This window comes from Bhargavaea sp. GQ12 (genome assembly GCF_059758705.1).
Map to the genome: position 1 here is coordinate 1 of NZ_JCAXEU010000017.1, position 56,702 is coordinate 56,702.

Consider the following 56,702-nt stretch of genomic DNA (forward strand, 5'->3'; position numbering starts at 1 on the left):
GCAACAAAATGGGCAGGCATCCAGATCGCTGGGCCATTTTATATGGTTTGTCCGGATGCGGTGATTGCCGAGCTGATGTCCCGTGCGGTCTCCCGCAGCATTTCCAGGTACGGGCCCCTCAGTTCTTCTTTGCTGACGCGGCCAGCATGAGCCGAGCAGTTGATGGCCGCGATGACTTTTCCGTTTACGAGAATCGGAACAGCAATGGAACGCAGTCCTTCCTCCAATTGCTGATCCACCCCGGCCCATCCCCGATTTTTTACTTCTCCTAGCTCTTTTTTCAGAAACTCCCGGTCAGTAATCGTATTTGAAGTGAATCCTTCAAACGGGATGTCCTTCAGAAGTTCTTCCAACTTATCTTCCGGCTGATGGGCCAGAAGGATATGGCCCATTGAGGTGGCATAGGCGGGGAGCCGGGATCCGACATCCAGGTTGATCCGCATGATCCGTTTGGCCTGGACACGGGCTACATACACGATCTCATTTCCGTCCAGGACAGATATAGAACAGGACTCGCCGGTTTTGTCCGTGAATTCCCGCATGAACGGCTGAGCGAGGGCCCAGATATTTTTTGAAGACAAATAAGCGTAGCCGAGGGTGAGCGTGCGTGCGGTAAGTGAGTAGATGCCATTTGCGGATTCCGCAAAACCGAGTGCCTCCAATGTAAGAAGGATGCGCCGCACGGCCGGGCGTGACAGGCTTGTCGCCGCTGCAGCCTGGCTTACCGTGAGCTGCGGGGTTTCGGCTGAAAAAGCCTGTATGACCATTAGCCCACGCTCTAAAGACTGAATATAGTCCTTACTTTCTCTGAAATTTTTAGAATCTTGCATTGACAAAGTAATGTCTCCTTTCTATAATGAAAACAAGTTGTACGACAAACGAAAACATGTACGCAAATCGTACAACAAGTTACTTCTTTTTTCAACCACATTTTTTGTAAACGCTTTATGCAAGCGCTTTTAATGGGTTTGCATCCTGCTAGTGAAATCTTTGTCGCGACCATAGGACCAAAATGCTGATTAAAAAGGAGAGATTTAAATGGCAAATGCAACTGAAACTGCAGTCAACAACCGTGTCGTCGAGGTATACGATCTTTTCGTTAAACACATGAAAGAGTTTTTGGCGGAAGCCAACCTGAACCATGAAGAGTACACGAACTTTGTGAATTGGGCAGACCGTCTCGGACGCTCCGGTGAAATTCCGCTCTACCTTGATGTTTTTGTTGAAACGTATGTCCTGGAAGCAAAGTACAAAGACCTTCCGGGTACGGAGCCATCCCTCCTCGGACCTTACTGGGCCGACGGTTCTCCATTGGTCGAAGGCAAGCCTGCAAAAATCAACATGCGTGATGACGAGCCCGGAGAAAAACTGCGTTTCAAAGGGAATGTTTCCGATGTCAACGGCAAGAAACTTGCCAACGCGAAAGTCGAATGGTGGCAGGATGATGCAAGCGGTTACTACTCCAACTTTGACTCGGACGCTCCGGACTTCAACCTCCGCAGCCATTTCTACACAGACGAAAACGGAGACTTCGAAGTGGAATCGATCCTGCCGATTCCGTACTCGATTCCGACTGACGGGCCGACAGGGGAGTTCACTCGTGCTGCGGGCTACCATTCGTTCCGTCCGGCGCACATCCACATGAAATTCGAGCAGGAAGGCTATGAAACGCTGATCACTCAGGTGTTCTTCGAAGGTGACGAGTGGCTCGAGACAGATGTCGCACGCGGCGTCCGCCAGTCCCTCATGACGAAGCTCGTTGACAAAGGGGATTACAAAGAAGCTGAGCTTGATTTCGTACTCCGCTTCGACAACTAATCAAAACAGGAAAGGGGGACATTCCAGCCGGATGCCCTCTTTCTTTTTAGACTTAACAGTACGCTTAGCGATATAATGTACATTATACGTACGATTAAAAGGGGTGACGGAATGGAATTCTATCAGGTCAATGTAAATGGGAACGCCATCCAAGTGGCTGATCATGCCGGGGAAAAGGGGACCATCATCGCCATCCACGGCCTCACCGGCAATCACCGGAACCTTCAATACTATATCGACCGGTTCAAGGACGATTACCGCATTGTCGCGGTCGATCTCAGGGGACGCGGAAATTCTGCGGCACTGGACCGGGAGCCATCAATCTTCAATCATGCAGAAGATATTGTTGGGCTGATTAAAGAATTGGGGATTGAAAATCCGATTCTGATGGGCTATTCGATGGGAGCATTTATCTCGTCAATCGTGGCCAGCCGCCTGGATTCCGTGAAAGGCGTGATTCTGCTCGACGGCGCTGCGGAAATGTCCGAACACCAGCGTGGCATCGTGGAACCGTCCCTCGGCAGGATCAGCAAGGCGTATGAGTCGCAGGAGGCGTATGTGTCGGAAATCCGGAGAATCTACGGGAACCTCGGAATCACCTGGTCGGACGAGATTGCCAAGACAGCCGCCTATGAGGTTGGCGAGAAGGATGGCCACTGGGAAAACAAGTCTGACGAAGCAGGCATCCGTGCCGATTTCGACAGCTTCTACACATTTGATCCGGAGGAAATCGGTTCGAAGGTCAGCTGCCCGGTGCTGCTTGTCTATGCATCCGGCGCAATCGGCCAGATGCCGCCGCTTTTTCTGGAAGAGCATTACGACAAGACCAAGTCGGCCATCCGGGATCTGGACGTGATCGAGACAGATGCGAATCACTACACACTCGTGTTTGAAGACCGTCCGGAAGTGAATCAGGCTATCAAGACATTTTTGGGGAAATTGGGGAGTGCCTAAGTGCATCCCTTTCTATCGGTTGAAATGGAGGGCTGACCAATGAGTGAAGCACTGGAGTATTTCAAAAAAGTTTATGACACCGTACCGGGCTGGGTTCAGAAGATGCATGACTACAGTCCCGAGGTGCTCGATACATACACCGGCATCCGCGGGGAGATCATGCAGGACGGCGCGCTTTCCCGCAAGGAAAAGGATGTGCTGATTGCCGGCATGAACGCTGCGCGGCTTTATCCCCGGAGCATGGTGTACCACACAAAGGGGGCCGTCGATTTCGGCAGTTCTGTCCCGGAAATCGTGGAGTATTTCCTGACGGCCTTCCTATATAAAGGCGACCGGGCATTTGAAACCGCGATGGAAGCGATCCGTTATGCGCTTGAGCTAAACGGAAAAACCGTTCCGGTAACAGATGGGATGAGTACGGCAAGGCTGCTCCGTGTCGTAATCGGGTGGCTTGAAGGCGAAGATACTTCCTATCTGGAGGAAGTTGCGGCTGTGATTGAAGGCGGCGATTGGCAGGAGATCGAGGAGAAGGTGCTCGAGGACGGACTCGTGCCGGCAAGGCTCAAGCTGCTCAATATGGTCGGAAACCATATTGTTGAACTGGACGGAAATGGTGCGGTGCAGTGGATGGAGCGCGCACGGCAGGCGGGCGCCACGGAGGCGGAACTCGCCGATGTCGGCTACATCTGCATTTTGACTGCGGGAATCCCGGCCTGGTTCGAGTTGAGCGATTCGCTGAAGGCATCGGCAGAAACAAAGTCGGAGGGATAAACGATGACAAAACGAAAGCAAAGCGCGGCAGAAGCGCTTGAAGGTGTGAAGTCCGGGGATACGATCCTTGTTGGCGGATTCGGCCTGATCGGCGCGCCGCTCACGCTTATTGAAGAACTGACCGAGAAGGATGTCAGCGGGCTGACGATCGTCTCCAACAACCTGGGGGAATCGGGCAAGGGCCTCGGCAAGCTGCTGAACCAGGGCAAGATCAAAAAAGGCATCGGTTCGTATTTCACGAGCAACCGGGATGTCGGCGACAAGTACCAGGCGGGCGAGATTGAACTGGAATTGCTGCCCCAGGGAACACTTGCCGAATCGATCCGCGCAGGCGGAGCGGGTCTCGGCGGCTATTACACAACGACCGGCGTCGGAACGGATTTGGCAAAGGGCAAAGAAGAGCGCGAGATTGATGGCGTGCCGTACATTTTCGAGAAGGCGATCCGCGGTGATGTCGCGCTGATCCGCGCACACAAGGCGGACACGCTCGGCAATCTCGTTTATTACAAGACGGCGCGAAACTTCAACCCGCTTATGGCGACGGCTGCCAAGATAGTCATCGTGGAAGTGGATGAAATCGTCGAACCGGGCGAGCTGAATCCGGAAGAAGTTGTCACGCCCCATCTGTTCGTCGATGCCATCATTGAGGCCAAGCAGGTGCTGACGAAGGAAGGAGTGGTGAGCGTATGACGACGATGACAAAACAGGAAATCCAACATATGATTGCCGAGCGCGTGGCTAAGGAACTCAAAGGACCAATGAGCGTGAACCTCGGCATCGGCATTCCGACGCTTGTCGCCGAATACATGGAAGACGACAGCATCCATCTTCATACGGAAAACGGACTGCTCGGCGTCACTGATGTGGAAGAGGAAGATATTGATCCTAACCTCGTGAATGCCGGGAAGCTGCCGGTCGGCGAGGCAGTCGGAGCCGCATATTTCAACAGTTCCGAGTCGTTCGCCATGATCCGCGGCGGCCATGTCGATGCAGCCATCCTCGGCGCACTGCAGGTGGACGAGCACGGCGTGATCGCCAACTGGGCGGTTCCCGGGAAGAACATTATGGGCGTCGGCGGCGCGATGGACCTGCTCGTCGGAGCGAAGAAAGTCTACGTCACGATGACCCACACTTCCAAGGATGGTTCGCCGAAACTTCTTAAAGAATGCACGTATCCGATTACTTCGACTCGAAGTGTGGACATGATCTTCACGGAACTTGCTGTGTTTGAAGTGACGGAAGACAAGCAGCTCCGCCTGGTCGAACTGATGCCGGGTGCGACGATCGAAGAAGTGCGCGAAAAAACGGAAGCAGCATTTATCGAGTAAAGAGGGGGCAGTTGAGATGAACATCCAATCGGTTCATGTGGCCATTCTGGACCTTCCGACGATCCGGCCCCATCAGCTTGCGATGCATACGATCACCGAACAGGCGGTCGTCGTGGCGCGGGTAAGGGATACAGAAGGACGTGAAGGCTGGTCGGAGATCGCGACAATCGGCGGGGCTTCGTACGGCGAGTCCACTCCGGAAGCGATCAAGGCAAATATTGATACGTACATCACGCCGCATGTGATCGGGCAGGACCCGATCCGCTTCGGCAAGATCATGCACGACATTTCGGTGCATGTCCGCGGCAACCTGCACGCGAAGGCGCTTGTCGAGAGTGCGATTGTCGATCTGGCCGCGCGCCAGCGGAACATCCCGGCGTACGAGCTGTTCGGCGGCAAGATCCACGACGGCCTGCCGGTCGCCTGGACACTGGCAAGCGGCGACACCGGCAAGGACATCGAGGAAGCCAAGGAGTATCTGCGTCAAAAACGGCATAACATTTTCAAGCTGAAGATCGGCAAGGGCGATCCGATGAAAAACGTCGGGCATGTCCTTGAAATCCAGAAAGCGGTCGGCGACCGGGCAAGGCTCACGGTCGATGTAAACCAGGCGTGGGATGAAGACACGGCTAACCAATGCATCCCGATCCTCCAGGATGGCGGCATCTCGATGATCGAGCAGCCGCTTCCGGGGTGGAACCATGAAGGGATGGCGCGTCTTGCCGACCGGTATCGGGTACCGATCCTGGCGGACGAAGGCGCGACCTCGATCCAGGAAATCTTCCACATCGCCAAGCACCGCGCCGGCAATTCGATCGCACTCAAGATCGGCAAGACGGGCGGACTCTCTGCAGTCAAGCAGGCAGCCGGCATCGCGGAAGCGGCGGGCCTTGGCCTGTACGGCGGAACGATGATCGAGTCGGACCTCGGAACGGCGATGGCGGTCCAGCTGTATTCGACCATGCCGCCGATGAAGTTCGGCACCGAACTGTTCGGTCCGCTTTTGTTCAAGGATTCCATCACGACGAACGGAATCGAGTTCAAGGATTTCGAAGTCATCGTTCCCGATGGTCCGGGCTTCGGCGTCGATGTCGACCTTGAAAAAGTGGAACATTACTCACGTGAAAAAGGGGTGCTTGCATGAAGAACGCAGTCATCATCGATTCCGTCCGAACGGCGATCGGCAAACTGGGCGGTTCGCTCGGAAATGTGCCGGCGAACTACCTGGCGGCTCACGTCATGGAGGCACTGATCGAGCGGACGGGCATCGATAAAGAGATCGTGGAAGAAGTCATCCTCGGACAGGCCAAGCAGAGCGCGGATGAGTCGAACCTTGCGCGCCTTGCGCTGCTCCGTGCGGGTATTCCGGCAAGCGTGCCGGGTTATACCGTGCACCGCCAGTGCGGTTCGGGCGTCCAGGCGGTCAACTCCGCCGCCCAGCAGATCGGCATGGGTCTGAGCGACGTCATCATCGCAGGCGGCGCGGAATCGATGAGTACCGCGCCGTATTATGTGAGCGGCGTTCGGTTTGGTGTGAAGGCGGGTAACACGATGCTGAAGGATCCGAACACGGAAAGCCAGCCGGGTTCCCAGCCTGTTGAGGAATTTGGGAACCTGAACATGGGCATTACCGCTGAAAATGTCGCGGAGAAGTACGGCATCTCCCGCGAGCAACAGGATGAATTCGCCCTGCTTAGCCAGGAGCGTACCGCGGCGGCGATCCGGGAAGGCCGCTTTGAAGAGCAGATCATCCCGTACGCCGTCCAGGAACGCCGGCAGACGATCGACTTCAAGACGGACGAGCATCCGAGGGAAACGAGCCTCGAAAAGCTTGCCAAACTGAAGCCGGTCTTCAAGGAAGGCGGCACGGTCACCGCGGGCAACGCCAGCGGCCGGAACGACGGCGCCGCAGCGCTGCTCGTCACCAGTGAAGAAGCTGCCGAGCGCCACGGTCTCACACCAAAAGCCCGCATCGTGGCACAGGCATCTTCCGGATGCTCGCCTGATATCATGGGGATGGGCCCGGTCGGGGCGACGCAAAAAGCATTGCGCCAGGCAGGCCTCACGGTCGCGGACCTTGATGTCATCGAACTGAACGAGGCATTCGCTGCCCAGGCGGTTGCCTGCATCAACGAGCTCGGCCTGGATATCGAGAAGGTCAACCCGAACGGCGGCGCCATCGCCCTCGGCCACCCGATCGGCGCGACAGGAGCCATCCTCCTGACGAAGGTGCTGCATGAACTTGAGCGCACCGGCGGCCGCTACGGCCTCGTGACGCTCTGCATCGCAGGCGGCATGGGCATTGCGACGATTGTGGAGAATTTAAGAGCTTAATGAATAGACCAGGTGAGAAAACGGACTGTTTTCTCACCTGGTCTTATTTATTGATGCCGGGTGAGAAAAACTATTTTTCTCGCCCGGCATCATATTTTACATCTGAGATTCACTTGTTGAATCTGATAATATATCTTGCTTTCGCAATGCTGCTATTACATCATCCCGCCCCTGATAAATATGTTCTTCCATTGCCACTCTCGCCCGGTCACTTTCATGGTTTCGGATGGCATTCAGGATGGTCTCGTGGACCTGAAGCGAACGCATTAATTGGTGTTCGTCGTACCAATAAAAGGAGCGGAAAATAATCGGGACAACCACAACCCGTTCGATCATGGATATGAGGTGCTCGTTTCCGGAAGCCAAGAAAATTTCGCTATGGAACTCCTGATTGATCCGTTGGATGTGTTGGATGGTTTCAATGTCCTCCCGGTCAAGGGAGTCAATTGCCTGCCGGTACAATTCGTTTTTATGAGCTATTTTGCCGAGGGCCTCTTCAGTACGGTTCAGAGCGGCTTCTCCGGTTGCGTACCCTTCAAGCAGCGCACGGATATTGTAGATTTGGCGGATGTCTTCAATTGAAAAGGACTTTACGACATAGCCGCGTTTTTTGTATGGCGTGATCAGCCCGTCGACTTCCAGTTGCTTGATCGCTTCGCGGATCGGGGTCCGGCTCACCTGGAGTTCGTCCGCGAGCGCTTTTTCGGTCAGTCGTGTTCCCGGCTTGTAATGGCCGACGATGATGGCGTTTTTTATATAAGTGTATGGATTCATAAGCAGTTCCTTTCTAAGGATTTTACACAGAAGTCTTTTTACCAGTGTAGACGAGCTGCGCTATAAAGGAAATAAGACCTAAGCATTGGCATGCGTGAATGCCGATTTTCCCTTAATTGTATACATTATAATCAATTATTAAAGGAATTCATTAAAATTTAAGAATGTTATTGACCTATTGTATACCATATGATATTTTTTGATAAATTAAATTTATCTGAATGGGGATGGTACCGTGGTTCATTTTCAGGAGAAGCCACTAGAAGCGGATTCCACACAGGAAGGGAATTCTTCTGTGGAAGAGCATAAGCTGCCGCTTGAGGGAATCCGTGTCCTGGAGCTGGGCACCTTGCTGGCCGGTCCGTTTACAGGACGTTTGCTTGGTGACTTTGGGGCTGAGGTGATCAAGATTGAAGCGCCGGATGTTTCCGATCCGCTGAGGAATTGGGGCAAGTCGAAGGAGGGGGTCGGCCTATGGTGGCCGATCCAATCACGGAACAAGAAATCGATCACCTTGAATCTCCGGACGCCTGAAGGTCAGGAGATTCTGAAAGAGCTCGTGGCGGAGGCCGATATCCTGATCGAGAACTTCCGGCCGGGGACGTTCGAGAAATGGGGGCTTTCCTATGAGTCGCTGTCCGAGATCAATCCGAAGCTGATCATGACCCGGACTTCAGGGTTCGGCCAGACGGGCCCCTACCACAAAAAGGCTGGTTTCGGCAGTGTCGGTGAAGCGATGGGCGGTATCCGCTATGTCACCGGTTTCGAAGACAGGGCACCTTCAAGGATCGGGATTTCCATCGGTGATACGCTGGCAGCTTTGTTCGCTACGATCGGCACACTTGTCGCCCTTCAGGAGCGCCATCAGTCAGGCAAAGGGCAGGTTGTCGATACGGCCATCTATGAATCAGTCTTTGCCGTCATGGAGAGCCTCATTCCGGATTATCTCTTGGCAGGCTATATCCGTGAACGGATGGGGAATGTCCTGCCGGGAGTGGCGCCGTCCAATATCTACTTCACGAAAGACAAAACCTATGTCGTCATCGGGGCCAACGCAGACGGCGTGTTCAGGAGACTATGTGAGGCGATGGGACAGCCGGAGCTGGCGGAAGACAAGCGATATGCGACCCACTTGGCTCGAGGTGAAAACCAGAAGCAGCTGGATGCACTGATTGAGGAATGGACGAAGAGCCTGGATGCCAAAGAGATCCTGGCGCTTCTTGAAGAGCATGGCGTGCCGTCCGGACTGATCTATTCCGCGAAGGATATTGTGGAAGACCCGCACTACGCGGCGCGGGAAATGATTATCAAGACCGAGCACCCTACCTTGGGCGAGTTCCCGATGCCGGGCATTGTACCGAAGCTCAGCAGGACGCCAGGGGGAGTCAAGCATGTAGGGGCCGAGTCAGTAGGCAAAGATAATGCGGCAGTCTACGGAAAGCTTTTGGAGTACGACGAAGAGAAGCTGGAAGAACTAAAACAAAAGAATATCATCTGATCGCATAAGGTCGATCTTCAGCCAGATCTGCACCAAGAAAACGGACCGAAGGGTACAGGGGAAAATTCTGATGAGGAGAGAGTATATGAATTCCAAATCTATCAAAGAGCCGATCCGGAAAAAGTGGATCTGGATCGGACTGGTGCTGATCGTTCTGGCAAATGTTCCGTGGTATTTTCCGGTGGGGGACATCTATCCTTTGGTGTTCGGATTGCCATACTGGGCATTGATCATCCTGGTTGCATCACTTGTCCTGAGCGGTTACCTGTATTGGGTCACGATGACGCAGTGGAACCTTGTAGAAGATGAAGAAGAGCAGGAGCAGCGGGAAGGGGGAGCGGCAGAATGACAGAACTCAAGTTTGCTGGCTTGGACGGGGTCATCATCCTCGTCGCCTATGCAGTCATTATGCTTGCGATCGGCTGGTTCGCCGGGCGTTCCGATAAAACGGTCAACCACAGCCTCAGCAACTACTATCTTGCCGGCCGGAACCTCGGGATTGTCGCGCTGTTCTTCACCCTATATGCCACACAGTACAGCGGAAACACGATTGTCGGATATGCGCCGTCGGCTTACCGGACCGGGTTGACCTGGCTGCAGTCGATTTCCTTTATGACCATCATCATCGGGATCTACCTTCTCTTTGCACCGAGGATGTATGTACTGGGCAAAAAGTATAACTTCATCACGCCTTCCGACTGGCTGAGCCATCGCTTCAAATCGAAGCGGGTCACGATCCTGGCGATTTTCCTTATGCTTTGGGGACTGGGCAACTATCTCTTGGAACAACTGGTCGCGATCGGCCATGCAGTCACCAGCCTGACTGGCGGCACAATTCCTTACCAGGTGGCAGTTGTCGGATTCATCCTTGTCATGCTGGCCTATGAGTGGATGGGTGGCATGCGTGCTGTCGCCTTTACCGATGTCATGCAGGGGGTTGTCCTCATGGTCGGGGTGGTCATCTTCCTGATCGGTGCCATTTATTTGGCGGGAGGAAAAATCGGGACGATCACCGAAAGCATCGCGAACGTTGATCCGGGTCTTGTCGGTGTGCCGGACCTCACCACATCAATCAACTGGTTCAGCATGCTGCTTCTGGTCGGGTTCGGAGCGGCCATCTACCCGCATGCGGTCCAGAGGATTTTCGCTTCAAAAAGCGAGCGGACACTGAAAAGGTCGTTTGCCCGCATGGCGTGGATGCCGCCGATTACGACGGGTCTTGTCCTGTTCATCGGCCTGATCGGAATCGTCGTTATTCCAGGCCTGGACACCGCGGGGTCTGAGCAGCTGGTCGGACTTCTGGCTAATGAAATTGCCGGAATCAATGGATTCTTCTACTGGGTGATGATCATCTTCTTCGGTGCCATCGTCGCGGCAATCATCTCCACTGCAGACTCGGTCCTTCTCAGCTTCTCTTCGATCGTCTCGAACGATTTGTACGGAAAATATATCAATCCGACTGCACCTGAAAAGAAGAAACTGATGGTCGGAAAAATCGCAGGCGTTGTCGTGATCTCGCTTCTTCTCTGGATTGCCTGGAATCCTCCGGGCACCCTGTATGAAATCTTCGTTCTGAAGTTCGAGCTGCTCGTGCAGGTGTTCCCGGCATTTGTGCTCGGCATTTACTGGAAGAAGATGTCCTCGAAACCGGTATTCTGGGGAATGCTTCTCGGTGCGGTCGTCGCCGGACTGATGACATGGACAGGCCATAAAACGGTCATGGGCATCCATGGCGGAGTCATCGGGCTGGCACTGAACTTCCTCGTTGCGGTCGTCGGCTCCATCCTCGTCCCTTCAGCTGAAGAAGATGATGAGGAAGTGGCGGCACCGGCTCTAACAAGGATGCCGACCCAGAACTAAGGAGATGAAGGGATGGGATCCCATTCTATTGTGTTAAGGCAATCGTGGACGATGTTGCTATGGTTGCTTGTTGTGCAGATATTAGTGGCATTTGCGGGGCGCAGCATTGCGCCACTCAGTATATTGATCGGATATGACCTGAACCTGACCAACTCGCAGATCGGCATGCTGACGGCTGCCCTCTTTCTCGGGCAGGCGATGATTGCCATTCCATCCGGCTATCTGTCAGACACGGTTTCTTCGAGAACGATGCTCATCCTGGTGGCAACCTGCGTAACCGGAGCGTTTATCGCCATGTCCCTGCTGCCATATTTCGGATTTGTGCTATTGTGCATCACCGTGGCAGGACTGGGATACGGGGCAATGCATCCGACAGCGAACAAGGGGATTTTCTTCTGGTTTCCGGAGAAGCGGGGAATCGCGATGGGGATCAAACAGATGGGTGTGACTTTCGGTTCCGCTCTTGCAGCGATTATCCTGTTGCCGCTCGGTGAGGCATACGGATGGAAAATTTCAATCCTGACTTCGGCTGTCCTGCTGATTACCGGAGGCTTGCTGGCATCCTTTTTCTATAAGGAGCCAGCGGGAATTGGCCGGGTATCCGCGAAGGAACGCGGTTGGAAGAACCTGTTTTCGGGCTTATCGGATGTCGCGAAAAACCGTCCCCTTCTGTTGATCAGTCTCGCCGCAATGGGACTGACCGGAATCCAGATGACCTTCAATACGTATCTGGTCATTTATAGTCATGAATTTATCGGCATCAGCCTGACCGCCGCGGCCGGCTTGTTGGTCATATCAGAGGTGGCCGGTTCGCTTGGCCGGATCGGGTGGGGCATCATCAGTGACACCCTGTTCCAGTCCAGGCGGATCATCATCCTGATCCTGGTCACGCTGATTTCAGCGGTATTCATCACCCTGATCAGCATTTTGCCGGCGGGAACACCTTACTATGTACTGGCCGTTATTGCCGCAGTGCTCGGTTTCTGCATAGCAGGCTATAACGGAATCTGGATGAACAGTGCAACTGAAGTGGTACCAAAGGAACGTGTCGGATTGTCGACAGGGTTTACTCTTACCATCGGGTCATGTGGCGTACTTTTTGTTCCGCCCCTGTTCGGGATGATGGTGGATATCAGCCATTCCTTCCAGTACGCCTGGTGGTTCCTGCTGGCTCTGTTGATGTTGGTGCTGATTTCACTGAAGCTGGCATCGGGAATAGAAAAACAACAAAGACTTAAGGAGGCAGCCCATGCAGATTGATTTGCGAACGCTCGAAACAAAAGACGCTTACAAACTGATGACTGGAGCAGTGGTGCCTAGACCCATCGCCTGGGTATCTACCATTGATACGGATGGGAACCGGAACCTGGCCCCTTTCAGTTTCTTCACGGTGGCATCGAGAAAACCGCCGATGCTTTGTATTTCGATCGGACCCGGAGTAGGGGAAAGAAAAGGGACCGTAAAAGACACGCTCCGGAATATACGGGATACGTCGAAGTATGTGATTAATATCCTTGGCGCTGACCTTGGGGAAGCGATGCATGAGACATCACTGAATCATGCGCCCGAAGTGGATGAATTCGAAATGGCGGGGCTGACTGGCGTGCTCGATACAGTGACCGGTGTACCTAGGGTGGGCGAGGCTCCAATCTCGTTTGAGCTTGAGCTGGACCGGATCATCGATCTCGGGTCGGATCATCTGATTCTCGGAAAAGTAGTGAATTATCATATACAGGAAGAGTACTATGTGGAGCCATATAAAGTGGACCTCGACCGGCTGAATCCGCTTGGCCGGCTTGCGGGCGGTTATGCGGAGATGAAAGAGTTTTATAAATTGCCGAAAGTGAAAGGGGGCGTGCTGAATGGCAAATCCTGAAGCCGTGCTGACTGATGTGACCGGACGGGATGGGTTCCAGATGGAGAAGGAATGGATTCCGACCGACAGGAAAGTGGAAATCCTGAACGGAATCCTCGCATCAGGAGTCAAGCGACTTGAAGCGACTTCATTCGTTTCACCGAAGGCGGTGCCTCAATTAAAGGATGCCAAGGAAGTGCTGGCACGCATTAACCGCGGGGATGCAGAAATTATCGTCCTTGTGCCCAACCTGAAAGGCGCGGAGCTGGCTCGCGAAGCCGGAGCGGACAAGATTAACTTTGTTCTGTCGATCAGCGAAACGCACAACCAGAAAAATGTGCGTAGGACCGTGGGAGAATCCTTGGATCAACTGCAAGAAATTACGAAAGTATTTTCTCCTGACCGCATCGTCCTGAGCCTGGGGACGACATTCGGCTGTCCGTTTGAAGGTTTGTACCCCGTGGAAAAAGTGCAGACAGTCATTGAGAAAGTCGCTGATATGGGCCTGTCCCAGATCACACTCTGTGATACAACGGGAATGGCCAATCCCAAACAAGTGACGGAATTTGTCCGCACACTTTCCGCACGCTTCCCGGAACAGCGGTTCGCATTGCATCTGCATAATACGCGCGGCATGGGTCTTGCCAATCTGGTGGCCGGGTACCAGGAAGGCATCCGGCACTTTGATGCCGCGCTCGGAGGAATCGGCGGCTGCCCGTTTGCTCCGGGAGCAAGCGGCAATGTCGCGCTGGACGATGTCGCCCATATGCTGGAGCTGATGGATGTGGAAACAGGTGTCGACCTGGAAGGGCTGATCGGCACAGCCGGAAGAATGCAGGAGATTCTGGGATATAAACTCCCGGGGCAGGTCATGAAGGCGGGTACGGCGAAGACAGTGCATACGGTTTAAGAGAAAAGCGTCCAATAGGGCGCTTTTATTATCCTATCAAAAGAAGGAGTGACGCCATGAAAGTCGCCATAATCGGAGCGGGTATCGTCGGCGCAAGTGCCGCCTATCATCTGAGCAGGCGGGCGGATGCAGAAGTGATTCTGATCGACAAGGAACAGAAGGGGAAAGCGACATTGGCAGGAGCCGGGATCATCTGTCCCTGGGTTTCTCATGCGGACGACCCGGATTGGTACCGCCTTGCGAAAGAAGGCGCAAAGTTCTATCCTGATTTGATTGGCCGCCTGAAAGGGAACGGAGAGCACCGAACAAGTTACAAGCGGGTCGGCGCGCTTTGTGTGAGTGACCGTCCCGAGAAGCTCGACCAGATCGAAGAAGCAGTCCGGGCCAAGAAGGCGGATGCACCTGAATTGGGAGATGTCCAGCGGCTCGACGCCGAGGAGACCCGTCGCAGGTTCCCTCCATTAAATGAAGAACTCGAATCTGTCTTTGTCTCCGGCGCGGCAAGGATTGACGGCCGGTTGCTGCGCGAGGCGATGGTGAGGGCGGCCGGCAAGAATGGCGCGCGGATCGTGGAAGGGAGAGCGAGTCTCATTTCGGACGGGGGCAAGGTGACAGGCGTGGCCGCCGGTAATGAGATCATCGATGCTGACCAAGTGATCGTAACCGCTGGCGCCTGGGTGCCCGAACTTCTGGAACCGCTCGGTGTCCGGGTGAACGTGCAGCCGCAGCGGGGACAGATTCTTCATATAGATATGCAGGGGGAAAACACTTCCGACTGGCCGGTCGTCCTGCCGCATAGCAGCCACTATATGCTGGCGTTTGATGATTCACGGGTAGTGGCGGGGGCAACAAGGGAGACCGGCTCAGGATTTGATTACCGGCAGACAGTCGGAGGGGTGCATGAAGTCACGGGTGAAGCTCTCCGGATTGCTCCAGGACTCTCGTCGGGAACGCTGAGAGAAGTCCGGATCGGCTTCCGGCCGATGGGCGAGGATTCTCTTCCGCTGCTCGGTAAGTTGGAGGAAATCGGCCAAGTCACAATCGCGACGGGGCTGGGGCCGTCGGGTCTCACGATGGGGCCTTATGTCGGTTATCTGGCGGCCTGTCTTGCTGTGGGGGAGGAGACAGGAATGGATTTAAGTGCCTATCATCCGTTAAGGGGTGCGGCGGTGAAGTGAAGAGGGATTCTATGAGCGAGCGTGAGGGCGGTTCAAACCTGCACGCTCCTTTTTTGTCCGGATATCTAATTGTGAAATGTTATACTGAAAGTGAGTTTATATAGAGGAAGAGGGGCTGTACCATGCTGAAGAAAATCGCTTCCGACGCGCTTGGACTGTCGGACATCGGGAAGATTATCGGGCCTGCGGACTATGACAAGACGGACGCCGATGATTACATCCGTCACGAGGACAACGAGAAAATCTATTTCCTGATCAAGACGAAAGCGGACGAGTACTGCTTCACGAACATTGCGTTCATCCATGTGGACGGAGACACTGCCGTGTCTTCCAAGCGGACGCTTAAGCGTTATGCGTACTCCCAATACAAATTCGCGGATGTTGCGCTGGAGACTGCCGGGAAAGTCGATCTTGATGTAGAAATCAAGTTCACACTGGGCAACCAGGCCTACAGCATCGATGTCGACAAGAAACAGCTGGATCAGCTGAAAGACCTGTACAAAGCGCTTGTCTATATCGCTGAAGTGACGCACGAAAACAGCATTCAGATGGACATGGCCACTCAAAGCCTTGACCGCGCTGTCCAGGTGCTCCACAACGCGCGACCTTCGGATGTTCAGCTTTCCGAACAATACGAGAAGCTGACCGAATTCGGATTTAACTGGATGCAGCAGGCGCGTGCAAAGTACCATGATAAAGATTTCGGAGCGGTGTTTGAGAAATATATTAATAACTGATTGATGGGAGAAGGCGTGGCTGCGCCTTCTCTTTTTTGTTTGGAGTTCGTTTTAGTTGAGCTGTAGAAGTTCTTGTCACAAAAAAGTCTAAATGCCTATTTTAAAATTTAATTTATAATCCCTTTTGACTATTAATATATGGTAGTATTTAAGTATTATGATATATAAAGGGGATAATAGGAATGAGTAAAAAACAAAAACAGAAAAAACCCTTCTATAAAAAGTGGTGGATTTGGGCACTTGCAATTATTATTGTAGTTGCTGTAAACGGCAATAATGATGAAAAAGCGGAGACGAACGAAGAAAGCAAGCCAGTTTCTGCTGAAATGACCGAGAATCCTAAAGAAGTAGAAGAGACAAAAGTAGAAGAGCCAAAAGAAAAAGCTTAGCCTGAGAATGACGTTCCCAAAGAGTATCAATCTGCTCTTGTAAAGGCTGAATCATATGCGAAAACCATGAATATGTCTAAAAACGGTATTTATGATCAATTGACTTCTGAATATGGTGAAAAGTTTTCTGCAGAAGCGGCAGATTATGCAATGAGTAAGCTAGAATTCGATTGGAAAGAAAATGCATTAATAAAGGGTGAATCTTATTCAAATACCATGCACATGTCAAAACAGGGAATCTACGAACAACTTATCTCTGAACATGGTGAGAGATTTACTGAAGACGAGGCACAATACGCAGTTGACAACTTGAAAGCTGATTATAATGAAAATGCCTTAGCAAAAGCTAAAAGTTATCAAGAATCAATGAGCATGTCTCCAGAAGCAATAAGAGATCAGCTAATTTCTCCCCACGGCGAAAAATTCACACAAGAAGAAGCCGATTACGCTATAAACCATTTGGAATAATTAATAGAGAATTCGCCCTCATCCTATTTAGTGGATGAGGGCGAATTCTCGTCTTAGTAAAAGGGTGTAAACCTCTGCTCCCATTGGACACACTGGCTGAAAACAGCCGAGAGGGGCGGTTCCGATGGAGTTTTTTCAACCCCAAGAAACGCTGACCGCCATGCAGTGGGTTTTGAGGGCGATTGTTTCCTATGTCTTTCTGCTGATTGTGGTCAAGGCTATGGGGCAGCGATCAATCTCACAGCTGAGCCTGCTGGATTTTGCAGTCGCGATCACAATCGGGAATATCATCGCGCACCCCCTGTCTGATGAAGGGCTCGGCCTAAAAGGGTCGATGATCACCATGGTTTCGCTTGCTTTCCTCTATTCTGCGAGTGTTTTCGCCGTTCTGAAATCAGGGAGCATTCGAAAATTCGTTCTGCCCCGGCCGCTCCCGCTCGTGGACAAAGGGCAGCTCGTTTATCCGAACCTGAAAAAAGCCCGAATCACCATCGATTATCTGCTTTCCGAGGCGCGGAAGGCGAGGATTGAAGACCTCCGGAAACTGTCGCTGGCGCTATGGGAGCCAGACGGCACAATTTCATTTTTCGAAAGTCCGCAATACCAGGGGCCGACCCGCCAGGGCTTTGACATGATACCTGAGCCGTTTGACCTGCCGGTTGTCGTCATGAGGGAAGGAAAGATCGACCGACAAGCGCTCGGGCAGGCAGGAAAGGATGAAACGTGGTTTTTATCGGTGCTGAAAGAAGAGCACTATGTGCAATTGAAGGATGTCCTGCTTGCGACAGTGGAACGGAGCGGGAAGGTGAAGGTGTTTGTCAGAGGCGGGCAATCAAAGAGTGACCGCTCGTAGAACTAGAAGAAGCTCACATAGAAGCTCGATAAGCGCACATAGAAATGGCCGGAGCGCTCATAGAACTGCCGAAAGCGCTCGTAGAAATCTATGAGCGCTCTCAATAGCGGCAATCAAAAAGCATCCGGCAACCCATTGCCGGATGCTTGCTTCATTTCCCTAAAACGAGGCCACCCGCACAACTCAGGGCCAGTACTGCCAGAAACACGCCTGCCAATACATAATCGAGACCGCTCACCTTCACTGGCCGATAGAATTCTTCGCGCCGTTCTCCGGTGAATCCCCTCGCTTCCATCGCGAAGGCGGCGCGTTCGGCTTTTCGTACGGCTCCGGCGAGCATCGGGATCAGGAGGCGTCTGGTGCCGGCGATCCGCTGCCACCAGTGCCGGTCCCGGCCGACCCCGCGGAGGCGCTGGGCCTGCCGGATCTGGGTGAGTTCGTCTTTCAAGACGGGCAGGAACTGGTAGCCGACCATCGTGCCGTAGGCGATTTTCGGCGAGATCTTGAGTTGTTGCATGAGACTCATGACGAAGGTGACCGGATTCGTGGTGAAGGCAAACAGCAGCGACAGCGTCGAGAAGGCCATAACCCGGAAAGTCAGTGACCAGGCATGGGCCCATTGCGTATCAGTGACTTGGATACCAGCGAAGGAGCCGATGACTTCACCGCCGGTGTCCGCTCCAAAGACGAGTGTCGTCCACAGGTATCCGACAGCGCCGAGCGTGAAGGGCAGCATCATGAGCGCCCACAGCTTCCAGTTGATCCGGCTCATCGTCACTTGAAGGACGAGGATCGCGATCCAGAAAAGTAGCGGCGTCCATGGATCAAAGAAGAAGGCCAGCGTGAGCATGGAGACAGTCACGATGACGAACTTCACCGACGGGTTCATGTCATGCAAAAGCCGGCTCACGGCTGTCCGCTCCTTTCGGCGGGAGAAGGTGGTGTGTGTACAGCAGTGCAGAGTCCGCCCACACATCCTCCGCTTTGAATTTTCCGGTCAGGCGTCCTTCATTAACCAAGAAAATCGAATCTGCGACAGCCGCGGCGAATTCCATGTCATGGGTGATGATCAGGAATGTGATGCCTTCCCGGGAGCGTTCGTCAATAAGCGAAAATAGCTCCTGCAGACCTGCCGCGTCCTGGCCGGATGTCGGTTCGTCCATGATGATGACCGGGCGGTTGTCGGCGAGCATTGCGCCAATCGCGACGCGGCGCTTCTGTCCATGGCTGACCGAGAACGGATGCGCATCCCAAATGGGCATGAGCTTCAGCCGTTTTGCGAGATCGTCCTGCGTTTCCGTCGTAACTAAGCCCGAGAAGGCGAGTTCGTCCCCGACGGAATTCGTCAGAAACAGGAATTCGGGTGACTGGGGAACGTATCCGGTGCCGGGTGACCGGACGGTACCGGAGTGTTTGTAAATGCCGCAGAGCGCCTTGGCAAGAGTCGATTTCCCGCTCCCGTTCGGTCCAGCGATGACGGCGATTTCGCCTTCACTCACATCAAATGAAAGCGAAGCAAGCAGCTGTTTCCCGCTGATTTCAACCGACAGGTCCGATACAGATAGGGCAGGCCTGCCGGTGATGCCGGAGGCGCGTTTTGGGAAAACAACCGGAGCTTTTGGGACGGCCGGCTCGTCCGCAAGAAGCCGGCCTTCCGAGCCGAGTGCAATCTCCCTTTCAAAGAATCCCTCCCACAGATCAAGCCGGTGTTCCACCGCGACAATCGTCAGGCCGGTCTGCTTTTGAAGGCTGTCCAACCACCGGACGAAATTCCGGGCGGTCAGCGGGTCGAGGTGGGAGAGCGGTTCGTCCAGAAGGAGGACCTCCGGCTCTGCCACAAGTGCACAGGCAGTGGCAACACGCTGCTTCTGGCCGCCGGACAGGGACTGGATGACCGAATGGCGGAAGTCCGCGAGTCCGGTCTGATCGAGCACGTTCACAATCCGTCGCTCCATGTCAGCACGGGGAACCCGCAAGTTCTCCATCGTGAAGGCGAGCTCCTCCTCGACGGTCGTCATGCAGAACTGGGAGTCCGGATCCTGGAAGACGGTCGCGATCAGCCGGTTGATCTCCCCGGGCCGGTAATCGTCGGCACTTTTCCCGAACAGACGGATGTCACCCTCCACAATTCCATCACAGTTCAGCGGATACAACCGGTTCAGCAGGTAAAGCAGGGTGCTTTTGCCGCAGCCGCTCGGCCCGCTGATGACGACCCGCTCGCCTCGGTGGATATCGAACGTCAAGCCGTTCAACGTGTTGTCCGGGTCAACAGGAAAACGGAATGAGGCATCCTCAAGCGCAAGAATCGGATCATGCACCGGCCCCACCCTGTTTCGGTCGGGAAATGGCGTAACCGCGGAGCGCGCCAGTTGCCAGCAGTCCGTCGGCGAGGTACTTGCCGCCTATTCCTGCAATGATGGCGCCGCTCAGCACGCGCAGCGTGAACATGAGGAGCACGAACGACGGGTCAAGCGCGGCATAGCCCGAGACAAAGTAACCGTAAACGAAGCTGAACACCGCAGCACCGGCGCCTGCTAGCATCATGACCGCCAGATTAAAGTGCCGGTAGCGGGTGGCGGCAAATGCCGCTTCGGCGCCGAGACCCTGGATAACTCCGGACAAGATCAGGCGCGGGCCGACCGCATTGCCGAGCATGACTTCAATGATGGCGGCAATCGTCTCCGGCAACACCGCGGCACCGGGCTTGCGGATGATGGCCATCGACAGGATCGACACGATGAACCAGATGCCGAACATCCACTCATAGGCGATCGGCCCGATCAGGCCCGCCCAGATGTTCCCGAAGTGGATGGCGACAAGATACACGATACCGAATACCACCCCGAACAGGGACATGAGCACAATCTCTTTGAGTTTCCATGACTTCAACATGTCATTTCCCTCCGTGGGACGGACTGTTGATGCTCATCGAGACCGTCATAACGAGATGGCGGTGCTCCTCGGAGCGGGCGTGGGTAAACGTCTTTTCATAAAAGTCGAACACATCGTGGATATCCCCATGGATCCCGCTCGCGTAATGCATTGACTCATTGAAGACGCCGCGTTCTTTCGCGCGCTCCACTTCACGGTAGATGACCGACATGTAATCCGGATTATTCATCGGATACAATGCAAACTGCGACGATACATATTGCTTGGTCGGGTCGTTGTTCAGCACCTCATCCGGCTTGTCCAGGTAGGCATCTCCCGCGGTGTCCCCAGGGCAGCCCGCCGAAAATGTCCCGTTCAGCGCCACATGCACGCCGGTTTTCGCTGCGTGGAGGGCCAGCGCCTTCGCCACGTTGAACACATGCACCTGCTTTCCGCGGATGACCGTCGACACATCATCCGTGTGCATCCATACCGCGGACGTGTCCACCTCTTTAAGCGCTCCCTTGATGACCGCCACAAAATCATCGGTCATCGGATTGAGCGTAAACCGGAACCCCACGATTGGGCTCATTCCACACTGCAATTCTTCCATTTCTAAATTCCCCCTTCTGAAAATGAACACAAAAAAGCTGCACCCGTGAAGATGCAGCCGTAATTTCAGAACATGCCCATTAACAGAAGGGCGCAATGAAACTCGCCGCACTTCCTCACGCAGGTCCTAACCTGATCGAGTTCAAAGGGATCGGAGCAGCGCTCTCATCTCAGCCCGTAACGGGCACCCCCAGTGCAATTGACGGTATACAGTTTGTTGTGTCCCGGGTTGCCCCGATGCCTCCAGTGTAGAGGAAGGGGGCGGGGAAGTAAAGGGGGTCCAATTAACTCTAAGCCTGACGCCCTGGAACATGAAGGCAGAAAAAGAGTTTGGGTATTTATGGATAAACAGAAAATTCCAATTAGATTTTGGTGGGTCTTTTAACTCATGTCGCTTGTTGATTTCCACAACTATTTACCACCATCGACTAGGTAATTCGGTAACCATCTATGGACTTTACCTTTCAGTATTTAATATACAGAAAATTTTAAATACAATAAGTGAGCGAATAGATGTAAGCGCTTTAAATAAATTTCGCGCTTTCTCAATTCAAATTATTGCTTCTCCGGAGGGAGAGAAAGGGGGACGATCTGCTGGTCCGTTATAAAAAAGGTAAACACGGCTCCTGTCGGATTGTTGTGAGGTTCAATTCATTAAGGGGGATCTTATGAAGCGAAACATCAACCGCAATTTCCTGAAGTTCCTCATTGTGCTCATCGCGTTCCAGGACGTGGCGGCGGGCGTTGCCGGGTCGATCATGGCCGACATTATCAAGGCGTTCCCGGATTATAACCCGACCATCGTGATGATGGTGGCGACGTTCCCGGGCCTGCTGCAGATTCTTCCCGCACTTTTCTATGGCAAGCTGTCTGCCCGTTTTAACAAGCGTCATCTCCTGTTCACCGGTCTGACGCTGTTCGTCATCGGTGGAACCATGCCATTCTTCCTTGCAGATAATCTGCCGCTCATCATCGCCTTCCGCGGGATGCTCGGACTCGGTGTAGGGATCACGATGCCACTGTCGATTGATATCATCACCGACTTCTTCGAAGGACGCGAGAAGGACTTCCTGATCGGTTTCGGTACGTCCACCGTTGCCTGCATCGGAGCGATCTTCTACCAGCTCGCGGGCGGCATGCTGGCGGATGCGTTCGGCTGGCAGTACGGGTTCCTCACATACCTGCTTCCGATCTTCATCCTGGCGCTGACGTTCCTCTACCTGCCGGAACCAAAAAAGAAGGAAGGCCAGGCGGAAGCCGGAAAGGTCAAAGTCAAAACACCGAAAGTGGTTTATTCGGTCACACTCGGACAGATGGTTTACTCCGCTCTGATCTTCGGCTATGTGACCAACATTTCGGTTGTCATCCAGAACGACCAGCTCGGCACTGCGACACAGGCGGGCATGGCAATTTCCGTCTTTACGTTCGGAACACTCCTCGCCGGTTTTGTCTTCGGGAAGGTCAAGCATCTGCTCCCGGTCTCTTATCTGCCGGTCGCCGTCCTGATGACGGGTGTGGGGATGCTGGTCTGCTACTTCTCCCATTGCCTGACGATGATCTTCATCGGAAGCATCATCGGAGGCGCAGGGATGGGCATTGGGCTTCCGGGTGTGTTCGCGCGTGTCACCGAGGCGACGCCGCCGAATTCCGGGACTTCCTATGTCGGTCTCGTCGTTGTGGCACAGGGGCTTGGCGGTATCCTTGGACCATTCGTCTTCGGAGCGATCATGCAGCTGTTCAACCAGGACATCGGGCGTTTCCCGCTCCTCATCAGCACCGTCGGCCTGTTTGCACTGGCGCTGGTCTGGTATGTCGCGGTGAAAATGCCGAGGGCCAAAACCGGTGCTCCGCAAGTTTCTGTTGAATAAGCAAGCTAATTAGGACCTCCAGTTTCATGGGAGGTTCTTTTTTCTGCGGCATAGAAGGAACCGTCAGGCCCGTCCATAATAAATCTACTAAGTTTATTGATTTATCAAACAAATCCTCCTGAACAACACTGACGGCCTGTCCTCTATAATCAAGTCAACTTAACTGGATAAAGCGCTTTCAAAATGCCTTTTGGCCATTGAGTTGGAGAAATGCAAGGACATCAAACGGGAGGGATTTGAAAATGAAGAAATTCTCATGGACTGTGCTCGGACTGTTTCTTGTGCTTTTGTCCGCGTGTTCTTCGGCGGATGGGGAAGAAGGGGAGGCGGCCCAAGCTGATTCCGAAGGCGGCGGGGAGATTCAGGAAGTGAAAGCGAAGCTCGCCCACAGCTATCCTGTCGGCTTGTTCGCTTCAAAAGGATATGAGCATTTTGCAGAACTGGCCAATGAAAAAAGTGACGGCAAGATCGAGATCGAAATTTATCCGTCCGGCCAGCTCTATCTTGATACGGCGATGCCGAATGCCGTCTCAAGCGGACAGATCGAAATGGGAGTGAACACGATGGAAATGTGGTCATCCCAATTACCACTTGCCGATTTTTCGACCTTGCCTGTATTTGATGACTACGCTCATGTTCACAGAAGCTTTGAAAATGGGCTGGCTGAGGTGTTTGAAAAAGAGTTGGGGAACTTTGGCGTAAAGCCCTTGCTGTGGACAGATTCAGGCTTTGCCTATTTTGCTTCAACGGACGAACCGCTTCTGAAGCCAGAAGACTTCGAGGGGATGCGGGTAAGGACGACAAGCCCTACAATGTCCAGGTTTGTAGAGTTGGTGGGCGGGACACCGGTCTCCATCTCCAGCGCCGAAACTGCGCAGGCACTGCAGCGTGGAACAATTGACGCCGCTGTCTCATCAGTTGCAGGGTTCCAGGCAATGCAATACTTCGAGTATAGCAATCGGTACTCGGGGAAGTTCAACGCTGGTATCGTTCTGCTTTCGGTTAATCAGAAATGGTGGGACGGTCTGAACGAAGAGACACAGGATGTATTGCTGGAAGCCGCAGCCGAAGCCCAGGACTGGATCGCGAAAGAACAGGAAGCGGTTTATGCGGATGCAACTGCTGCCCTTGAGGGTGAAGGAATGACAGGCCATGAAATCGACCGGGCTGCATTTGAATCGGTATTTGCGGAATTGAAAGCAGGGTTTATTAAAGAGGCCGGACCTGTAGGAGAAGAAGTTCTGAAAATCATCGAAGACAACAGATAACAAAGCGGGAGGACAAGAGAGATTGCTGCTTTTGTCCTCTTTCTTATTAGAAGGGGGGATTGCAAGATGAAATGGGTTATGCGACTGATGGACAGAGTCATCGATGCTGCAGGCGCTCTCGCAGGTATTTCAGTTTTCCTGATCTGTTTTGCGGTGACCTGGGGTGTCATTGCCCGATATTTTCACATTGGCGCGCATTGGGTCGAGCCGGTCACGGTTTATATGTTCATCGCCGCATCATTCCTGGCCGCTTCCTATGCAATGAAGAAAAATGAGCACATCCGGGTTGATATCCTCTTAGGTAAGCTGAATCCCGGTATGAAAAGAATGTTGGAAACCTTGCTTATGTCAGTCAGCCTTGCTCTGTTCCTCTACATTTCCAAGCTGGCTTTTGACATGTTCCAGCAGTCACTTACGTTCAATACAAAAGATCTGTCACTTCTCCAGGTGCCAATCTGGATTCCCCAAGCGTTTGTGTTTATTGGTTTTGTCCTCCTTGTCCTCTCCATTGTCCGGAGAATCTTGGTGATCTGGATGCCCGATCCGGAAGTGCAGTCAGGAGGTGGCGAATGGAATACGCAGTGATTATCGGGTTGTTTTTGCTGCTGCTGTTTCTGGGCATGCCGGTGGCATTCACGATGCTGCTGATCAGTTCCGGAATCCTGATCGTTTATATGGGGGCGGATGTCGCGAACCTTCAAATACCACAGGTCATGTATAACTCCTTGAATAACAGCATGCTGGTTGCTATTCCGGCTTTTATTCTGACCGGTCAGATTATCCTGCAGAGCGGTCTGGGAACGCGGGCATTCCGTGCTGCCGATGCGTGGTTTGGACATCTTCCGGGAGGGCTGGCGATTGCCACCGTCATTACGTGCGCCTTTTTTTCGGCTTTAACCGGTTCCAGTGTCGCGACCGTTCTAACACTCGGTTACATCGCTTCTGAGGAAATGATCAAGATGGGTTATCCGAAACGGCTGGCATACGGCGTCGTCGCAGGTGCGGGAACACTGGGTATTTTAATCCCGCCGAGCGGGCCGATGATCCTATACGGCGCAATGACCCAGGAATCAGTCGGCAAGCTTTTCATGGCAGGGATCATCCCCGGGATTGTTCTCATCAGTTTATTTATCTTGTTTATTGTCTTTACATCGCGGGGGCTGAAGCGCAGGGAAAAGGCACCGATGAAAGAGCGGTTCACTGCTCTCAAGGAAGTGATGTGGCTGTTCTTGCTCCCCGTTATTATTATCGGAGGAATCTATTCGGGCATTTTCACGGTAACGGAAGCCGCGGGGGTTGCTGCGGTAGTCAGTATTCTGCTTGCGGTAATCGTCTACCGGAGTGTCGGGTGGAAGGAACTGATCGAAGTGATGCGGGCTTCCGCCGCGAATACAGGAATGATTTGTTTCATCTTGGGATCGGCACTCCTTTTCGGATTTTCTATCACACTGATCGAATTGCCGCAGACCATCCAAGCTTATTTTGAGGCGGCAGATATAAATAAATGGGCATTCCTGGCACTTGTCACACTGATTCTTTTTGTTCTTGGAATGTTTATGGAAGTCGTGTCCATCCTTCTGATCATGACACCAATCCTTTACCCGATCATGGCCATCTATGGCTTTGACATGATCTGGTTTGGAATCTTTATGATCATCGCCCTTGAAATTGCGGCCATCACACCGCCGCTTGGGATGAATTTGTTTGTCATGATGCAAGTATCGGACAAGCAGGGGAGAAGTGTGGGTCTGATCAGGATGACAAAGGCCGCATCGCCTTATGTGGCGCTAATGATTGTGCTGCTCTTCATCATTACAACTTTGCCGGCGCTTGTGACTTGGCTGCCGTCTATTACGGATACGTAAGGGGGAAGTAAATTGAAAGCGATTGAAGGCTATACCGCACGATTCGGGGAAGGGCCGCTCTGGGATGAAGAAATCAACCGTCTGCTGTTTGTTGACTTGGAAGCGAAAAGCGTAATCAGCCAAGATGTCGTAACCGGTGACCATGAAGTCTGGAAGCTGCCGTTTCCGGTGACATCGGTGATCAAACACGATCAGGATCACTATCTGTTGGTGGCGATGCATGAAATCTTCTTGTTCAACCGCCATACGGAGATGCTTGAAGACTATCTCTCCTTTGATTTGGAGCCGCATATCCTCCTGAACGATGCCCATAAAGACTCCCTGGGGCGGATATGGGTAGGGACAGTGGATCATCGCTTCAAGGCATTCAAGGAAGATCCGGCGACTGCGCTGGAACCCTATCCGCATCATCCTGCCAGACTCTATTGTATCGGGCCGGACCGGACAGTGACGGAATTTAATGATGAACTGATCCTATCCAACGGGATTGCGATCAATGAAAAGAAAAAGAAATTCTATCATGTGGATTCGGGCACAGGTGCTATTTGGGTAATGGAGCTCGAAGATGGCCCCCTATTGCTTAACCGCCGAAGGCTAGCAGGCTTTCCCGGAGAAGACGGCTTTCCGGATGGCATGACCATGGATGCGAATGGGGACTTATGGGTCGCGTTATTTAAATCCAAGTTTGTTGCGGACCGGTTTAAAGAAAACGCGGTTCTGTGCAAGGTTTGCGGCGAGACCGGACAGTTGCTTGAGCGAGTGAAGCTGCCGGTCACACATGCGACGTCCTGTGCCTTCGGCCGGGACTGCCTGTACGTTACAACTGCATCTGAACTGCTCCCGGAAGACGAGAGAATACGGGAGCCGGCCGCGGGAAAGGTCATACAGCTGGAAGTCAGCGTGACTGGTATTTCTGAAGAAGCCCGAGCCTTCTCGCGGAAAGGTTAATGTGACACAATAGGCGCTCCAACTTTGGGGTGCTATTAAAATGCTAAAATGCAAAGACGCTTTTCCGTAAGTTTTTATTGGTAAACGGATGGAAAACTATGAAGCACACACGGAGATTCCAATAGTCATTGATTGTTAATGAACCATTGTCGTAATATTTCATCAAGAACGATGTAAGCGTTATCAAAAATATTGTCAGTACTTGTCGAGTGAACCAAATTGGGGCACCGGTCCATGGCAGTCCGGGTGGCGATCGACTGCGGTACACAGCGGGATGTCATCCGCAGTATCGTGGCAGCGAGCTGATTTTCGAACCAAACAAACACAGAAGGGGCTTGATACACATGGCAATCAAACAGCGCAAAGTCAAAACAGGCGATTACGAAACGTATATCCACGAGGGGGGCGTCGGCAATTCGGAAACGGTCATCCTTCTCCACGGAAGCGGCCCGGGAGCGAGTGCGGCGGCCAACTGGAAAGCGATCCTTCCGGAATACGAAGACCGGTTCCATGTCATCGCACCCGACCTGGTCGGCTTCGGCGACACCGACCATCCGACAGAGTATCCGGAAAACGGGGCACAGTGGATGAACTGGCGCCTGAAGCAGGTTCTGGATCTGATGGATGCGCTGAACATCGACAAGGCACATCTTGTCGGGAACTCGCTCGGGGGCGTGATTTCCCTGTTCCTCGCGATGGAAGCACCGGACCGTTTCGACCGGATCGTCCTGATGGGAGCGGGCGGAGGCCTGACCGAGCCGACTCCGGAACTCGCGAAGCTTGCCAACTTCCATAAGGACCCTTCCAAGAAGTCAATGTACAACCTGCTCAGCTGGTTCCTGTATGACCTGGAGGGCATGGAAGATAAGCTTCAGGCCATTGTCGATGAACGCTTCGAGATCTTCAGCCGCGAAGAGGTCCGTCGTTCGTACAGGGAGAACTTCACGAATTCGCATCTGTCCGACATGCTGGTGCCGCCGTCCGCGCTAAAGCGCATGAAGCAGGAATTCCTGCTGATCCACGGCCATCAGGACCGGTTCGTTCCGCTCCAAAGCAGCCTGTATGTCATGGATTACCTGGAAAACGCGGAACTGCATGTATTCAAGCGTTGCGGCCACTGGGCGCAGGTTGAGCAGAAAGACCGTTTCCTCGGTCTCACGAAGGAATTCTTCAGCCGCGGTAAAGTTGCCGAGCCTGTCTAAACCACGAGAAGGAGCGATTATAGATGACACAAGTAGCAACAGATATCCGTACGGAGCTCAAAGAGCGGGCGGAAAGCTTCATCCCTGAACTGCGGGAACAGAACCTGAAGATCGACCAGGAAAGCGCACTGCCGGATGAGGTCGTCAAAAAGCTCCAGGACGCGGGCCTGCTGAAAGTTCTCCGACCGGAAATCTTCGGCGGCCACCAGACCGATATGCGCACCTACCTCGATGTCGTCACTGGAATCGCGCGCGGCAACGGGTCGGCGGGCTGGTTTGTCGCACTGTCGAACATCCGGGATTACATGATTTCCTACGCATTCGGCCAGCAGTGCCTCGATGATATCTTCGGCGCAGGCGAAGATGTCGTGCTTGCGGGGAACTTCAAGCCGATCACCTGCAAGATCGACAAAGTGGAGGGCGGCTACCAGATCCATGAAGCAAAATGGCCGTTCGTATCCGGCAGCCCGCACGCCGACTGGTTCTACTTCGGCTTCCCGGTTGATGACGGGAACGGCGGCATGGAGATGGCGATCATGGTCCTTCCGCGAAAAGACGTCACGGTCCTCGATGACTGGAATGTCGTCGGCCTCCGCGGCTCCGGCTCCAACAGCGTCGAAGTGAAGGATGTCTTCCTTCCTGAACACCGGGTGTCTCTCGACCGGCTGGCAACCAAGGGTCATTACATGATCGAACCGCTCCGCGACATCCCGCTTTACCGGACGCCGTTCGTGCCATCACTGACGCTGTCGATCGTGGCTGCCGCACTCGGCATCACGAAAGCTGCGATGGACCTTCATATGGAGCGCGTCATGAAGGCGGGAATCGGAAACACGTTCTACGACAAGATGAGCGAAGCGCCGATCACTCACCAGCAGGTCGCGACCGCCCAGCTGAAGATCGACTCTGCGGAGATGCATCTGTACCGCGCCGTCGACATGCTCGATGAGTATTCGAAAAGCGGCAAGGAGCTTACCCAGGCGGAAAGCATCAAGATCAAAGCCGACTTCGGCTACGCCAACCAGCTATGCAAGGAAGCGATCGACTTGATGGTCGCGGGCGCAGGCTCCGTCTTTGCCTATAACCGCAACACGTTCCAGTTGGTGTACCGGGACTTCCTCGCGATGCACCTACACGGATTCATCACTCCATCCAGCCTGATCGAGACATACGGGCGCACCATTTGCGGACTTGAGCCGAATACGTACTTTGCCTGATCAACGAAATCATTCATTTATATAAGGGGGCCATTCAACATGACGAAACTCGAAACTGTCCAGGAACAGCAGCGCATCAAAGTCCAGCCGGAAATCTCCAAGCTCGGCCACTTCGGACTTGTGTCGACAGACCTTGAAAAGTCTCTCTGGTTCTTTAAGGAAGTCATCGGGCTTGAAGAAACCGAAGAAAAAGACGGCGTCCATTACCTACGCGCATGGGGCGACTTCGAGCACCATACGCTCTCGATCCGTGCGGGTGAAGAGTCCCGTCTTGATCATGTTGCCTGGCGCACGAAGCGTCCGGAAGACGTCGACGCTTTTGCGGAAGTGCTTGAGAACGACGGCATCCAGGTGGAATGGGTACCGGAGGGAACTGAAGCCGGACAGGGCAAGTCGTTCCGCTTCAAGACGCCGAGCGAGCATACTTTTGAGATCTACTTCGAGATGGAAAAGACGCTCGCTTCGCCTGAAACTCGCTCGGTCCTGAAAAACCAAACGCACCGCTCCTGGTCCCGCGGGGTATCGCCGCGCCGAATCGACCACGTGAACCTGCTGACGAACTACTCGGTCAAGGACCTGTCCCAGTTCATGGCGGATAAATTCGGCTTCAAGATGCGCGAATGTGTCGAAATGCCGGACGGGGAACTGGCCGGTTCGTGGATGAGCGTCACGCCGCTCGTGCATGACATCGCGCTCAGCTTCGACCCGCATGCCGAGACGCCGAACCGCGTCCACCACATTTCGTACTGGCTGGACAACGCACAGGATCTTCTCCGCGCGGCGGACATCCTGAAGGAAAACGGCATCTACTTCAAGGGGCCCGGCAAGCACGGCATCTCGCAGGCGATGTACATCTACGCCATCGACCCGGGCAGCGGTGTCCGCATTGAGATCTTCACGAACGGCTACCTCATCTTCGAGCCTGACTGGGAGCCAATTGTCTGGACGGTCGATGAGATGGATATCGGATTTACCTACTGGGGCGATCAGATGGACAACAAGCCGGAAAATAACCCGACGATCAAGGCCTGATGACTATTAAAGGAGGAATCCGCTATGGATGACCGTTTGTTCCGCAATGCGATGGGCAAGTTTGCTACAGGTGTCAACGTCCTGACGACGAAGGTGGGCGATGAGCCGTTCGGCATGACCGCCAACGCCTTCATGTCGGTGTCCCTTTCCCCGAAACTGGTGGTCATTTCAATCGGTGAACGGGCGAAGTTCCTGGACCGTGTGAAAGAATCCGGCCGCTTTGCCGTCAACATTCTCGCCGACGATCAGCAGCACTTCTCGATGATGTTCGCCGGCCAGCTGAAAGACGGGGAAAAATGCGCGTTCGAGGATCTGGATGGCCTGCCGGTCGTTCCGAATGCTGTCGCGCAGATCAGCTGTAACGTCGTGAACGAGCATGTCGAAGGCGACCACACGCTCTTTATCGGAGAAGTGACGGATATCAAGCTGGAAGAAAAAGACCCGCTCATCTTCTACTGCGGCAAGTACCGCGCGCTTGAAGAGCAGGAACTCAGCGTCGTATAAGAGAAGATTTGAAGAAAGGCAGAAGGCGGCGATCACCCGGGTCAGGGCGAGCGTCCGCCTCCTGCATGTTTAAAGGATGGGGGAGAGAAATGATGGACAGAGTGAAAGCCGCACAGCGATTGAGAGAAGCGGAACGGACCGGAAAGCCGATCGAGCCGTTTACATCAGGAGAAGAAGAGATCACAGTCGAAGATGCCTACCAGATCCAGCTTCTGAATATCCGGGAGCGTATTGCACAGGGAGCAGAATTGAAAGGGCTGAAAATCGGCCTGACGAGCAAGCCGATGCAGGACATGTTCGGCGTGGATACGCCGGACTACGGGCATATCCTCGATGACATGGTCTACGGAAGTGATGTACCCGTTGAAGCGGGAGCGTTCATCCAGCCGAAAGTGGAATTCGAGATTGCATTCTTCCTGAAAAAGGACCTGAAAGGACCGGACGTGACGGCGGAGGATGTCCTTGCCGCGACGGACTATGTCGTCCCGGCGGTTGAAATCATCGACAGCCGGATCCAGGCCTGGAAGTTTAAGTTCGAAGACACGGTCGCCGACAACGGATCGTCTGCAGGGGCGGTTCTCGGCAGCAAGCGGACAGAACTTAACGGCATTGATCTGGCCGGCGTTGAGATGAAGGCCTATAAGAACGGCGAGCTCCTCGATGAAGCAACCGGAGCGGCCGTTATGGGGAACCCGGCAAAAGCGGTAGCCTGGCTCGCCAATGCCGTCGCCGAATACGGCATTGAACTGAAAGCGGGACAATTCATTTTGTCCGGCGCCCTCGCAGCGGCTGTTCCCTTCGAACCTGGAGACGAATTCAGGGCCGACTTCGGCAAACTCGGCGACGTCTCGGTCTCATTTGCGACAGAAGAAGTGATGAATTGAGGAGAGGGGATCGGCATTGGGCCGGTCCCTTTTTTAGTGGGAGCGGTGGCGAATGACGAGACTTTTACTGTGAAAGACGATATATCGGCTGTGAATGACGAGATTGCGGGGCTGAATGACGAGACTGGCCGGATGAATGACGAAACCGTATAAAATTGCGGAAACCATAGGGTGAGATCTTCGCCGGAAACTCATTCTCGACAATATTCCGAAAAAACTAATAAAAACTACCGGAAAAGCATCGGAATCTCGTTGTTTTCTGTTGTACAACTGTAAAACTTCCTTAGATACAATAAACACAACAGAAATGAAACCGCATACAAAATGCGTCGGGGGGATGGAAAATGGCACATCCGGAAATTGCGAAGCTGGGTCATGTCGCGCTGGTCTCATCAGATTTGGAAAAGTCGCTTTGGTTCTTTAAGGAAGTCATCGGCCTGGAGGAGACGGAAGCAAAAGACGGCGTCCACTACCTCAGGGCGTGGGGGGATTTCCAGCATCATACGCTTTCCCTTGAAGCGGGGGACAGCGGACAGGTTCGCCATATCGGCTGGCGGACAAAGCATCCGGAAGATGTGCAGGCGTTCCGGGAGCTTCTGGAACAGGACGGGGTCGAAGTGGAAGCGGTTCCTGCCGGCACGACGCCGGGGATCGGGGAAGCGATCCGATTCCCGCTCCCGAGCGGACACCAGTTCGAGCTTTACTACGATGTGGAAAAACCGAAAGCGGATGAGCACCGCCGCTCAGTGCTGAAAAACCAGACGTACAAGGCTTGGGCGAAAGGTGTCTCTCCTCGCCGGTTCGACCACGTCAACATCCATACCGATACGGATGCGGCATTGACTTATGACTTTCTACGGGAGCAGCTCGGATTCAAGATGCGGGAGTATGTCCGTGACGATGACGGCAACGTGCTGGCGGGCTGGATGAGCGTCACATCGCTTGTTCACGACCTGGCTTTTATCCAGAAACCGTCGCTTCCGTCGCCGGCTCGCCTTCACCACATCTCCTACTGGTCGGATGACTCGCAGGACATCCTGCGGGCCGCGGACATCCTGAAGGAAAACGGTCTGAGGTTTATCGGGCCGGGCAAGCACGGGATTTCGCAGGCGCTTTATCTGTATGTCATGGATCCGGGGAGCGGCTGCCGGGTGGAGCTGTTCACGGGCGGCTACCTGATTTTCGAACCGGACTGGGAGCCGGTCGAATGGACGCTCGCGGAGCGTGACCTCGGCAACACGTACTGGGGCGACACGGTGTCCGACAAGGAAGACAACAACGTGACGATCATGGCCTGAGCCACGGACTGACCACACTGAAGAGGTGATGCGGAATGAAAACCATCGAGATCAACCATGACAACCTGTGCCACTGGCAGCTGAGTCTTCCCGATCATGTGATTGCCCTCGGTTTCTTTGACGGACTGCATTCGGGCCATCAGGAAGTGATCCGGACAGCGAAGCGGGAAGCAGACCGCAGGGGACTGCCGCTGTCCGTGATGAGTTTTTTCCCACATCCGAAAAGTGTGCTGTCCCGCGGCAAAAAGCAGGTGGATTACCTGATGCCGATTGAAACGAAGAAACAAAAGCTGAAAGAGCTCGGAGTCGACTACTTCCTGATCGTCGAGTTCAGCCTCGAGTTCGCGGGACTTTCGCCGGAGCGGTTCGCCGGCGATTATCTCGCGGGGCTGAATGCAGTCCATGTCGTCTGCGGGTTTGATTATACGTACGGCAAGATGGGCGCCGGGAACATCTCGACGCTTGAAACGGACGGCGATGGGGCGTACAGGGTGACGGTAGTTGAGGAGGTCGACCTGTACGGGGAGAAGATCAGCTCGACCCGGATCCGTGAGGCGCTTTCCGAAGGGGACATCGGCATGACAAACCGGCTGCTCGGCGAGCCGTACCGGGTGGAATGGTGCCCGAGGAACGGATTGCTGCCGTACTACACGCTTCCGGCGCCGGGTGCTTACCGGGTGACCGTCACTTCCGGCGGCGAAGAGAAAACGGGCATGATCGACGTGCTTTGCAGGGAGAAGATCGACTTCCGCCGGATGACCCTGCCGGAAGATTCCAGGACGGTCATCACCTGGCACCATGAACTCAAGAAACCGGCCTATTCGGCCATTTAAATAGGGGGAGATGGAATGACTCGGAATAAGCAGTTCCGGAAACTGTTGCAACAACCCGAAGCGTTTTTGATGCCGGGTGCCTATGACGCAATGACGGCGCGCCTCGTGGAAGAGTTCAGCTTCCCGGCGGTGTATGCGACCGGTGCGGGCATCTCGAATGCACAGCTTGGCTGGGCGGATGTAGGACTGACGACATCGACGGAAATCGCGGATGTCGTCAGCCGGATGGCGGATGTCACGACGATTCCGATCGTCGTCGACGGGGACACCGGGTTCGGCAATGCGCTGAATCTCATGCGGACGGTCCGCCAGTTCGAGCGGGCGGGGGCTTCCGCGATCCAGTTCGAGGATCAGGTGTCACCAAAAAAATGTGGTCATTTCAGCGGCAAGGCGGTCATCTCCAAAGGCGAGATGGTCAACAAGATTAAGGCTGCAGTCGACACGCGGCAGGATGAAAACCTGGCGATCATCGCACGGACGGATGCAGCGGCCATGAACGGTCTGGAAGACGCAATCGATCGCGCGAACGCCTACCGGGAAGCGGGGGCGGATGTGATCTTCGTCGAAGCCCCGACAACCCTTGACGCTCTAAAGGAAATTCCGAAGGCCGTTCCGGGTGTCCCGCATCTGATCAACATGGTGGAAGGCGGGAAAACGCCGCTAGTGTCCCTGAAGGACGCGGAAGCGATGGGCTTCCATATCATGCTGTGCGCCAACACGGTGCTGCGGTCCGCCATCAAGGGGGTCCGTGACAGCCTGGAAGTGCTGAGGCGCGAGGAATCGCAGGAAAACATCCACTCCCTGATCTGCACATGGCAGGAACGCCAGGAGCTAGTGAAGCTGAAGGAAATCAAGGAACTGGAAGACAAATACGTGCAGGAAGAAACGTTCGAGGAGGTTGGTCAATGATGAGTCGTGAAGTGGATTTTGATATCGCCATCGTCGGCTGCGGTTCAGCCGGAACAGCGGCAGCGCTCGCGGCGGCTGAGAAAGCAAAAGAGGGGAACGAGGATCTGAAAGTCGTCATCCTGGAGCGCGCTGATTACGACAACCGCGGCGGCAACTCACGATGGACCGCTTCGTACATGCGGATGGAAGACATCGACACGCCGGCGCCCAACTTCGTGGAGGACATGCTGGCGTTCTCGGACAACTATGCCGATCGCGCGTATATCGAAACCCTGCATGAGAATGCGGGCCCGACATTGCGCTGGGTGGAGTCGAAAGGCGTCGAGTTCGACTACCTGCCGACGATGTTCCTGACTGCCTCAAAGCCCCGTCTGCTGCCGGTCGGCGGCGGACGTGCGCTGATCGATACGCTGTCGCTCCGCGCGCGTGCGCTTGGAGTGGAGATTATCTATGAGGCAACGGTTTGGGACCTTGGTCTGAACGACGACGGTGCTGTTGACCATCTCCGTGTCCGCATTGAAGGCGGTGAGTCGATCCGGCTTAACGTCAATTCTGTCATCTTCGCATCCGGCGGATTCCAGGGCAGCCACGAGATGATGGCCAAGTACATCGGACGTGATGCCCATAAGATTCCGACTGTCGCGGAAGGCGGCCTGTACAACAAGGGCGAGGCGATCAGCATGATGCTCCGTGTCGGCGCGAAGGGCGGCGGACAATGGGATTCCTTCCACGCCGAGCCGGTCGATCCGCGAAGTAACCGTGAAGAAGCGGGTGTCATGACCTATCCGTATGCCATCCTCGTCAACCTGAACGGGGAGCGCTTCACCGATGAAGGAGAAACGACGATCGACGAGCAGTACGAAGCGGTCGCGCGCAAGATCTTTTACGAGTGCCCGAATCATATCGCTTATATGATCACCGACCAGAAGCTGTACGATATTCCGGATTACGAGGAAGCCCTTCAGACGGAACAGCCGCCGATCACGGGCGAATCAATCGAAGAACTTGCAGAGAAGCTATCAATCCCGCCGGAAGCATTGGCCAAGACTGTTGCGGAATTTAACGCCGCCGTCCAGCCGGGTGAGTTCATCCACAACAAAAAGGACGGCAAGAAAGCGGTCGGCATCAACCCGCCAAAGTCGAACTGGGCGATCCCGATCGACCAGGGGCCGTTTATCGCCTATCCGGTCATCTGCTGCAACGTGTTCACGAACGGCGGCATCGCGACAGACACGCAAGGACGTGTCGTCTCGAATGATAACCAGCCGATTCCGGGCCTGTATGCGGCGGGTGAAATGACGGGACTTTACTACGGCAAATATCCGGGCGGCACCTCGGTCCTGCGAGGCCTCGTATACGGCAAGCGCGCCGGTGAGAACGCGGTCGAATATGTCGCGCAGGCGACCAAAATGCTGACATGAGGAGTGGGGATATGCTGAAAGGAAAAGCGGCGTTTGTAACAGGGGGCGGCCGGGGAATCGGCAGGGAAACCTGCCTGCTGCTGGCTTCCCATGGGGCGGACATTGCGGTCAGTGCGCGCAATGTGGCCGAATGTCAAGAAGTGGCGGAAGAAGCGGAGCGCCTGTACGGAGTGAAGGCAATCGCCGTACCGTGCGATGTGAGCAATGAGGCAGATGTGGAAGCTGCCGCGACCAAGGCAAAAGAAGCGCTCGGCAAGATCGACATCGTCATCAACAATGCCGGCGTGATGCTCAAGAAGCCGCTGTCGGAGACGACTTCAGAGGAATGGCGGTGGGTCCACGCGGTCAACACGGATGCTCCGTTTTACGTGACGAAAGCATTCGTGGACGACATGATCACCCGGAAGGATGGCGTCATCATCAACGTCTCCTCCATCTGGGGCACAAAAGGCGGTCCTGACCGCAGCGCCTATATCTCGTCCAAGCATGCCGTCATCGGCTTTTCCAAGGCGCTTGGGGAGGAACTGAAAGGCCACGGCATTCGTGTGAACGCGGTTTGCCCGGGACCGGTCGACACGAAAATGACGAGTGAACTTGGGCCGGACCTGAACAAGGAAGGATGGCTCCAGCCGATCGATATCGCCCACGTGATCACGGATCTCTGCCTTCCGAAGTCCAGGGCGGTCACGGCATCCTCGGTCCATGCATTCGGTGCGGGGAGCCCGGTGGGGTTATAAGTACGGTTCCAAACTTTGCGTTACACACTACAAAATAGATTAACTAACAGGAGGAATCATCATGTCTGAATTTGTTACTGCAGTAGAATCCAAGAGCGTAAGCGTCACGTTGGCGAAGAAGATGCTGGAAGCGGCAGAAGTGAAAGGGAAAGAACTCGGCATGCCGTTCAGCATCGCCATCGTTGACAAGGCGGGCAATCTGAAAGCCTTCACGGCGCAGGACGGGGCACCGATCCTGAGCATCGATATCGCACAGAACAAAGCGTTCTCGGCAGCGGCCTACAACCGTGCAACGCACGAGTGGTACGACCGTCTAAAGGACGACCCGCCGCTTCTTCACGGCATCGTGCACACGGAGCGCCTCGTGATCTTCGGTGGCGGCTACCCGATTCATCTGGACGGCGAGTGCATCGGCGGAATCGGCGTGAGCGGCGGTCACTATACGCATGACATGAAAGTATGCGAAGCGGGACTTGCCGTCCTGGAAGAACTTAAAGTCACGGAGGCCTGATTCAGATGGCCCAACGGGTGGATCTCATCATCGTTGGCGCCGGCATGGCCGGACTGAGTGCGGCAGCGGAAGCGGCGGATCACGGCGCTTCCGTTCTCGTTCTTGAAAAAGAACCGGAATGCGGCGGGAGTTCGCTGCTGAGCGGGCGGTACATGGCGTTTGGCGGCACTGATCTTCAGGAGGCGGCCGGTTTCAATGACAATTCGGAAAGCCTGGTCGCGGACATGCTGGCGGTCGGCGAGGGAAAGAACGAACCTTCCCTGGTCGAAGCCTACGGCAGACACCAGCTGGAGACTTACCGGTGGCTGCAGTCAAAAGGAGTCCAGTTCCATGCCGTCCAGGCGGTCAGCGGTCACAGCATCCCGCGCGGACACCAGATTACGCCCGCGCAGGCGATTAAGACATTGAAGCAATCGGCGGAAGCATCGGGTAAGGTCAGGATTCTGACGGAGGCACCGGTCAGGCGGCTGAAAAAGAATGCGGAGGGCCGCGTGTCGACCGTCGTTTATGAACAGGACGGTGCGGAATTCGAGGCGGAAGCCGCTCATGGAATTTTGCTGACGGCGGGGGGCTTTTCCAGGAGCAAACAACTGCTTTCGGACGTCGCGCCCCAGCTTGACGGCGCCATCCGGATCGGCGGGAATGGCAATGTCGGTGACGGAATCCGCATGGCCGTCGAACAGGGGGCTTGGACCCGGGACTATGCTTACTTAAAAGGCACGTACGGCTTCCACCCGACAGCGGACGGGCCAAGGAAATCCCAGGCCCTTGCCTTTTATAAAGGCGCCATCATCATCAACAAAGAGGCGGAGCGGTTCGTCAACGAGTCGATCTCGTACAAGCTGATCGGCACGGAAGCCCTGCGCCAGGTAAACGGTGAGACGTATCAGATCTGGGACCAGGACGTGATGGATGCGGGCGTCGAAGGGGATGCGCTTTATGACTTCCGGAAGCTGCTGGACCTCGGGCTGATTATATCGGCACCTTCACTGGATGCCCTCGCCGCCCGAATGGACCTTCCGGCGGGCGCACTGAAAAAGACGGTGGCCGATTACAATGCAGCAGTCCGGAATGATAACGACGTGTTCGGCAGGAAAACGCTCACTCACCACTTCGGTAAACCTGTCGTCCTCGACAGGGCCCCGTTCTACGCCATGCGCACAACGGTGGCGATGCTGGCGACTTATGCAGGTGTTGCAGTCAATGAGCATGCGCAGGTGCTGAATCCGTTCGGCGAACCGGTCGAAGGACTGTTCTCCGCAGGCGAGATGGTCGGCGGATTCCACGGTGCGGGCTACATGACGGGAAGCTCGCTCGGCAAGGCGGCCATTTTCGGCCGGGTTGCCGTCAGGACGGCACTCAAGCCTGCCGTTGTCTCATGAGGGGGGAGAAACCATGAAAATCTGGCATCAGAGCCTGACATCGATTGAGCAAGTGCCGGCGTACCGTGATGCCGTGACCGCTCACATCCGAAAAGTTGCAAGACCTGGCGTTGAAGTCGTACTGCACGGCATGTCCAATAAAACCTATCCCGAACAATACCCGGGACACTTCATCACGTATTCCTATTTGCAGAATCTGCACCGCGAGCAGTTTATCCGGAACGCCATCATCGCGGAAAAGGCCGGATATGACGCCGTATTCATCGGGACGATTCCCGACGTCGGGCTTCTTGAAGCTCGCACGCTCGTGGACATTCCGGTGATCGGATACGGACAGGCTTCGCTGCACATTGCCTCGATGCTCGGGGACCGGATCGGCATCGTGAATTTTCTCGGGCCGCTCCAGGACCAGCTCCGATCGAATGCGGATCGCTACGGGCTCGGCGGCAAGCTCGGCCCGATCGTCCAGGCGGATATCGGATTCTATGATGTGCTCGAAGGCTTCAAGGATCCGCAGCCGGTCATCGACCGCTTTGTCGCATCCGCGGAAAAAGCGATCGGGCAGGGGGCGGACGTCATCGTTCCGGGAGAAGGCCCGCTGAACGTCTTCCTGGCCACGCACGGCGTTTCCCGAATCGGCGATGTGCCGGTCGTCGACTCGTTCGCGGCCGGCCTGAAGATGGCGGAATCACTCGTCGATCTGAAAGAGCATTCTGGCGTGACCGTGACCCGGAAAGGCTTCTACAATGCGAAGCCGCCTGAAGATGCGGTGAAAAAACTGCGTGCTTTCTATAACCATGAAAGCGAATTGGACGGGGACATGGATTACGGAATATCAGTGACGGCAGACACCGCCGTCCAATCATAATGGACAAGGGGTGGCAGGAAAGAATTGGACATTCTTTTGCTGATTCACCCCTTATTTTGACAGGTTCTTGTGCGACAAAAATCGACAATTAAATTTAATATATACAAATTTCTGAAATCAATTATACTTGTAGTAAGCTCGGGGGGATATAGGGGGTACGGACATGATTGAAACAGAAGCGGTTCATCCGAACACTGAAAAAAAGTTGTCCACCACATCAGCTACGTTCGGGATGCTCAGAAAAGAGCTGATCGAAAACCTGGGCGTGAAGCGGGCAAAGGCCTTCCTGCTCCGGTACGGTTGGAACACTGGCGCGGAAAACGCGAGGGAAGTACTGAAGAATCCCGGTCCGATCAAGGAGATGCTTGAAAAGGCGGGGGATCTGCATCTTCAGTCGGGACAGATCCAAAAGCTCGTTTCAGAACGGTCGGTCAAGCTGGATGCCGAGGGGAACATCTTGGAGCTTTACGCTGTCGGAAAATGGGAAGGCTCTTTTGAAGTGGACGAGCATCTTAAGCATCACGGCCGGGCGGCTCAACCTGTCTGCCATACGCTGGTTGGTTTTAGCAGCGGTTATATGTCAACGATTCTCGGGCGCCCAGTTTATCTGAGAGAAGTCACGTGCCGCGGCAGCGGGGATGCCGACTGCACATTTGAAATGAAAATGGAAGAGGACTGGAAAGATCCCGGGATGCTTGAAGAGATTTCAATGTACAAGGAAAGCCGGCTGATCGACGAACTGAACTATACGTACGAACAGCTGCTTGAACAGAAAAACTATATTGAACGGGTATCCAGTTTTCACGATAACCTGACGATCAAGGTGGCGGACGGGGCAACGCTGGATGCGATTCTTCAGACCATCTACGAAGCGTTGGAAGTGCCGGTCACACTGGAAGACCTGAACTTCTACGGAACTAAGGTCGTCGGGCTAAGCAAGGAAGAGCACCAGCTTTACCAGGAAGATTTCAGAAAGACTGTCATGCAGACGAAAAGCGGAAAAAAGCGGTATGCCTCTTTCACGAAGACCTTTTCGGTCAAGGGCAAGCACCACCGGCGGCTCGTGTCTCCAATCGTCGTTCAGGGCCAGGTGATCGGATATGTCTCATTCATCTTCAGGGATGAGGATGCGGAAATCGGCACCGAGCGGATGTTCATCCAGCGGGCAGCGGGTGCAATCGCCCTCTGTTTCCTGAACGAGAAGAGTTCGTTCGAGGCTTTGGAGAACATGAAGGGTTACTTTTTCCAGCAATTGCTGCTGAAACAGTATGAGTCGCAGTCGGATGTCATCTACCGCGGCTATTATATGGGTGTGGATCTGAATGAACCGTTTTATGTGGCCACGCTGAAGTGTACGTCAGATAATCAGGACACGGAAAGTATCGAATTCCTCGACACAGTGACCCAGGCCGTCGCGCGATTCCTTGAGATGCAAAATTACCGCATCCTGACGACAGTGCATGAAGGGGCCATCCTGCTTTTGCTGCCGAAAACGGAAGAAATGAAGGACAAGCTGAAACATATTCTCAAGCATCTCCGGCTGCACCATCAGTTCGTGGAATTCCGAATCGGGTTGAGCAGTGAAAATACGGATGTATGTACGATTGAAGAAAGTGTGGAAGAATCGCAGATCGCCTTGCGTATCGGTGAGGGGCCGATTGCAGCATTTGAGGAGACCAGCATCATCGGCTCCCTGATCAATTCCAAAAACATGTCAGCGATTCGGCGGCTGGCCAAAAAAGAGCTCAAACCGATCTTTGAGCTGAAAGAACAAAAGCGGGACGAACTTTTGAAAACGCTTTATATATTCCTGGTGAACGGCGGCAACCTCCAGCAATCCACCGCGGACCTCTCGCTTTCCATGAGCGGACTCATGTACCGCATTTCCAGACTGGAAGAACTGCTGGGCAAAGACCTCCGCAACCCGATCACCGCATACGAGCTCCTGCTCATGCTCGATTCGCTTAAAATACTTGGAGACATCAAATTTGAATAAGGTGATTACCCAAAAGCGCGTGCTGCCACGTGCTTTTTTTTGTTCTTACGAGAGAAAATGGATGTGAATATTGGTAACGCGCGCGTGAGCGGGTGAAATCTGAGATTTAGGAGAGCAGAATGATGAAGTTTGGGCTGCGAATGACGAGATCGGGGGCGTGAATGAAGAAATCGGCGCGGCGAATGACGAGACTCTGGGCGTGAATGACGAAACTCAGCCGCAGAATGGTGAGACAGCCATCATGTTGGGGGAAAATAGGGCGAATTCCTCCTTATCCGCAGAAACCATCTAAAAAGAGATGGCCGTATAGGCTCCTCGAAGAGGAATCTGATAAAAAATTACGGAAAAGCGCTTACATTCAGATGCTTTTTCGTCTTATTTTCCGACTGAATCTTCTTTACATTTGATATAACGCCACACATTAAAAAGGAGTGTTCCCTATGACATCCACGGTTGAATATAAGGACGTCGTCGAATCCGCAAAGGCGATGATTCCGCAGTTGCGTGAACGCGCGAAGGAGACAGAAGAAATCCGGAAGATCCCGGAAAGCACGATGAAGGAACTGAAAGATGCGGGGCTGTTCAAGATGCTTCGCCCGAAGCAGTACGGCGGCCTGGAAACGAATATGCGCACGTACAGCGAAGCGGTCGTTGAAATCTCGAAAGGCTGCGCATCCACCGGCTGGATCGTGGCACTGTGCGCCATCCGCGAACTCATGGTCGCGGAGTCGTTTACGGAAGAAGCCCATGATGAAATTTTCGGTGAGGATCCTGAAAGCGTTCTCTTTGCGGGCGTGTATGAACCGCGCTCCTGCACAGCGAAAAAAGTGGATGGCGGCTATCTGATCGAGGAAGGCCACTGGATGTTCTGCTCAGGTTCCCAGCATGCGACATGGGGATACTTTGGCACGATCATCAGGGACGACGAAGGCAATGTCACGGACCAGCTCCTTATGACCCTTCCGTTCAGCGAAATGGAAATCCTGGACGACTGGGACGTCATGGGCCTAAAAGGCACAGGCTCCAACAGCGTCAAAATGCACAACGTCTTCGTGCCGGACCGTCGCTGCGTATCGTTCTCAAAAGCGCTGGACGGGGAATTCAATTCGGCCCACCTGCGTGATATTCCGCTTTACAATTCGGCGCTGTTCCCGGGCCTGATCCTGTCACTCGGGCTGCCGGGCCTCGGCCTTCTCAAGTACGCGCTGGAATTCTTCCAGCAGAGCCTGCCGATGCGACGTGCGGCTCATATGGGTGTCGAGTTCATCAAGGATGCAGCGAGCACGCACGCGCTGATCGCGGATGCAGCCATGAAGATTGAATCCGCGGAATACTTCTTCTTCAAGGTCGCGGACGACATCGACCGCTGGGCGCAATCCGGACAGTATATGGAACGCGAAGCACGGGTCAAGGCGCTTGCCGATATCGGACACGCGAACAAGCTGCTGAAGGAAGCTCTGGACGCACTTCTGGCGGGCAGCGGCTCCGGATTTGCCTATAACGGCCATCCGATGCAGCGGATCATCCGCGACTTCCTCGTGCTCCATTCGCACCGATCGCTGTCTCCGATCATCACGAAAGAAAACTACGGACGGGTTCTTGTCGGTCTTGAATCCAATGCCATCCGTTACTGATTTCATATAAAGGTGGGGGAGAAAATGGGGAAACCGGAAATCGCAAAACTGGGCTATGTCGCCCTTGTCAGCTCGGATTTGGAGAAGTCCCTCACATTCTTCCGGGATGTGATCGGGCTTGAGGAAACGGCGGAAATCGACGGCGTCCACTACCTGCGGGCGTGGGGGGACTTCCAGCATCATACGCTGTCGGTCGAGCAGGGGGAATCCGGCTATGTGAAGCATATCGGCTGGCGCACGAAAAAGCGGGAAGATGTTGAGGGCTTCAAGGCACTTCTTGAAGAGCAGGGCGTGGATGTACGGGCAGTCCCGGCGTGGGAAACACCGGGCATCGGGGAAGCGGTCCGCTTTTCCCTACCGTCCGGCCATACGTTCGAGCTTTACTACGACATCGAAAAGCCGGAAGTGGAAGAACACCGGCGCTCAGTCCTGAAGAACCAGACTTACAAGGCGTGGGCAAAAGGGATTTCGCCGCGCAGGTTCGACCACGTCAACCTGCATACTTCCCGGCAGGCCCCGGAAACGTTCGAGTTCCTGCAGAACGTGCTCGGGTTCAAGATGCGTGAGCTGCTTGAGAACGACAACCAGGATATCCTGGCGGGCTGGATGAGCGTGACACAACTTGTGCATGATGTCGCCTTTGTCGCGCGTCCGGAGACGGATACGCCTGCACGGGTGCACCACATCTCCTACTGGTCTGATGATTCGCAGGACATCCTGCGTGCGGCGGACATCCTGAAGGAGCACGGCTTCGACTTTGTGGGGCCGGGCAAGCACTCGATCTCCCAGGCGATGTACATCTATGTCACAGACCCGGGCAGCGGGTGCCGGGTGGAACTGTTCACCGGCGGCTACCTGATCTTCGAACCGGACTGGGAGCCGGTCAGGTGGCATGAAAGCGAGCGCGCCTTCGGAAACACTTATTGGGGCGACAGCATCAACGCAAAAGAATTGGTCAAGACGACGATCGAAGCACGCTGAATTCTGAAAGGGGATGTCAACTCATGACAGTAAAAGCGACTCAGGAAACAAAAGCGCAAGTGACAGGCAGTGTGGTGAAGACGGAGAATTTCGAGACATACGTGAACCGCTCCGGCAAAGGGAACGGGGAAACAATCCTGTTCCTTCACGGATCAGGCCCGGGAGTTACTGCCATTGCCAACTGGAAGCCCGCTCTTGAAGAAGCGGGACAGAGCTTCCACTGCCTGGCGCCGGATCTTTACGGCTTCAGCAACAGCAGCCATCCGGAGGAGCCGCTGAAAAACCGGCAGGCCTGGATGGATGAGTGGGTCAAGCAGACGATTGAGCTGATCGACCATTACAAGCTCGACAAGGTCAACGTTGTCGGGAACTCGCTCGGCTGCTCCATTGCCCTCGAGCTCCTTATCGAGCACCCGGAGCGCATCGGCAAAGTCGTGCTCATGGGACCCGGCGGTACGCCGAACACGAAGATGAGCTTTGAACTGGCACGCGCGAAAAGCTTCTACGACAACCCGTCGAAGAAAAAGCTCCAGCAGATCATGAGTTGGTTCGTGTATGACGCAGAGAAAATGTGGCCGGTGATTGAAGCGGTGACGGATGACCGTTTCGAGAACGCGATGCGTCCGGAAGTCAAACGCTCCAACAACTCGATCTTTGCCACGGCCGCCGTTCCGGTTCCGACAGTGGCCCTGAACCGCATCAAGCATCCGGTGCTTCTTGTCCATGGCCTGAACGACAAAGTGTGTTCGGTCGAGTCCAGCTATTACCTCGCCGAACATCTGGGCAATCCGCAGCTCCATATTTTCGGTCAATGCGGCCACTGGACACAGCTCGAGAAAAAAGACGAGTTCAACTTCCTCATCCAGGAATTCTTCAGGGACCGTCTGTAACCGGAAGGGGTGGCAGTGTGCAGGAACAAAAGCTGAATTTCGACTACGAGACGGATGTCGTCGTCATCGGTGCAGGAAATGCCGCGATGTGCGCGGCGATTTCCGCCCGCGAGCAGGGGGCCCGAGTGATGGTGCTCGAAAAGTCGCTGGAAGCGGAAAAGGGCGGCAACACGACCTATACCCACGGATCGATACGCTTCGCCTACAACGGAGCGGACGAGATCCGGGAATTGGTGCCGGACCTTGACGACGCCGAAATGGCGATGACCGACTTCGGATCCTACACGGAAGAACAATTTTATGATGACATGTGCCGGATGACGGATTACAAGACTGACCCGGTACTGGCTTCGATTCTCACGGACGAAAGCTACGAAACGATGAAATGGATGACCCGCCACAATGTGAAGTGGATTCCGATCTACGGACGGCAGGCATTCAAGGTCGATGGCGTGTTCAAGTTCTGGGGCGGCATGGTGCTGGAGTCGGTCGGCGGAGGTCACGGACTGGTCGAAGCTCTGCATGAAGAGGCAGCTTCCCAGGGGGTTCAGATCCTCTACAAGACGATGGCCGTCAGCCTGCTCCGGAACGATGACGGGGTGTACGGCGTCGTCATCCGAGAAAACGGCAAGACAAAGCGGATTGCCGCAAGCTCCGTAATTATCGCATCTGGCGGGTTCCATGCGAACACCGAGATGCGGTCCAAGTACCTCGGCACCCAGTGGGATGCCGTCCACGTCAGGGGTTCCCGGTACAACACCGGTGACGGCATCAAGATGGCGCTGGATATCGGGGCACTGCCGGAAGGCAACTGGACATTGTCCCACGCCGTCATGGGCGACCGGTATCTGCCGGACTTCGAAGAGGGCTTCCAGCGGCTCAGCTATCCGTTCGGAATCCTCGTGAATGCCAACGGAGAGCGTTTCCTCGATGAAGGCGCGGATTTCCGGAACTACACCTATGCCAAATACGGCCGCGAACTGCTGAAGCAGCCGGGCGGCTACGGCTACCAAGTATTCGACACCCAGACGTCAGCCCAGCTCCGTGAAGAGTACAAGGGCCGGAAAGTCACGAAGGTACGGGCAAACACGCTCGAGGAACTGGCGGACAAGATGGATGTGGACAAGAAACGCTTCCTGGCAGAAGTCAGACGGTTCAATGAATCCGTCGACCGCACGGTGCCGTTTAATCCGAACGAAAAAGACGGCCGCCGCACCAACGGGCTTGCCGTCCCGAAAACGAACTGGGCGACTCCGATCGAGGAGGGGCCGTTCGAAGCGTATGCCGTCACCTGCGGCATCACGTTCACTTTCGGCGGGCTAAAGATTAATGAGGAAACGGAAGTCCAGGATACGATGTATGAATCCATCCCGGGACTGTATGCCGCAGGGGAAGCTGCCGGCGGCCTGTTCTACTCGAACTATCCGGGCGGAGCGGGACTCATGGCGGGATCGGTATTCGGGAAGATCGCGGGGGCAAAAGCTGCAGAGCACGCGAATGTACGGGCGGAGACGAAAGCGGCAATCCGGTGAACATCTCGGCTGAGATTGAACATCTCGTGAAGCTGCCCGTACTTTCAGCCGGATTTTGTGTGCTTTCGGGGCCGGTTCGCGAACATTCGTGACCACTTATTGTACTTTCGCGGAGGGATGCTGAATGGTCAGAGATATATTGATCCTCGGGGAGTTCTGCGGCGGTTCCGTCACGGATGAGACTTTGGAGGCGACTGCCGCAGCCGCAAGGATTTCGGAAGGCGGGGTATTGACCGGAGTGCTGTTTGGGGGGGACGCTCATCGCGCAGCCGAACAGTGGACCCGTAATGGTGTGGGCCGGGTGGTACTCCGTGATGACGCCTTTAGCCAAACACCGGACAGTTCCGTCGGGGCTTTGCTTTCGGTATTCGCACAGGAAAACCCCCACATGGTGGTCGCCGCTCATGGGGGAAACGCAGGAGAACTGGCTTACAGGCTGGCGAAGATCATGGAGTTGCCTTTTGTGGCGGACGTGATCGGGCTGACCCGCTATCAGGGGAGTCTTATTCTCCTTCAGGAAAGCAATTGGCGAACGATTCACGGCCATGAAGATGAAAGGCCGATCGCCACGATCCGGCCAGGACGTTTCCAGATCCATGAAAAGGACGGTTACCGCCCGTCTCTGATCGGGCCGACGGACGAGAAAGAACTGAAAACCTATCAGCCGGTCTAGACAAGACTGTTGATTGAAATTGGAGAAAGTCCGATGGTGGACGCAAAAACCTTTAGATATAGGCATTTGCGTCATAGACACCGCCGGACTTCTCTTTTTCTGAAGGGATGGACCATGTTTTTACAATCAAACAGGCGAGGGGGATCTTATGGCGACCATACATGCGCAAGAGGAAAAAATGGATAAGCCGAAATACAAGGCGTTTTTCGGGGCTTACATAGGATGGATCTTTGACTACTACGAGATTTTCCTGCTGAGCTTCCTTGTCATCCCGATGGCGGCCGCTTTGTCATTATCGACCGTACAGGTAGCTTCAATCTTCTCCGTCCAGCTGGCCTTTCTTGCGGTCGGCGGAGTCGTATTCGGTTACTTGGGCGACAAAGTCGGCAGGAAGAAGATCCTGATCGCCACACTGGTGATCTTTACGCTCGCCACGCTGATGCGTGGGTTCACCTTCAATTACGAATGGCTGATACTTTGGACCGCGATTGCAGGCTTTGGTCTGGGAGGGGAGTACGGAGCCGCGCAGGCACTCGTGAGTGAAACGGTGCCTTCAAAGCAAAGGGGTTTTTGGAGCAGCATGCTGTACAGCGGCGCCTATATCGGAATCTTCATGGGAGCCACGGTCGGCGGGTTCATCCTGCCGCTGATCGGATGGCGCTGGACGTTCATCCTGTCGGCCCTTCCAATCTTATTTGCTTTATACCTTCGGAAAGACGTAGAAGAATCTGCTGTATGGGAAAAAGAGGTAAAAGAAAATACGGACATCGTCAAAGTGAAATGGACTAAAAAATATGGGCTGAAACGATTCTGGAAACCGTTCACCATTGCGCTGATTGCAGCGGTCCTGCAGTACTTTGCCTACTACGGAATCACCAACTTCCTGCCGACTTATCTGGTTGAATACGAAGGGTTTGAAATGGGCGCGACCGGATGGTGGTTATTCTTTACGGCGCTTGGAGGGCTGGTAGGTGCAGTAATTGCCGGATACACGACCGACAAATGGGGCAGGAGAATCACGCTCTCTTATCTGGGAGTGGTGGCTGCGCTCGGGGGTATTGCCCTGTATTTCACGTGGACCAGTCTTATTAATTCATTTTGGATCCTGGTTCCGATTTTCTTCCTGTATTTCGGCTCGAATGGAGCGGCGGTTTTCGGATCGCTGTTCAGTGAGATTTTCCCGACGGATCTGCGGGTGACCGGCATTTCCTGGGCTTTGCAGATCGGACGCGGACTCTCTGCAATTCCGCCGCTTATCACAGCTGCTGTATTCCCGATTTACGGATACAAGCCGATCATCCTGGGAGGAGCGGTGCTGTTCCTGGCGCTGGCACTATGGGCTTGGGTATTCCCCGAGACGAAAAACGTCCGGCTGGATGAAATGGAGGCGCTGGATCCTGATGCGGATCTTGAAAAGCCGGAAAGTGTTCCAGTGAATTGATTACCCGAAACGATGCGCAATTCATTTAGGAGGGGGATTTATTGAAGTCTTATTACAATGTTCTTCGAATGCCGCCTTGGGCCAAAGCAGCCGCGTTCACTTCGGCGATCGCATTGATGCTGGCCGGCTGCGGGGCGAAGGCAGCTGCACCGGACCAAGGGGCTGCTCCCGGTAATGCGGCTAAGAAAGATGAAGGAAAAGATGCGGTGCAGTCCGCGGAAAAACCGAACATCGTCTATATCGTGCTTGATGACTCGGGCTTCTCCGATCTGGCGTCCTATGGATCAGAAATCCAGACGCCGAACCTGGACAAGTTGGCAGACAATGGCCTCAGGTATAACAACGCACATGTGGCGCCGGTCTGTTCACCAACAAGGGCTTCACTGCTGACGGGGCGCAATTCACATTCTTTCGGTATGGCGACCGTGGCCAACTTTGACATGGGGCCTGACAATCCAAACAAGAGAGGGCGCATCGATCCATCGGCCGGGACAATCGCGGAAGTATTGAAGGAGAACGACTACAATACGTATGCGTTAGGGAAATGGCATCTCGCTCCTTCCCATCAGGCGACCGCGGCGGGCCCGTATGAAAACTGGCCGCTCCAGAAAGGATTCGACCGGTTTTACGGCTTCCTTGAAGATTCCTCCGATCAGTATAAGCCGGAACTTGTACAGGACAACTCATTCATCGAGACGGCGAATGATCCGGACTATCACTTCTCCGAGGATATCGTGAGGCAGGCCAACCAGTACGTCACCGACCAGGCTTCGTTTGACCCGGATACGCCGTTCTTCCTTTACCTGGCGTTCGGTGCACAGCACCAGCCTGTCCAGGTTCCACAGGAATACATTGATCTGTATGACGGGGTTTATGACAAAGGCTGGGATGAAATCCGGAAGCAGCGGTTCGAGAAGCAGAAGGAAATGGGGATCATTCCGGAAGACGCCGAACTGGCACCACGCAATCCGGGCGTTCCGGAATGGGACAGCCTGAATGATCAGGAAAAAGAGGCCTTTGCCCAGTTCCAGCAGGCCTATGCAGGATTCATGACCCATACGGATGAGCAAATCGGAAAACTGATTGATACGCTCGAGCGGACCGGCGAGCTGGATGACACGATGTTCGTCTTCCTGTCCGATAACGGGGCGAGTCCGATGGGGAAAGCGACCGGTTCGATCAACCATACCCTGGCCTATAACGATATCGCCGAGCCGTTTGAGACGATCTATGAAAAACAAGACCAGATCGGTTCTGATCAGACAAAATCGGAATTCCCTCAAGGATGGGCGCAGGTGAGCAATACGCCTTTCAAGCTGTACAAGTCGACGATGTATGAAGCGGGAATCCGGACACCATTGATCATTTCGTATCCGAAAGGCATCAAGGCAAAAGGAGAAGTCCGTGACCAATACGTCCATGTTTCCGACATCACGCCGACAGTTTACGAGCTGATGGGCATCGATTTGCCAAAGGAGATCGACGGCGTCAAGCAGATGAAACTTCATGGCAAGAGCCTTGTTCCGACTTTTAAAGATCCTGAAGCGGAAGTCCGCAAAACCCAGTATTTCGAGAATAATGGCCAGCGCGCCATCTACCATGACGGCTGGAAGGCAATTGCCCGCCATGTACCGAAAACCCCATACGAAGAAGATGTTTGGGAACTGTATCATATATCCGAGGACCCAACTGAACAGGTGAACCTGGCGGCAGAACATCCAAAACAGCTGAAAAAGCTCCAGAAGCTGTTCGAGAAAGACCAAGGAATACGGCGTCTACCCGATGACGGACATTGCTGGGGACGGCTTCCTGTTCACACCGGAAGATTCCCTCCGGGCAAAATCCGAGTTCATCTTCTATGACGGCATGTCCAGACTTCCGGAAGGCGCGACACCGTTTATCCTGAATAAGTCATATTCGATCACAGTGCCGATCGACCGGCCGGCGGGTGACGAAGAAGGGGTGCTTGCAGCACTCGGAAGTTCTGAAAGCGGCTATGCGCTCTACGTCAAAGATGACAAGGCCGTATATGAATACAACCGAGGGGATTCCGTTTACCGGATCGAATCATCACAGCCTCTGCCGGAAGGAAAAGCGGAAGTGAAATTGGACTTTGAGCTTAACGGAGAAAACAGCGGCACAGCGACCTTGCTGGTGGACGGCAAGCCTTCGGGTACCGTCGAGATCGAACAGACGCACCGGTTCAAAGTCTCATTCGAAGGCCTTGATATTGGACATGACTCGAACTACCCGGTAAGCAAGGACTATGCCGGAATGGATGGGTTCCCGTTCTCAGGTGAAATCGAAAAGGTCGTCTATCAGATCCAGGAATAAACTTGATGAAAGGGAGCAGGAGCGGGAAACCGCTCCTGAATCCCATTTTCTACATATTGAGGGGGAAGAGAGATGGAACAGGCACTTGTGCAGACAGATGGATTCCATATGATCGCAAAGCCGTCTGGACCGCTTTGCAACCTGGATTGCCATTACTGTTTTTACACGGAGAAGGAATCTTTATTCGCTCCGAAGACCCGCTTCAAGATGTCCGATGAGGTTCTGGAAACGTATATCGAGGGGTATATCCGCAGCCAGAAGGAAGAAGAGATCCCGTTCGTCTGGCAGGGCGGCGAACCGACATTGATGGGGCTGGATTTTTACAGGAAAGTCGTCGAGTATCAGAACAAATATGCAGGCAGCAAACGGATCGTCAACTCACTCCAAACAAACGGGACACTTCTGACAGACGAATGGTTCAAGTTCCTGAAAGAAAACCGCTTCCTCGTCGGCCTGAGCATCGACGGGCCGGAGCACATTCATGACTTTTACCGGGTGGACCGGGGGGGACAGCCTACATTCAAGAAGGTGCATCGGTCATTAAAAAAACTCCAGGAATATGGCGTCGAATACAATGTACTGGCATGCGTGACGAGGGAATCCGGGCACCAGGCAACGGAAATCTATCAGTTTTTCAAAGACGAAGGGGTCAAGTTCATCCAGTTTATCCCGATCATCGAGAGGCTTCCGGATGCAAAGGCGATGGCGCTCGGCTTGCGGCACGCTGTTCCGCCGAGTATTGAGGAGGATGAGATCCAGCAGGCGGTGTCTGCATGGACGGTCGGATCAAAACAGTATGGGGAGTTTTTGACCGAGGTTTTTGATGAGTGGGTCCACCATGATGTGGGAGACGTCCATGTCATGAACTTCGAGCATGCACTGACCGCCTGGCTCGGGCTCCCCGCAACGTCTTGCGTGTTCGCGGAGACCTGCGGCCGGGCGGGAATCGTCGAGCATAACGGAGATGTCTACTCTTGCGACCATTATATGTATCCGGACTTTAAGCTTGGGAATATCGAGGAAGACACGTTCGCGGCGATGATGGACTCCGAGCGCCAGAGGGCCTTCGGTGATGCAAAGCGCGATACGCTTCCGGATTACTGCAAGGGTTGCGAAGTGCGGTTTGCCTGCAACGGGGAGTGCCCGAAGCACCGATTCCTGAAAACACCGGACGGGGATTCCGGTCTGAACTATCTGTGCGCCGGCTACAAGCACTTTTTCCATCACATCCACCGCTATATGAAAGTCATGGTCCAGCTGATCGAGAACGATCTGCCGGTATCGGAGATTAAAAACGTCATCAAGGGACCGCTGATTGTGCAGCGTTAATGTCGGATCCGGATTCGGAATGGGCAGTCCGGGTCGTTGGTGTACTTTCACGCAGCTTACTGTACTTTCGAGGGCTGTTTGTATACTTTCGTGACCACTTACTGTACTTTCACGTATTTGACCCCTAACTCCATTTAGACGTAAAGGAGGACGCCGCAGGGCGTCCTCCTTCGTTTTATTTTTTCTGAAGCTCCAGCAGTCCAAGCGAAATCTCCGGAATCATGTACAGGATGAATACGTCGATCACGAGGATGAAGATAAACGGCAGGAGCGGCTTGATCAGCTTGTCATGCTGAATGTTCGCCACTTTGGCGGCGACGAACATGCTGAGGCCGACAGGCGGAGTGAGCAGCCCGATCGCGAGGTTGATGACCATGATGACCCCGAAATGGATCGGATCCATGCCGATGGCAACGACCACCGGAAGCAGGATCGGCGTCAAAATGATGATGGCCGATATTTCATCCATGAACATGCCGACGACCATAAGCAGTGCCACGATCAGCAGCACCACGACAATTGGGGCGATATTGGCGTTTGTAATCAAATTGCCGATCTGCTGGGGGACCTGCTCGATCGTTAAGTAGAAACCGAAAAATGAAGCCGTTGCGATGATAAACGATAGCGCCGAAACAACAGTGACCGTCTCAAGCAAAATCTGTTTGAGCACCTTCCAGCTGATTTGGCGATAGACGAGTGTCCCGACCAGGAGTCCGTAGACAACGGCAATCACAGATGCCTCTGTCGGCGTAAAGTAACCTCCATAAATGCCGCCCAGGATAATAATCGGCATGAGAATGGCCAGAACCGACTGGGCAAATGAAGTCAGGATTTCTTTCAAACTGGCACGTTGCTTGATCTCAATTTTGGCACGCACCGAATAGATGTATGTCCAGATCATTAGCGTAAGCCCGACAAAAATTCCGGGAATGATTCCCGCAATAAACAAGTCTCCGACGGAAACACCGGCACTGACCGCAAACATGACCATCGGGACGCTCGGCGGAATCATGACGCCTGTCGTTCCGCCCGCAGCCTGTACCGAGGCAGAGAATCCCCGGTCATAGCCTGCCTTTACCATCGCGGGGACAAGCAGTCCGCCGACAGCCGCCGTTGTCGCGACCGCAGATCCTGAGAGGGCGGCAAAGAACATACACGCGACAATCGATACATGTCCAAGCCCGCCGCGGAAATGGCCGACCAGGCTGTTGGCGAAGCTGACGATCTTGTCCGAAATCCCGCCGTGTTCCATAATTTTGCCCGCCAGTATGAAAAACGGTGCAGCCAAAAGCGGGAAGGAGTCGAGTGTTGTGAACATCCGGTGGGGCAGAGTGCTCAAGTCGAGTGTGCCCGTCATCAGCACAATCAATGTCGTGGACAGTCCAAGCGAGATGGCAATCGGGACGTTTAGAAAGAACAGGACGGAAAGGACGATGAGCAGCAGGATGCTCATTCCATCACCTCCGCAGTCTTAACCGGTTCCTTCTTGAAAAAGTAAAGGTCAAATAGATTGAGGGCCTGCAGAACGGCGCTGATCGGCAGTGCCGCATATACGAAGGACATCGGCAACTCCAGTGCAGTCGATCTGATTCCCGCGGAGCTGTTGACCAGGTCCATCCCTTTAGAGAAGAGGATCCAGAGAAACGCGAGGCAGAGTAAGAATACGACCGTCTTTATGACTCGATCTGCCATACCGGCCAGCCGCTTTGCAATGACATCAATACTCATATGGGCCGCATATTGATAGGTGAAGCCTGCTGTCAGGAAAGCGGTCCAGACCATCAGATATCTGGCGGCTTCCTCCACCCATGGGAAGGAGGAACCGAACAGCTCCCTTGAAATGATCTGCATAAAGATAATGATGACCATGAGGGATAAAAACCCCATGGTCAGATATTCCGTAATTTTATTGAGGACTCGGATGACTTTGGAAAACATTTGATCTCCTCCTTAACCGACCGCCTTTCAGGCATTATTTAGCGTTCCGGATCCGTTCCACGATATCGCCGAACTCGGATTCATGCTTTTCGTAGACCGGTTCAACGGCTTTTTTGAAGGAGTCGACATCGATGTCTTCTTTCTCGATGATCTTGACGCCGTTGTCTTCCATTAGCTTATCGGCAGATGCTTCATATTCCGGATAAATCGTTTCATGATAGTGGGCAGTCCCGTCTGCTACTGCCTGATCCAGCTTTTCTTTAATGTCTTCAGGCAGACTATCGTATTTCGACTGGTTCATGACGATGACACCTGCACGGTAGCTTAGGCTGACCTTGGAGAAGTGCTTCGTGACTTCATAAAGCTTGCCTCCCGTCATCGTGACATTGAGCGCATCGGTTCCGTTGACGACACCCTGCTGGATTGATGTGTACAGCTCAGGGTAAGGGATCGGAACCGCATCGGAGCCAAGGGCCTTGAACGTGTCGATGAAAATCTCGTTCTCGAGCGTGCGCATCTTCAGGCCATCCATGTCGGCGGCAGAGGTGACATCCACTTTGTTGTTGGCGATATTGGCCACGCCGTAATCGAAGAAAGTGAGGATCTTGAGGCCCTGTTCACTTGCCTGTGCCTTGAACTCGTCACCCACTTCGCCGTTCAGCACGGTTTGTGCGTGTTCGAGGTCTTCAAACAGGAAAGGCAGATCCAGTACGGCCAGGTCACTGACGAAGTTGGATAATGCACCGGAAGTGACAAGTGCGATATCGATTGTCCCGGCACGAACCTGCTCGACCATTTCGACCTCGCCGCCAAGCTGGCTGCCCGGGAATACGTTGATGCCCAAAGCACCATCTGTCTGTTCCTTCGCATCTGCAGCGATCTTATCCGCAAATAGGCCGCCAGGGTCAGTGGCCGGCGCCGAATGACCAAAACGGAGCTCAGCGGTTTCGCCTGACGCTTCGGCTACCCCGTCTGCTATCTCCCCCTGACCGCACGCCGTTAGAGTCAGCAACATCAAACATCCTACAATTGCTAGCCATTTCGTTTTCAACCGTTCATCCCCCTCGCTGTTGAAGCGCTTACAAAAACACTTCAACGAATCTAATCCAATCGTATAGGGGAGAAGACTATGATTCTACGACAAAAGATTTTCTAAAACATGATATTTTCTGATAAATAATTACGGAATCTATCTTGATTTCTATTGATTATTATTCATTCGGAAAATAAAACGGAAATTCCCGTATTTAGTCCTCCTGATTCAAATTGATGATCAACTTCCTTCGGGTGTTCAATTTAGCCGAAATACGCGCTCAACGACAATATTCAGCAATTCTTTTCTTAAATTGTCAAAATAGATAGACTTTTATTAATCGGTTTATCTATAATAGACTCAGAAAGGGAATCATCGCTCATTTATTCCAATGATTTGGATTTTTATGGGTCATTTGCTTCCTTGTCAGTCTGGTTCCTTTTTCTTAGTTGAGGGGTGCGAGGTGAAGGGAATGAAACGGGTGAACGCCGGCATGTAGAGAATGGATGCACCAACGCTTTAGAGATTTTCCGGATGAGCAAGCGGGAAAAATCAGACCAAAGGGGATGGGGGCATGAGAACAGCGATGTTCTTGATAGGAGAGGAGACCATGGGAATTGTTCCGGAGTACGACACTTTTGGGGACCTGCACGCCAAGGTGCTGCTGCCGGAAGAGTATATCACAGTCGGGGCCAGTCCGACTCAACTGATAGACCGTACGCTGAAGACGCAGGGAACCAGTTTCCGCGGAGCGCGGGACGGCGCCAATTACATCCTGTCGAGAACGCATAATACGCCCGTCCGGATCGAGGGAGAGGAGACAATCATCCTCTTCCCGACCACTTCGCCGTCGAGGGAAGATTGTACATGGTTTGCCTTGCACCACATCGATCGCTATGAATCGGTGGAAAAGGGGAAGACGTGCGTGACACTCACGAACGGTCACACAGTAACACTGCCCGTC

The 56,702-nt window shown here is 54.0% G+C and carries 57 protein-coding genes, 1 pseudogene and 1 riboswitch (1 of these 59 running past the window's edge); of the genes and pseudogenes, 49 read left to right on the top strand and 9 right to left on the bottom strand.

Annotation, left to right across the window (positions count from 1 at the left end; genetic code table 11):
• Nucleotides 1–38: 38 nt before the first annotated feature.
• Nucleotides 39–830, bottom strand: a complete 792-nt coding sequence (locus AC6CHQ_RS13255; RefSeq protein WP_285858881.1) for an IclR family transcriptional regulator domain-containing protein — start codon at nt 828–830, stop codon at nt 39–41.
• Between the two features lie 208 nt (nt 831–1,038).
• Here AC6CHQ_RS13255 and AC6CHQ_RS13260 point away from each other — a divergent pair, with 208 nt between their 5' ends.
• From AC6CHQ_RS13260 to AC6CHQ_RS13290, 7 genes are all read left to right on the top strand, one after another.
• Nucleotides 1,039–1,818: a dioxygenase family protein gene (locus tag AC6CHQ_RS13260; protein ID WP_498081763.1), complete on the top strand. Its 780-nt coding sequence runs from the start codon at nt 1,039–1,041 to the stop codon at nt 1,816–1,818.
• A 111-nt stretch (nt 1,819–1,929) separates the two neighbouring features.
• Complete coding sequence (locus tag AC6CHQ_RS13265; RefSeq protein WP_498081764.1) at nt 1,930–2,772, top strand: alpha/beta fold hydrolase; 843 nt, start codon at nt 1,930–1,932, stop codon at nt 2,770–2,772.
• A 39-nt stretch (nt 2,773–2,811) separates the two neighbouring features.
• Nucleotides 2,812–3,543 carry a carboxymuconolactone decarboxylase family protein gene (locus AC6CHQ_RS13270; RefSeq protein ID WP_498081765.1) on the top strand — a complete coding sequence of 244 codons (732 nt, stop codon included), beginning with the start codon at nt 2,812–2,814 and terminating at the stop codon, nt 3,541–3,543.
• Nucleotides 3,544–3,546: 3 nt separating this feature from the next.
• Nucleotides 3,547–4,233, top strand: coding sequence for a CoA transferase subunit A (locus AC6CHQ_RS13275; RefSeq protein WP_498081766.1), 687 nt, complete (start codon nt 3,547–3,549; stop codon nt 4,231–4,233).
• The gene (locus AC6CHQ_RS13280) at nt 4,230–4,871 is read left to right on the top strand and encodes a 3-oxoacid CoA-transferase subunit B (protein ID WP_424236846.1); all 642 of its coding nucleotides are present in this window, start codon (nt 4,230–4,232) and stop codon (nt 4,869–4,871) included. The genes AC6CHQ_RS13275 and AC6CHQ_RS13280 overlap by 4 nt, the downstream gene beginning before the upstream one ends.
• Nucleotides 4,872–4,887: 16 nt before the next feature.
• The gene (locus AC6CHQ_RS13285) at nt 4,888–6,015 is read left to right on the top strand and encodes a muconate cycloisomerase family protein (protein WP_498081767.1); all 1,128 of its coding nucleotides are present in this window, start codon (nt 4,888–4,890) and stop codon (nt 6,013–6,015) included.
• Nucleotides 6,012–7,205, top strand: coding sequence for a thiolase family protein (locus AC6CHQ_RS13290; protein WP_498081768.1), 1,194 nt, complete (start codon nt 6,012–6,014; stop codon nt 7,203–7,205). The genes AC6CHQ_RS13285 and AC6CHQ_RS13290 overlap by 4 nt, the downstream gene beginning before the upstream one ends.
• Before the next feature lie 96 nt (nt 7,206–7,301).
• Here AC6CHQ_RS13290 and AC6CHQ_RS13295 read toward each other — a convergent pair whose 3' ends face one another.
• Complete coding sequence (locus tag AC6CHQ_RS13295) at nt 7,302–7,979, bottom strand: GntR family transcriptional regulator (protein ID WP_498081769.1); 678 nt, start codon at nt 7,977–7,979, stop codon at nt 7,302–7,304.
• Between the two features lie 295 nt (nt 7,980–8,274).
• Here AC6CHQ_RS13295 and AC6CHQ_RS13300 point away from each other — a divergent pair, with 295 nt between their 5' ends.
• From AC6CHQ_RS13300 to AC6CHQ_RS13355, 12 genes and pseudogenes are all read left to right on the top strand, one after another.
• Nucleotides 8,275–9,477, top strand: coding sequence for a CaiB/BaiF CoA transferase family protein (locus AC6CHQ_RS13300; protein ID WP_498081820.1), 1,203 nt, complete (start codon nt 8,275–8,277; stop codon nt 9,475–9,477).
• A gap of 85 nt (nt 9,478–9,562) precedes the next feature.
• The gene (locus tag AC6CHQ_RS13305; protein ID WP_092049865.1) at nt 9,563–9,826 is read left to right on the top strand and encodes a hypothetical protein; all 264 of its coding nucleotides are present in this window, start codon (nt 9,563–9,565) and stop codon (nt 9,824–9,826) included.
• The gene (locus AC6CHQ_RS13310) at nt 9,823–11,337 is read left to right on the top strand and encodes a sodium:solute symporter family protein (RefSeq protein WP_251239202.1); all 1,515 of its coding nucleotides are present in this window, start codon (nt 9,823–9,825) and stop codon (nt 11,335–11,337) included. The genes AC6CHQ_RS13305 and AC6CHQ_RS13310 overlap by 4 nt, the downstream gene beginning before the upstream one ends.
• Before the next feature lie 12 nt (nt 11,338–11,349).
• Nucleotides 11,350–12,597 carry an MFS transporter gene (locus AC6CHQ_RS13315; RefSeq protein WP_251239201.1) on the top strand — a complete coding sequence of 416 codons (1,248 nt, stop codon included), beginning with the start codon at nt 11,350–11,352 and terminating at the stop codon, nt 12,595–12,597.
• A complete protein-coding gene (locus AC6CHQ_RS13320) occupies nt 12,587–13,213 on the top strand; it encodes a flavin reductase family protein (protein WP_251239200.1) in 627 nt (208 codons plus the stop codon). The genes AC6CHQ_RS13315 and AC6CHQ_RS13320 overlap by 11 nt, the downstream gene beginning before the upstream one ends.
• Nucleotides 13,200–14,102 (top strand): hydroxymethylglutaryl-CoA lyase, encoded by a 903-nt coding sequence (locus tag AC6CHQ_RS13325; protein WP_498081770.1) that lies wholly within the window; start codon nt 13,200–13,202, stop codon nt 14,100–14,102. The genes AC6CHQ_RS13320 and AC6CHQ_RS13325 overlap by 14 nt, the downstream gene beginning before the upstream one ends.
• 56 nt (nt 14,103–14,158) lie before the next feature.
• Entirely contained in the window at nt 14,159–15,280 is a 1,122-nt protein-coding gene (locus tag AC6CHQ_RS13330) for an NAD(P)/FAD-dependent oxidoreductase (RefSeq protein WP_498081771.1), read from the top strand.
• A 122-nt stretch (nt 15,281–15,402) separates the two neighbouring features.
• Nucleotides 15,403–16,017 carry a PH domain-containing protein gene (locus tag AC6CHQ_RS13335; RefSeq protein ID WP_498081772.1) on the top strand — a complete coding sequence of 205 codons (615 nt, stop codon included), beginning with the start codon at nt 15,403–15,405 and terminating at the stop codon, nt 16,015–16,017.
• A gap of 182 nt (nt 16,018–16,199) precedes the next feature.
• Nucleotides 16,200–16,406 carry a hypothetical protein gene (locus AC6CHQ_RS13340; protein ID WP_498081773.1) on the top strand — a complete coding sequence of 69 codons (207 nt, stop codon included), beginning with the start codon at nt 16,200–16,202 and terminating at the stop codon, nt 16,404–16,406.
• Between the two features lie 33 nt (nt 16,407–16,439).
• Nucleotides 16,440–16,556, top strand: a pseudogene (locus AC6CHQ_RS13345) (Ltp family lipoprotein); the annotation flags it as partial.
• A complete protein-coding gene (locus tag AC6CHQ_RS13350; RefSeq protein ID WP_498081821.1) occupies nt 16,557–16,874 on the top strand; it encodes an Ltp family lipoprotein in 318 nt (105 codons plus the stop codon).
• A 124-nt stretch (nt 16,875–16,998) separates the two neighbouring features.
• Nucleotides 16,999–17,727 carry a YetF domain-containing protein gene (locus tag AC6CHQ_RS13355; RefSeq protein ID WP_498081774.1) on the top strand — a complete coding sequence of 243 codons (729 nt, stop codon included), beginning with the start codon at nt 16,999–17,001 and terminating at the stop codon, nt 17,725–17,727.
• Between the two features lie 151 nt (nt 17,728–17,878).
• On the opposite strand, the gene AC6CHQ_RS13360 is transcribed toward AC6CHQ_RS13355, so the two are convergent.
• From AC6CHQ_RS13360 to AC6CHQ_RS13375, 4 genes are read right to left on the bottom strand one after another with little or no spacing between them, the layout of a single operon-like run.
• Entirely contained in the window at nt 17,879–18,637 is a 759-nt protein-coding gene (locus tag AC6CHQ_RS13360; RefSeq protein WP_498081775.1) for an energy-coupling factor transporter transmembrane component T family protein, read from the bottom strand.
• A complete protein-coding gene (locus AC6CHQ_RS13365; protein WP_498081776.1) occupies nt 18,618–20,045 on the bottom strand; it encodes an ABC transporter ATP-binding protein in 1,428 nt (475 codons plus the stop codon). Before AC6CHQ_RS13365 ends, AC6CHQ_RS13360 begins: the two co-directional genes overlap by 20 nt.
• A complete protein-coding gene (locus tag AC6CHQ_RS13370; RefSeq protein WP_498081777.1) occupies nt 20,038–20,619 on the bottom strand; it encodes an ECF transporter S component in 582 nt (193 codons plus the stop codon). The genes AC6CHQ_RS13365 and AC6CHQ_RS13370 overlap by 8 nt, the downstream gene beginning before the upstream one ends.
• 1 nt (nt 20,620) lies before the next feature.
• Nucleotides 20,621–21,211, bottom strand: coding sequence for a YkoF family thiamine/hydroxymethylpyrimidine-binding protein (locus AC6CHQ_RS13375; protein ID WP_498081778.1), 591 nt, complete (start codon nt 21,209–21,211; stop codon nt 20,621–20,623).
• Nucleotides 21,212–21,306: 95 nt separating this feature from the next.
• Nucleotides 21,307–21,412: riboswitch (TPP riboswitch) on the bottom strand.
• Nucleotides 21,413–21,878: 466 nt separating this feature from the next.
• On the opposite strand from AC6CHQ_RS13375, the gene AC6CHQ_RS13380 reads away from it, so the two are divergent.
• The 29 genes from AC6CHQ_RS13380 (at nt 21,879) to AC6CHQ_RS13520 (ending at nt 52,767) form a co-directional block, all read left to right on the top strand.
• Nucleotides 21,879–23,078 (top strand): MFS transporter, encoded by a 1,200-nt coding sequence (locus AC6CHQ_RS13380; protein WP_498081779.1) that lies wholly within the window; start codon nt 21,879–21,881, stop codon nt 23,076–23,078.
• A gap of 242 nt (nt 23,079–23,320) precedes the next feature.
• Nucleotides 23,321–24,346 (top strand): TRAP transporter substrate-binding protein, encoded by a 1,026-nt coding sequence (locus AC6CHQ_RS13385; protein ID WP_498081780.1) that lies wholly within the window; start codon nt 23,321–23,323, stop codon nt 24,344–24,346.
• 66 nt (nt 24,347–24,412) lie between these two features.
• Nucleotides 24,413–24,931 (top strand): TRAP transporter small permease, encoded by a 519-nt coding sequence (locus AC6CHQ_RS13390; protein ID WP_498081781.1) that lies wholly within the window; start codon nt 24,413–24,415, stop codon nt 24,929–24,931.
• The gene (locus tag AC6CHQ_RS13395) at nt 24,916–26,211 is read left to right on the top strand and encodes a TRAP transporter large permease (RefSeq protein ID WP_498081782.1); all 1,296 of its coding nucleotides are present in this window, start codon (nt 24,916–24,918) and stop codon (nt 26,209–26,211) included. Before AC6CHQ_RS13390 ends, AC6CHQ_RS13395 begins: the two co-directional genes overlap by 16 nt.
• A gap of 12 nt (nt 26,212–26,223) precedes the next feature.
• Complete coding sequence (locus tag AC6CHQ_RS13400; RefSeq protein ID WP_498081783.1) at nt 26,224–27,159, top strand: SMP-30/gluconolactonase/LRE family protein; 936 nt, start codon at nt 26,224–26,226, stop codon at nt 27,157–27,159.
• Between the two features lie 344 nt (nt 27,160–27,503).
• The gene (locus AC6CHQ_RS13405) at nt 27,504–28,361 is read left to right on the top strand and encodes an alpha/beta fold hydrolase (protein WP_498081784.1); all 858 of its coding nucleotides are present in this window, start codon (nt 27,504–27,506) and stop codon (nt 28,359–28,361) included.
• Nucleotides 28,362–28,384: 23 nt separating this feature from the next.
• The gene (locus AC6CHQ_RS13410) at nt 28,385–29,578 is read left to right on the top strand and encodes an acyl-CoA dehydrogenase family protein (RefSeq protein WP_498081785.1); all 1,194 of its coding nucleotides are present in this window, start codon (nt 28,385–28,387) and stop codon (nt 29,576–29,578) included.
• A gap of 39 nt (nt 29,579–29,617) precedes the next feature.
• Nucleotides 29,618–30,610 carry a VOC family protein gene (locus AC6CHQ_RS13415; RefSeq protein WP_498081786.1) on the top strand — a complete coding sequence of 331 codons (993 nt, stop codon included), beginning with the start codon at nt 29,618–29,620 and terminating at the stop codon, nt 30,608–30,610.
• 24 nt (nt 30,611–30,634) lie between these two features.
• Nucleotides 30,635–31,114 (top strand): flavin reductase family protein, encoded by a 480-nt coding sequence (locus AC6CHQ_RS13420; RefSeq protein ID WP_498081787.1) that lies wholly within the window; start codon nt 30,635–30,637, stop codon nt 31,112–31,114.
• A 92-nt stretch (nt 31,115–31,206) separates the two neighbouring features.
• Nucleotides 31,207–31,998, top strand: a complete 792-nt coding sequence (locus tag AC6CHQ_RS13425) for a 2-keto-4-pentenoate hydratase (protein WP_498081788.1) — start codon at nt 31,207–31,209, stop codon at nt 31,996–31,998.
• Between the two features lie 344 nt (nt 31,999–32,342).
• Complete coding sequence (locus AC6CHQ_RS13430; RefSeq protein ID WP_498081789.1) at nt 32,343–33,296, top strand: VOC family protein; 954 nt, start codon at nt 32,343–32,345, stop codon at nt 33,294–33,296.
• A gap of 35 nt (nt 33,297–33,331) precedes the next feature.
• Nucleotides 33,332–34,129 carry an adenylyltransferase/cytidyltransferase family protein gene (locus tag AC6CHQ_RS13435; RefSeq protein ID WP_498081790.1) on the top strand — a complete coding sequence of 266 codons (798 nt, stop codon included), beginning with the start codon at nt 33,332–33,334 and terminating at the stop codon, nt 34,127–34,129.
• Nucleotides 34,130–34,144: 15 nt separating this feature from the next.
• The gene (locus tag AC6CHQ_RS13440; RefSeq protein ID WP_498081791.1) at nt 34,145–35,038 is read left to right on the top strand and encodes an isocitrate lyase/PEP mutase family protein; all 894 of its coding nucleotides are present in this window, start codon (nt 34,145–34,147) and stop codon (nt 35,036–35,038) included.
• A complete protein-coding gene (locus AC6CHQ_RS13445; RefSeq protein ID WP_498081792.1) occupies nt 35,035–36,459 on the top strand; it encodes an FAD-binding protein in 1,425 nt (474 codons plus the stop codon). Before AC6CHQ_RS13440 ends, AC6CHQ_RS13445 begins: the two co-directional genes overlap by 4 nt.
• A gap of 11 nt (nt 36,460–36,470) precedes the next feature.
• A complete protein-coding gene (locus AC6CHQ_RS13450) occupies nt 36,471–37,196 on the top strand; it encodes an SDR family NAD(P)-dependent oxidoreductase (protein WP_498081793.1) in 726 nt (241 codons plus the stop codon).
• A 61-nt stretch (nt 37,197–37,257) separates the two neighbouring features.
• Nucleotides 37,258–37,707, top strand: coding sequence for a GlcG/HbpS family heme-binding protein (locus tag AC6CHQ_RS13455; RefSeq protein ID WP_498081794.1), 450 nt, complete (start codon nt 37,258–37,260; stop codon nt 37,705–37,707).
• 5 nt (nt 37,708–37,712) lie between these two features.
• Nucleotides 37,713–39,089, top strand: a complete 1,377-nt coding sequence (locus AC6CHQ_RS13460; protein ID WP_498081795.1) for an FAD-dependent oxidoreductase — start codon at nt 37,713–37,715, stop codon at nt 39,087–39,089.
• Nucleotides 39,090–39,102: 13 nt separating this feature from the next.
• Nucleotides 39,103–39,957 carry an aspartate/glutamate racemase family protein gene (locus tag AC6CHQ_RS13465; RefSeq protein WP_498081796.1) on the top strand — a complete coding sequence of 285 codons (855 nt, stop codon included), beginning with the start codon at nt 39,103–39,105 and terminating at the stop codon, nt 39,955–39,957.
• A 163-nt stretch (nt 39,958–40,120) separates the two neighbouring features.
• Entirely contained in the window at nt 40,121–41,953 is a 1,833-nt protein-coding gene (locus tag AC6CHQ_RS13470) for a helix-turn-helix domain-containing protein (RefSeq protein WP_498081797.1), read from the top strand.
• A 157-nt stretch (nt 41,954–42,110) separates the two neighbouring features.
• Nucleotides 42,111–42,245 carry a hypothetical protein gene (locus AC6CHQ_RS13475; protein ID WP_498081798.1) on the top strand — a complete coding sequence of 45 codons (135 nt, stop codon included), beginning with the start codon at nt 42,111–42,113 and terminating at the stop codon, nt 42,243–42,245.
• 148 nt (nt 42,246–42,393) lie between these two features.
• The gene (locus AC6CHQ_RS13480) at nt 42,394–43,587 is read left to right on the top strand and encodes an acyl-CoA dehydrogenase family protein (RefSeq protein WP_498081799.1); all 1,194 of its coding nucleotides are present in this window, start codon (nt 42,394–42,396) and stop codon (nt 43,585–43,587) included.
• A 24-nt stretch (nt 43,588–43,611) separates the two neighbouring features.
• The gene (locus tag AC6CHQ_RS13485; RefSeq protein ID WP_498081800.1) at nt 43,612–44,568 is read left to right on the top strand and encodes a VOC family protein; all 957 of its coding nucleotides are present in this window, start codon (nt 43,612–43,614) and stop codon (nt 44,566–44,568) included.
• Between the two features lie 23 nt (nt 44,569–44,591).
• Nucleotides 44,592–45,458 carry an alpha/beta fold hydrolase gene (locus AC6CHQ_RS13490; RefSeq protein WP_498081801.1) on the top strand — a complete coding sequence of 289 codons (867 nt, stop codon included), beginning with the start codon at nt 44,592–44,594 and terminating at the stop codon, nt 45,456–45,458.
• Between the two features lie 17 nt (nt 45,459–45,475).
• Complete coding sequence (gene tcuA / locus AC6CHQ_RS13495) at nt 45,476–46,990, top strand: FAD-dependent tricarballylate dehydrogenase TcuA (protein ID WP_498081802.1); 1,515 nt, start codon at nt 45,476–45,478, stop codon at nt 46,988–46,990.
• A 124-nt stretch (nt 46,991–47,114) separates the two neighbouring features.
• The gene (locus AC6CHQ_RS13500; protein ID WP_498081803.1) at nt 47,115–47,663 is read left to right on the top strand and encodes a hypothetical protein; all 549 of its coding nucleotides are present in this window, start codon (nt 47,115–47,117) and stop codon (nt 47,661–47,663) included.
• A 178-nt stretch (nt 47,664–47,841) separates the two neighbouring features.
• Entirely contained in the window at nt 47,842–49,104 is a 1,263-nt protein-coding gene (locus AC6CHQ_RS13505) for an MFS transporter (protein WP_498081804.1), read from the top strand.
• Nucleotides 49,105–49,145: 41 nt separating this feature from the next.
• Entirely contained in the window at nt 49,146–50,966 is a 1,821-nt protein-coding gene (locus AC6CHQ_RS13510) for an arylsulfatase (RefSeq protein ID WP_498081805.1), read from the top strand.
• A complete protein-coding gene (locus AC6CHQ_RS13515; protein WP_498081806.1) occupies nt 50,887–51,438 on the top strand; it encodes a LamG domain-containing protein in 552 nt (183 codons plus the stop codon). The genes AC6CHQ_RS13510 and AC6CHQ_RS13515 overlap by 80 nt, the downstream gene beginning before the upstream one ends.
• 72 nt (nt 51,439–51,510) lie before the next feature.
• The gene (locus AC6CHQ_RS13520; RefSeq protein ID WP_498081807.1) at nt 51,511–52,767 is read left to right on the top strand and encodes an anaerobic sulfatase maturase; all 1,257 of its coding nucleotides are present in this window, start codon (nt 51,511–51,513) and stop codon (nt 52,765–52,767) included.
• Nucleotides 52,768–52,942: 175 nt separating this feature from the next.
• On the opposite strand, the gene AC6CHQ_RS13525 is transcribed toward AC6CHQ_RS13520, so the two are convergent.
• From AC6CHQ_RS13525 to AC6CHQ_RS13535, 3 genes are read right to left on the bottom strand one after another with little or no spacing between them, the layout of a single operon-like run.
• Nucleotides 52,943–54,220, bottom strand: a complete 1,278-nt coding sequence (locus tag AC6CHQ_RS13525; RefSeq protein WP_498081808.1) for a TRAP transporter large permease — start codon at nt 54,218–54,220, stop codon at nt 52,943–52,945.
• Nucleotides 54,217–54,705: a TRAP transporter small permease gene (locus AC6CHQ_RS13530; protein WP_498081809.1), complete on the bottom strand. Its 489-nt coding sequence runs from the start codon at nt 54,703–54,705 to the stop codon at nt 54,217–54,219. Before AC6CHQ_RS13530 ends, AC6CHQ_RS13525 begins: the two co-directional genes overlap by 4 nt.
• 34 nt (nt 54,706–54,739) lie before the next feature.
• Nucleotides 54,740–55,717 (bottom strand): TRAP transporter substrate-binding protein, encoded by a 978-nt coding sequence (locus AC6CHQ_RS13535; RefSeq protein ID WP_498081810.1) that lies wholly within the window; start codon nt 55,715–55,717, stop codon nt 54,740–54,742.
• A 607-nt stretch (nt 55,718–56,324) separates the two neighbouring features.
• Between AC6CHQ_RS13535 and AC6CHQ_RS13540 the strand changes: the two genes are divergently transcribed.
• Nucleotides 56,325–56,702, top strand: the 5' portion of a protein-coding gene (locus tag AC6CHQ_RS13540) for a competence protein ComK (RefSeq protein WP_498081822.1). The gene runs 156 nt beyond the window's last position; the window shows 378 of its 534 coding nt (coding positions 1–378); its start codon is at nt 56,325–56,327; the stop codon falls past the right edge of the window.

Excerpts from the sequence above, each read along its gene's own strand:
- AC6CHQ_RS13275 (WP_498081766.1), top strand. The coding sequence starts at position 3,547 with ATGACAAAACGAAAGCAAAGCGCGGCAGAAGCGCTTGAAGGTGTGAAG.
- AC6CHQ_RS13420 (WP_498081787.1), top strand. The coding sequence starts at position 30,635 with ATGGATGACCGTTTGTTCCGCAATGCGATGGGCAAGTTTGCTACAGGT.
- AC6CHQ_RS13280 (WP_424236846.1), top strand. The coding sequence starts at position 4,230 with ATGACGACGATGACAAAACAGGAAATCCAACATATGATTGCCGAGCGC.
- AC6CHQ_RS13460 (WP_498081795.1), top strand. The coding sequence starts at position 37,713 with ATGGCCCAACGGGTGGATCTCATCATCGTTGGCGCCGGCATGGCCGGA.
- AC6CHQ_RS13325 (WP_498081770.1), top strand. The coding sequence starts at position 13,200 with ATGGCAAATCCTGAAGCCGTGCTGACTGATGTGACCGGACGGGATGGG.
- AC6CHQ_RS13530 (WP_498081809.1), bottom strand. The coding sequence starts at position 54,705 with ATGTTTTCCAAAGTCATCCGAGTCCTCAATAAAATTACGGAATATCTG.
- AC6CHQ_RS13500 (WP_498081803.1), top strand. The coding sequence starts at position 47,115 with ATGGTCAGAGATATATTGATCCTCGGGGAGTTCTGCGGCGGTTCCGTC.
- AC6CHQ_RS13395 (WP_498081782.1), top strand. The coding sequence starts at position 24,916 with ATGGAATACGCAGTGATTATCGGGTTGTTTTTGCTGCTGCTGTTTCTG.
- AC6CHQ_RS13370 (WP_498081777.1), bottom strand. The coding sequence starts at position 20,619 with ATGTTGAAGTCATGGAAACTCAAAGAGATTGTGCTCATGTCCCTGTTC.
- AC6CHQ_RS13515 (WP_498081806.1), top strand. The coding sequence starts at position 50,887 with ATGACGGACATTGCTGGGGACGGCTTCCTGTTCACACCGGAAGATTCC.
- AC6CHQ_RS13350 (WP_498081821.1), top strand. The coding sequence starts at position 16,557 with ATGAGTAAGCTAGAATTCGATTGGAAAGAAAATGCATTAATAAAGGGT.
- AC6CHQ_RS13405 (WP_498081784.1), top strand. The coding sequence starts at position 27,504 with ATGGCAATCAAACAGCGCAAAGTCAAAACAGGCGATTACGAAACGTAT.
- AC6CHQ_RS13265 (WP_498081764.1), top strand. The coding sequence starts at position 1,930 with ATGGAATTCTATCAGGTCAATGTAAATGGGAACGCCATCCAAGTGGCT.
- AC6CHQ_RS13330 (WP_498081771.1), top strand. The coding sequence starts at position 14,159 with ATGAAAGTCGCCATAATCGGAGCGGGTATCGTCGGCGCAAGTGCCGCC.
- AC6CHQ_RS13435 (WP_498081790.1), top strand. The coding sequence starts at position 33,332 with ATGAAAACCATCGAGATCAACCATGACAACCTGTGCCACTGGCAGCTG.
- AC6CHQ_RS13410 (WP_498081785.1), top strand. The coding sequence starts at position 28,385 with ATGACACAAGTAGCAACAGATATCCGTACGGAGCTCAAAGAGCGGGCG.
- AC6CHQ_RS13355 (WP_498081774.1), top strand. The coding sequence starts at position 16,999 with ATGGAGTTTTTTCAACCCCAAGAAACGCTGACCGCCATGCAGTGGGTT.
- AC6CHQ_RS13385 (WP_498081780.1), top strand. The coding sequence starts at position 23,321 with ATGAAGAAATTCTCATGGACTGTGCTCGGACTGTTTCTTGTGCTTTTG.
- AC6CHQ_RS13290 (WP_498081768.1), top strand. The coding sequence starts at position 6,012 with ATGAAGAACGCAGTCATCATCGATTCCGTCCGAACGGCGATCGGCAAA.
- AC6CHQ_RS13520 (WP_498081807.1), top strand. The coding sequence starts at position 51,511 with ATGGAACAGGCACTTGTGCAGACAGATGGATTCCATATGATCGCAAAG.
- AC6CHQ_RS13470 (WP_498081797.1), top strand. The coding sequence starts at position 40,121 with ATGATTGAAACAGAAGCGGTTCATCCGAACACTGAAAAAAAGTTGTCC.
- AC6CHQ_RS13335 (WP_498081772.1), top strand. The coding sequence starts at position 15,403 with ATGCTGAAGAAAATCGCTTCCGACGCGCTTGGACTGTCGGACATCGGG.
- AC6CHQ_RS13285 (WP_498081767.1), top strand. The coding sequence starts at position 4,888 with ATGAACATCCAATCGGTTCATGTGGCCATTCTGGACCTTCCGACGATC.
- AC6CHQ_RS13430 (WP_498081789.1), top strand. The coding sequence starts at position 32,343 with ATGGCACATCCGGAAATTGCGAAGCTGGGTCATGTCGCGCTGGTCTCA.
- AC6CHQ_RS13525 (WP_498081808.1), bottom strand. The coding sequence starts at position 54,220 with ATGAGCATCCTGCTGCTCATCGTCCTTTCCGTCCTGTTCTTTCTAAAC.
- AC6CHQ_RS13425 (WP_498081788.1), top strand. The coding sequence starts at position 31,207 with ATGGACAGAGTGAAAGCCGCACAGCGATTGAGAGAAGCGGAACGGACC.
- AC6CHQ_RS13305 (WP_092049865.1), top strand. The coding sequence starts at position 9,563 with ATGAATTCCAAATCTATCAAAGAGCCGATCCGGAAAAAGTGGATCTGG.
- AC6CHQ_RS13270 (WP_498081765.1), top strand. The coding sequence starts at position 2,812 with ATGAGTGAAGCACTGGAGTATTTCAAAAAAGTTTATGACACCGTACCG.
- AC6CHQ_RS13450 (WP_498081793.1), top strand. The coding sequence starts at position 36,471 with ATGCTGAAAGGAAAAGCGGCGTTTGTAACAGGGGGCGGCCGGGGAATC.
- AC6CHQ_RS13310 (WP_251239202.1), top strand. The coding sequence starts at position 9,823 with ATGACAGAACTCAAGTTTGCTGGCTTGGACGGGGTCATCATCCTCGTC.
- AC6CHQ_RS13445 (WP_498081792.1), top strand. The coding sequence starts at position 35,035 with ATGATGAGTCGTGAAGTGGATTTTGATATCGCCATCGTCGGCTGCGGT.
- AC6CHQ_RS13315 (WP_251239201.1), top strand. The coding sequence starts at position 11,350 with ATGGGATCCCATTCTATTGTGTTAAGGCAATCGTGGACGATGTTGCTA.
- AC6CHQ_RS13375 (WP_498081778.1), bottom strand. The coding sequence starts at position 21,211 with ATGGAAGAATTGCAGTGTGGAATGAGCCCAATCGTGGGGTTCCGGTTT.
- AC6CHQ_RS13340 (WP_498081773.1), top strand. The coding sequence starts at position 16,200 with ATGAGTAAAAAACAAAAACAGAAAAAACCCTTCTATAAAAAGTGGTGG.
- AC6CHQ_RS13440 (WP_498081791.1), top strand. The coding sequence starts at position 34,145 with ATGACTCGGAATAAGCAGTTCCGGAAACTGTTGCAACAACCCGAAGCG.
- AC6CHQ_RS13485 (WP_498081800.1), top strand. The coding sequence starts at position 43,612 with ATGGGGAAACCGGAAATCGCAAAACTGGGCTATGTCGCCCTTGTCAGC.
- AC6CHQ_RS13320 (WP_251239200.1), top strand. The coding sequence starts at position 12,587 with ATGCAGATTGATTTGCGAACGCTCGAAACAAAAGACGCTTACAAACTG.
- AC6CHQ_RS13415 (WP_498081786.1), top strand. The coding sequence starts at position 29,618 with ATGACGAAACTCGAAACTGTCCAGGAACAGCAGCGCATCAAAGTCCAG.
- AC6CHQ_RS13255 (WP_285858881.1), bottom strand. The coding sequence starts at position 830 with ATGCAAGATTCTAAAAATTTCAGAGAAAGTAAGGACTATATTCAGTCT.
- AC6CHQ_RS13480 (WP_498081799.1), top strand. The coding sequence starts at position 42,394 with ATGACATCCACGGTTGAATATAAGGACGTCGTCGAATCCGCAAAGGCG.
- AC6CHQ_RS13260 (WP_498081763.1), top strand. The coding sequence starts at position 1,039 with ATGGCAAATGCAACTGAAACTGCAGTCAACAACCGTGTCGTCGAGGTA.
- AC6CHQ_RS13455 (WP_498081794.1), top strand. The coding sequence starts at position 37,258 with ATGTCTGAATTTGTTACTGCAGTAGAATCCAAGAGCGTAAGCGTCACG.
- AC6CHQ_RS13380 (WP_498081779.1), top strand. The coding sequence starts at position 21,879 with ATGAAGCGAAACATCAACCGCAATTTCCTGAAGTTCCTCATTGTGCTC.
- AC6CHQ_RS13390 (WP_498081781.1), top strand. The coding sequence starts at position 24,413 with ATGAAATGGGTTATGCGACTGATGGACAGAGTCATCGATGCTGCAGGC.
- AC6CHQ_RS13465 (WP_498081796.1), top strand. The coding sequence starts at position 39,103 with ATGAAAATCTGGCATCAGAGCCTGACATCGATTGAGCAAGTGCCGGCG.
- AC6CHQ_RS13295 (WP_498081769.1), bottom strand. The coding sequence starts at position 7,979 with ATGAATCCATACACTTATATAAAAAACGCCATCATCGTCGGCCATTAC.
- AC6CHQ_RS13505 (WP_498081804.1), top strand. The coding sequence starts at position 47,842 with ATGGATAAGCCGAAATACAAGGCGTTTTTCGGGGCTTACATAGGATGG.
- AC6CHQ_RS13490 (WP_498081801.1), top strand. The coding sequence starts at position 44,592 with ATGACAGTAAAAGCGACTCAGGAAACAAAAGCGCAAGTGACAGGCAGT.